Annotated in this window: 43 protein-coding genes (2 of these 43 cut by a window edge); 36 read left to right on the top strand and 7 right to left on the bottom strand. The window is 67.2% G+C overall.

From position 1 onward, the window contains the following. Positions 1 to 553 carry the final stretch of a tRNA (N6-isopentenyl adenosine(37)-C2)-methylthiotransferase MiaB gene (gene miaB, locus DPM12_RS07095; RefSeq protein ID WP_112257600.1) on the top strand. 974 nt of this gene lie to the left of the window's left edge, so only the last 553 of its 1,527 coding nucleotides appear in the window; its start codon lies off the left edge, out of view; its stop codon occupies positions 551 to 553. A gap of 76 nt (positions 554 to 629) precedes the next feature. Here the strand turns inward: miaB and DPM12_RS07090 are convergent, their stop codons facing one another. After that, positions 630 to 1,124 (bottom strand): hypothetical protein, encoded by a 495-nt coding sequence (locus DPM12_RS07090; RefSeq protein WP_112257599.1) that lies wholly within the window; start codon positions 1,122 to 1,124, stop codon positions 630 to 632. A 730-nt stretch (positions 1,125 to 1,854) separates the two neighbouring features. Between DPM12_RS07090 and DPM12_RS07085 the strand changes: the two genes are divergently transcribed. From DPM12_RS07085 to hflX, 9 genes are all read left to right on the top strand, one after another. Beyond that, a complete protein-coding gene (locus DPM12_RS07085; RefSeq protein ID WP_112257722.1) occupies positions 1,855 to 3,552 on the top strand; it encodes a glycine/sarcosine N-methyltransferase in 1,698 nt (565 codons plus the stop codon). 132 nt (positions 3,553 to 3,684) lie between these two features. Beyond that, the gene (metK, locus tag DPM12_RS07080) at positions 3,685 to 4,881 is read left to right on the top strand and encodes a methionine adenosyltransferase (RefSeq protein WP_112257598.1); all 1,197 of its coding nucleotides are present in this window, start codon (positions 3,685 to 3,687) and stop codon (positions 4,879 to 4,881) included. A gap of 50 nt (positions 4,882 to 4,931) precedes the next feature. Further along, a complete protein-coding gene (locus tag DPM12_RS07075) occupies positions 4,932 to 5,915 on the top strand; it encodes a carbohydrate kinase family protein (RefSeq protein WP_112257597.1) in 984 nt (327 codons plus the stop codon). Positions 5,916 to 6,033: 118 nt separating this feature from the next. Next, positions 6,034 to 9,579 carry a methionine synthase gene (metH, locus tag DPM12_RS07070; RefSeq protein ID WP_211658570.1) on the top strand — a complete coding sequence of 1,182 codons (3,546 nt, stop codon included), beginning with the start codon at positions 6,034 to 6,036 and terminating at the stop codon, positions 9,577 to 9,579. A gap of 146 nt (positions 9,580 to 9,725) precedes the next feature. After that, a complete protein-coding gene (gene ahcY / locus DPM12_RS07065) occupies positions 9,726 to 11,207 on the top strand; it encodes an adenosylhomocysteinase (protein ID WP_112257596.1) in 1,482 nt (493 codons plus the stop codon). A 149-nt stretch (positions 11,208 to 11,356) separates the two neighbouring features. After that, on the top strand, positions 11,357 to 12,295 hold the full coding sequence (gene miaA / locus DPM12_RS07060; RefSeq protein ID WP_112257720.1) for a tRNA (adenosine(37)-N6)-dimethylallyltransferase MiaA: 939 nt from the start codon (positions 11,357 to 11,359) through the stop codon (positions 12,293 to 12,295). A gap of 28 nt (positions 12,296 to 12,323) precedes the next feature. After that, positions 12,324 to 13,301 (top strand): diaminopimelate epimerase, encoded by a 978-nt coding sequence (gene dapF / locus DPM12_RS07055; protein WP_112257595.1) that lies wholly within the window; start codon positions 12,324 to 12,326, stop codon positions 13,299 to 13,301. A gap of 155 nt (positions 13,302 to 13,456) precedes the next feature. Beyond that, the gene (locus tag DPM12_RS23115; protein ID WP_158542801.1) at positions 13,457 to 13,624 is read left to right on the top strand and encodes a hypothetical protein; all 168 of its coding nucleotides are present in this window, start codon (positions 13,457 to 13,459) and stop codon (positions 13,622 to 13,624) included. A gap of 195 nt (positions 13,625 to 13,819) precedes the next feature. Further along, on the top strand, positions 13,820 to 15,289 hold the full coding sequence (gene hflX / locus DPM12_RS07050; protein ID WP_112257594.1) for a GTPase HflX: 1,470 nt from the start codon (positions 13,820 to 13,822) through the stop codon (positions 15,287 to 15,289). Between the two features lie 211 nt (positions 15,290 to 15,500). Here the strand turns inward: hflX and DPM12_RS07045 are convergent, their stop codons facing one another. Then, positions 15,501 to 17,345: a S9 family peptidase gene (locus tag DPM12_RS07045; RefSeq protein ID WP_112257593.1), complete on the bottom strand. Its 1,845-nt coding sequence runs from the start codon at positions 17,343 to 17,345 to the stop codon at positions 15,501 to 15,503. A gap of 66 nt (positions 17,346 to 17,411) precedes the next feature. On the opposite strand from DPM12_RS07045, the gene DPM12_RS07040 reads away from it, so the two are divergent. Further along, positions 17,412 to 19,442, top strand: coding sequence for an ATP-dependent DNA helicase (locus DPM12_RS07040; RefSeq protein WP_112257592.1), 2,031 nt, complete (start codon positions 17,412 to 17,414; stop codon positions 19,440 to 19,442). A 1-nt stretch (position 19,443) separates the two neighbouring features. Here DPM12_RS07040 and lexA read toward each other — a convergent pair whose 3' ends face one another. Then, entirely contained in the window at positions 19,444 to 20,226 is a 783-nt protein-coding gene (gene lexA, locus DPM12_RS07035) for a transcriptional repressor LexA (protein ID WP_112257591.1), read from the bottom strand. 168 nt (positions 20,227 to 20,394) lie between these two features. Here lexA and DPM12_RS07030 point away from each other — a divergent pair, with 168 nt between their 5' ends. From DPM12_RS07030 to DPM12_RS07005, 6 genes are all read left to right on the top strand, one after another. Further along, complete coding sequence (locus DPM12_RS07030; RefSeq protein ID WP_112257590.1) at positions 20,395 to 21,051, top strand: LysM peptidoglycan-binding domain-containing protein; 657 nt, start codon at positions 20,395 to 20,397, stop codon at positions 21,049 to 21,051. A gap of 272 nt (positions 21,052 to 21,323) precedes the next feature. Next, entirely contained in the window at positions 21,324 to 21,770 is a 447-nt protein-coding gene (gene nrdR / locus DPM12_RS07025) for a transcriptional regulator NrdR (protein ID WP_112257589.1), read from the top strand. 115 nt (positions 21,771 to 21,885) lie between these two features. Then, positions 21,886 to 24,780, top strand: a complete 2,895-nt coding sequence (locus DPM12_RS07020; RefSeq protein ID WP_112257588.1) for a vitamin B12-dependent ribonucleotide reductase — start codon at positions 21,886 to 21,888, stop codon at positions 24,778 to 24,780. Between the two features lie 208 nt (positions 24,781 to 24,988). Then, complete coding sequence (gene mgrA, locus DPM12_RS07015) at positions 24,989 to 26,050, top strand: L-glyceraldehyde 3-phosphate reductase (protein WP_112257587.1); 1,062 nt, start codon at positions 24,989 to 24,991, stop codon at positions 26,048 to 26,050. Positions 26,051 to 26,121: 71 nt separating this feature from the next. After that, positions 26,122 to 26,895, top strand: coding sequence for a class I SAM-dependent methyltransferase (locus tag DPM12_RS07010; RefSeq protein WP_211658568.1), 774 nt, complete (start codon positions 26,122 to 26,124; stop codon positions 26,893 to 26,895). A 144-nt stretch (positions 26,896 to 27,039) separates the two neighbouring features. Beyond that, positions 27,040 to 27,462, top strand: coding sequence for a DUF3040 domain-containing protein (locus tag DPM12_RS07005; RefSeq protein ID WP_112257585.1), 423 nt, complete (start codon positions 27,040 to 27,042; stop codon positions 27,460 to 27,462). A gap of 223 nt (positions 27,463 to 27,685) precedes the next feature. On the opposite strand, the gene DPM12_RS07000 is transcribed toward DPM12_RS07005, so the two are convergent. From DPM12_RS07000 to DPM12_RS06990, 3 genes are read right to left on the bottom strand one after another with little or no spacing between them, the layout of a single operon-like run. Further along, on the bottom strand, positions 27,686 to 30,007 hold the full coding sequence (locus DPM12_RS07000) for a transglutaminase TgpA family protein (protein ID WP_112257584.1): 2,322 nt from the start codon (positions 30,005 to 30,007) through the stop codon (positions 27,686 to 27,688). Then, positions 30,004 to 31,323, bottom strand: a complete 1,320-nt coding sequence (locus DPM12_RS06995) for a DUF58 domain-containing protein (protein ID WP_112257583.1) — start codon at positions 31,321 to 31,323, stop codon at positions 30,004 to 30,006. The genes DPM12_RS07000 and DPM12_RS06995 overlap by 4 nt, the downstream gene beginning before the upstream one ends. Further along, on the bottom strand, positions 31,320 to 32,303 hold the full coding sequence (locus tag DPM12_RS06990; RefSeq protein ID WP_112257719.1) for an AAA family ATPase: 984 nt from the start codon (positions 32,301 to 32,303) through the stop codon (positions 31,320 to 31,322). Before DPM12_RS06990 ends, DPM12_RS06995 begins: the two co-directional genes overlap by 4 nt. Before the next feature lie 1,340 nt (positions 32,304 to 33,643). On the opposite strand from DPM12_RS06990, the gene mraZ reads away from it, so the two are divergent. The 18 genes from mraZ (at position 33,644) to DPM12_RS06900 (ending at position 53,812) form a co-directional block, all read left to right on the top strand. Continuing rightward, positions 33,644 to 34,075: a division/cell wall cluster transcriptional repressor MraZ gene (mraZ, locus tag DPM12_RS06985; protein ID WP_112257718.1), complete on the top strand. Its 432-nt coding sequence runs from the start codon at positions 33,644 to 33,646 to the stop codon at positions 34,073 to 34,075. 221 nt (positions 34,076 to 34,296) lie between these two features. Then, positions 34,297 to 35,280 carry a 16S rRNA (cytosine(1402)-N(4))-methyltransferase RsmH gene (rsmH, locus tag DPM12_RS06980; RefSeq protein WP_112257582.1) on the top strand — a complete coding sequence of 328 codons (984 nt, stop codon included), beginning with the start codon at positions 34,297 to 34,299 and terminating at the stop codon, positions 35,278 to 35,280. Continuing rightward, on the top strand, positions 35,277 to 35,678 hold the full coding sequence (gene ftsL, locus DPM12_RS06975) for a cell division protein FtsL (RefSeq protein WP_112257581.1): 402 nt from the start codon (positions 35,277 to 35,279) through the stop codon (positions 35,676 to 35,678). The genes rsmH and ftsL overlap by 4 nt, the downstream gene beginning before the upstream one ends. Further along, entirely contained in the window at positions 35,675 to 37,831 is a 2,157-nt protein-coding gene (locus tag DPM12_RS06970) for a peptidoglycan D,D-transpeptidase FtsI family protein (RefSeq protein WP_112257580.1), read from the top strand. Before ftsL ends, DPM12_RS06970 begins: the two co-directional genes overlap by 4 nt. 11 nt (positions 37,832 to 37,842) lie before the next feature. After that, positions 37,843 to 39,507, top strand: coding sequence for a UDP-N-acetylmuramoyl-L-alanyl-D-glutamate--2,6-diaminopimelate ligase (locus tag DPM12_RS06965; RefSeq protein WP_211658565.1), 1,665 nt, complete (start codon positions 37,843 to 37,845; stop codon positions 39,505 to 39,507). Between the two features lie 103 nt (positions 39,508 to 39,610). Beyond that, positions 39,611 to 41,032, top strand: coding sequence for a UDP-N-acetylmuramoyl-tripeptide--D-alanyl-D-alanine ligase (locus DPM12_RS06960; RefSeq protein WP_112257579.1), 1,422 nt, complete (start codon positions 39,611 to 39,613; stop codon positions 41,030 to 41,032). Continuing rightward, positions 41,029 to 42,090 carry a phospho-N-acetylmuramoyl-pentapeptide-transferase gene (gene mraY, locus DPM12_RS06955; protein WP_112257578.1) on the top strand — a complete coding sequence of 354 codons (1,062 nt, stop codon included), beginning with the start codon at positions 41,029 to 41,031 and terminating at the stop codon, positions 42,088 to 42,090. Before DPM12_RS06960 ends, mraY begins: the two co-directional genes overlap by 4 nt. Continuing rightward, positions 42,087 to 43,550: a UDP-N-acetylmuramoyl-L-alanine--D-glutamate ligase gene (gene murD, locus DPM12_RS06950; RefSeq protein WP_112257577.1), complete on the top strand. Its 1,464-nt coding sequence runs from the start codon at positions 42,087 to 42,089 to the stop codon at positions 43,548 to 43,550. Before mraY ends, murD begins: the two co-directional genes overlap by 4 nt. Next, the gene (ftsW, locus tag DPM12_RS06945; RefSeq protein ID WP_158542799.1) at positions 43,537 to 44,766 is read left to right on the top strand and encodes a putative lipid II flippase FtsW; all 1,230 of its coding nucleotides are present in this window, start codon (positions 43,537 to 43,539) and stop codon (positions 44,764 to 44,766) included. The genes murD and ftsW overlap by 14 nt, the downstream gene beginning before the upstream one ends. Continuing rightward, the gene (gene murG / locus DPM12_RS06940) at positions 44,763 to 45,854 is read left to right on the top strand and encodes an undecaprenyldiphospho-muramoylpentapeptide beta-N-acetylglucosaminyltransferase (RefSeq protein WP_112257575.1); all 1,092 of its coding nucleotides are present in this window, start codon (positions 44,763 to 44,765) and stop codon (positions 45,852 to 45,854) included. Before ftsW ends, murG begins: the two co-directional genes overlap by 4 nt. Further along, the gene (gene murC, locus DPM12_RS06935) at positions 45,851 to 47,272 is read left to right on the top strand and encodes a UDP-N-acetylmuramate--L-alanine ligase (RefSeq protein WP_112257574.1); all 1,422 of its coding nucleotides are present in this window, start codon (positions 45,851 to 45,853) and stop codon (positions 47,270 to 47,272) included. The genes murG and murC overlap by 4 nt, the downstream gene beginning before the upstream one ends. After that, a complete protein-coding gene (locus tag DPM12_RS06930) occupies positions 47,269 to 48,006 on the top strand; it encodes a cell division protein FtsQ/DivIB (RefSeq protein ID WP_112257573.1) in 738 nt (245 codons plus the stop codon). The genes murC and DPM12_RS06930 overlap by 4 nt, the downstream gene beginning before the upstream one ends. A gap of 234 nt (positions 48,007 to 48,240) precedes the next feature. Beyond that, the gene (ftsZ, locus tag DPM12_RS06925; protein WP_211658563.1) at positions 48,241 to 49,476 is read left to right on the top strand and encodes a cell division protein FtsZ; all 1,236 of its coding nucleotides are present in this window, start codon (positions 48,241 to 48,243) and stop codon (positions 49,474 to 49,476) included. A gap of 102 nt (positions 49,477 to 49,578) precedes the next feature. Next, positions 49,579 to 50,391, top strand: a complete 813-nt coding sequence (gene pgeF / locus DPM12_RS06920; RefSeq protein ID WP_112257572.1) for a peptidoglycan editing factor PgeF — start codon at positions 49,579 to 49,581, stop codon at positions 50,389 to 50,391. 200 nt (positions 50,392 to 50,591) lie between these two features. Then, on the top strand, positions 50,592 to 51,122 hold the full coding sequence (locus tag DPM12_RS24080) for a cell division protein SepF (protein WP_112257571.1): 531 nt from the start codon (positions 50,592 to 50,594) through the stop codon (positions 51,120 to 51,122). Between the two features lie 99 nt (positions 51,123 to 51,221). After that, positions 51,222 to 51,509, top strand: a complete 288-nt coding sequence (locus DPM12_RS06910; RefSeq protein WP_112257570.1) for a YggT family protein — start codon at positions 51,222 to 51,224, stop codon at positions 51,507 to 51,509. A gap of 45 nt (positions 51,510 to 51,554) precedes the next feature. Continuing rightward, positions 51,555 to 52,559, top strand: coding sequence for a DivIVA domain-containing protein (locus DPM12_RS06905; protein ID WP_112257569.1), 1,005 nt, complete (start codon positions 51,555 to 51,557; stop codon positions 52,557 to 52,559). Then, positions 52,559 to 53,812, top strand: a complete 1,254-nt coding sequence (locus DPM12_RS06900) for a Glu/Leu/Phe/Val family dehydrogenase (RefSeq protein WP_112257568.1) — start codon at positions 52,559 to 52,561, stop codon at positions 53,810 to 53,812. Before DPM12_RS06905 ends, DPM12_RS06900 begins: the two co-directional genes overlap by 1 nt. 121 nt (positions 53,813 to 53,933) lie before the next feature. On the opposite strand, the gene ileS is transcribed toward DPM12_RS06900, so the two are convergent. After that, positions 53,934 to 57,266 (bottom strand): isoleucine--tRNA ligase, encoded by a 3,333-nt coding sequence (gene ileS / locus DPM12_RS06895; protein WP_112257567.1) that lies wholly within the window; start codon positions 57,264 to 57,266, stop codon positions 53,934 to 53,936. Positions 57,267 to 57,650: 384 nt separating this feature from the next. On the opposite strand from ileS, the gene DPM12_RS06890 reads away from it, so the two are divergent. After that, positions 57,651 to 57,671, top strand: partial view of a DUF167 domain-containing protein gene (locus tag DPM12_RS06890; protein WP_112257716.1) — the 5' end (the start) only. 261 nt of this gene lie beyond the right edge of the window; 21 of the gene's 282 nt are visible here — the first part of the coding sequence; it begins with the start codon at positions 57,651 to 57,653; its stop codon lies beyond the right edge, outside the window.

Genomic DNA, 57,671 nt, shown 5'->3' with positions numbered 1-57,671 from the left:
GAGGTTCGCCTCGGCATTCACCTTCCAGTACTCCAAGCGTCCCGGTACCCCGGCTGCGGAGATGGACGGGCACGTGCCTCCTGAGGTCGTGCGCGATCGATACCAGCGGCTGACCGAGCTCGTCGAGGAGATCGCGTGGGACGAGGCACGCAAGGCAGTCGGCCGCCCCGTTGAGGTGCTGGTGGCTGACGGCGAGGGACGCAAGGATGACGAGACCCGTCGATGGTCCGGACGGGCACGGGACAACCGCCTGGTGCACTTCTCGGTGCCCGACGATGTTCCCCGGCCCCGCCCGGGAGACATGGTGACCGTCGAGGTGACGCACGCGGCACCGCATTACCTGGTCGCGGACTCGGCATCGGCTGGTGGCCGATACGAGGTACGCCGCACTACGGCTGGTGATGCGTACGAGCGTGCCAACCGGGCGAGCACGGCTGGCACCTCGACGGCTACGGCGTCGGCGTCGCCCGGCGGTGTGATGCTGGGCATGCCGTCGGTTGGTACTCCGGAGCCGGAGCCGGCCGGGGACGCCTGCTGCAGCTCGCCTTCGTGATCAAGTGCGAGTAAGCACCACGAGTGGGGCCCGTCTCGCGCTCCGTGGGCGGCGGGCCCGGCAGCTGGTGAGCGGGTCAAGATCGGTATTCGTGCACGGCGGACGGGTGCCGCAGGCGACGGCGTAGCTCGTCTCGGTAGGTAACGCGGGCGCGGTCGGCGACGGCGAGCGTGCCGAGGGCGCCGACCGCGGCGACGAAGGGTGCGACGACGATCCGGGCTTGCTCCGGGATGTCGCCTAGCGGTCCCCAGCCACGCAGGGCCATGAGGGTGACGAGTCCCGCTATGAGGGATGTGATGAGCAATCCCTGCTGCCGGGGACGGGGTATCTCGGGTACTGGCTGCCCGGCCCACCAGATGGCAATACCCATGGCGGCAAGTATCGCGCCCAACACGCCGACGCCTCCGGGGTCCAAGATCAGCGCGATCGTTCCGATGCCGATGAACAGGCGCCCGCTCAGGCAGTCCGGGCAGTGGCTGCGAGCGGGCAACCAAGCGATGACGGACGACAGCGTGATGAGGGTGACGACACCTGCGCACATGAGTTGGAGGGCGTCGCCGAAGGAGACCATGACGTTATTCGACCATGTTGGGGCGTCACGTGACGAATGACCCTCCGGCGTGTCCGGATGCTGGGGAGCCGGGCGGTCCCGGGGACGTCTCCCGAGCGCCGTACCAGCAGCGTTCCCGGGTGCTGCGGCCGGGCGTATTTCGAGCGAAAGTGGCCGATCGGAATGTTCGAATCCGGGTTGGCGTAAAAGAAATCTGTCTCCTATCATAGTTGCGTACACCGGAACGGTTGCGTAGAAAGAAACATACGCGGAACACAAAGATGCGACATTGTTACTGGTACGCACCAGTCCGAATAGAACCGAATCCCGGGGGAAGTTGATCAGATACTGAGATGCCGCGAAAGTGAATAACGAAACCACTTTACGGCATTCAGTCATCGCTGTCCCGCCCACCCCTGACCGCTTTCGAAGACGGCCTGATCTGTTCTCGAATTGTGGCGGAAACTTGCCTGGTCAGGGCATGTTTGTATGCCCAGAGTTGATATGTCCGGTCGAATCCTCTAGCGTGTTAAACGATGCGAGATGAGGTTCGATCTTCTTCTCGCAGCGCTGGGACCGGTCCAGTGAATTGCCGACAGGAGTCGGGCGACGCAGGCGGGTGGCGCCCACGAGATTGTGGCTGCGAGCCCCGCCTGGAGATGCGTCTGACCGACGAGAGCGGCCAGATGCTGATGCAACGGTGCGTCGGCTGGGCGAGCTCCGCACGCCGCGTGAACACCGGGAGTTGTGCATGGCGAGACAGATTAGCGAAGCAAGTAATGGCAAGGCGCCAGAATCGGAGTCATCTGACTCCCTCGATGTTCATCAGGACTTCGGTGACAGTCCACTCGAGGTGCGTACCACCGATCACTACACCGAGGAGTACGTTCCCGGGTTCGTCGAGAAGTGGGATGACCTGATCGACTGGAAGAAGCGTGCTGAAAGTGAAGGCAGCTTCTTCGTCGATCAACTCAAGGAGCGCGGCGTCCGCAAGGTGCTCGACGTTGCCACGGGAACGGGTTTCCACTCGGTGCGGTTGCTCGAAGAAGGCTTCGAGACGGTCAGCGCCGATGGCAGCGCGCCCATGCTGGCCAAGGCGTTCGAGAACGGATTGAAGCACGGCGGGCATATCCTGCGCGTGGTCAATGCCGATTGGCGCTGGCTCAACCGTGACGTGCACGGAGAATATGACGCCATCGTGTGTCTGGGTAATTCTTTCACCCATCTCTTCTCCGAGCGAGACCGTCGCAAGGCGCTTGCGGAATTCTACGCAATGCTGAAACACGACGGTGTCCTGATCATCGATCAGCGTAATTACGACTCGATTCTCGATCAAGGTTTTTCGAGCAAGCACACGTATTATTACTGTGGTGAAGACGTATCGGCCGTCCCGGAATATGTCGACGACGGTTTGGCCCGTTTTCGCTACACGTTCTCGGATGGTTCCGAGTACTACTTGAACATGTATCCGCTTCGCAAGAATTATGTGCGCAGGCTCATGCGCGAAGTCGGATTCCAGCATGTCGAGACATTCGGCGACTTCCAGCAAACGTATCGCGAGGATGATCCGGACTTCTTCATCCACGTCGCGGAGAAGCGCTACCGTTCGGACGAGGAGCTGGCTGACATTTATTCCACTACTGTCAACACAGCGCGCGATTACTACAACTCCGAAGATGCCGACAACTTCTACTCGATCATCTGGGGTGGCGAGGACATCCACGTCGGGTTGTACGCCACGCCGGACGAGGACATCGGCGCCGCCAGCCGGCGCACCGTCGAGCAGATGGCCGGCGAGCTCAAGCTGGACGCGGATACCAAGGTGCTGGACCTGGGGGCGGGCTACGGTGGCTCGGCCCGCTATCTCGCGAAGACGTTCGGTTGCCGGGTGACATGCCTCAATCTCAGTGAGGTGGAGAACGAGCGGAACCGCGTCATGAACCGGGAGCAGAACCTGGACGACCTGATCGACGTGGTCGACGGCTCGTTCGAGGATCTGCCGTTCGAGGACAACTCGTACGACGTCGTGTGGTCACAGGACTCGTTCTTGCACAGTGGTGACCGCAGCCGCACGCTCGAAGAGGCTGTGCGGGTGCTCAAGCCGACCGGGACGCTCATCTTCACCGATCCGATGGCTGCGGATCACATCGACCAGAAGTCGATCGAGCCGATCCTGGCACGCTTGCAGCTGGAAACCATGGGCACGCCGGACTTCTACCGGCGAGAGCTCAATCGGCTCGGACTCACCTCGATCGAATTCCGCGACGAGAGCGAGCAGCTTCCGCGCCATTACGGACGCGTTCTCGGTGAGCTGGAGAAGCGAGCGGGCGAGCTCGAAGGCCGGGTGAGCCAGGAGTACCAGGAGCGGATGAAGGCCGGCCTAAAGAATTGGGTCAATGGCGGAAATGCCGGAAATCTGGCATGGGGCGTGATCGTCGCCCGCCGCTAGATCTCATCCGGTTCGTGACGGTCGGCCGTGGTTGATAGCCCATGGCCGACGCGTCACGAATCTCGGCCCCATTGCAACGGCCGGACCACATGGCGAATCGTAAGAGACGATGAAGGAAGCGAGATAAGAGGCATGGCATATCGACGACTGTTTACGAGCGAGTCGGTTACCGAGGGTCATCCGGACAAGATGTCGGATGCCATCAGTGATTCGATCCTGGACGCGATGCTGGAGCAGGATCCGAAGTCCCGGGTGGCGTGCGAGACGCTGATCACGACCGGCCAGGTACACGTGGCCGGTGAGGTGACCACGAAGGGCTACGTCGACATCCCCGCGGTGGTGCGCGACCGCATTCTCGAGATCGGATACGACTCCTCGGCGAAGGGATTCGACGGAGCATCGTGTGGCGTGAACGTCGCGATCGACGCGCAGTCGCCCGACATCGCCCAGGGTGTCGACTCCGCGTTCGAGACTCGCGTCGAGGGTGAGAAGGACGAGATCGCATCGCAGGGTGCGGGTGACCAGGGGCTCATGTTCGGCTTTGCCTGCACGGAGACCCCGGAGCTCATGCCGCTGCCGATCGCGCTGGCCCACCGCCTGGCTCGCCGGTTGAGCGAGGTTCGCAAGGAAGGCACGTTGCCGTACCTGCGCCCGGACGGCAAGACCCAGGTCACGGTGGAGTACGAGGACGGCAAGCCGGTCCGGCTGGACACGGTCGTCGTCTCCAGCCAGCACGCCGCCGACATCGATCTCGAAGAGATGCTCACCCCGGACGTACGCGAGCACGTCATGACACCAGTGATCGATTCGCTGGGTCTCGACGTTTCCGAGACCCGGCTGCTGGTCAACCCGACGGGCCGGTTCGTCGTCGGTGGCCCGGTCGGTGACGCCGGCCTCACGGGTCGGAAGATCATCGTCGACACCTACGGTGGCTACGCTCGCCACGGTGGCGGCGCGTTCTCGGGTAAGGACCCGTCCAAGGTGGATCGTTCCGCGGCGTACGCGACGCGGTGGGTCGCCAAGAACGCTGTTGCGGCAGGGCTGGCGGACAAGATCGAGGTGCAGACCGCCTACGCCATCGGCAAGGCGGCCCCGGTGGGTCTCTTCATCGAGACCTTCGGTACCGAGAAGGTCGATCCTGCCAAGATTCAGATGGCGATCGAAGAAGTCTTCGACCTTCGCCCGGCAGCGATCGTCCGGGATCTCGACCTGCTGCGTCCCCGCTACGCGCCGACGGCGGCCTACGGCCACTTCGGCCGGGACGACCTCGACGTGCCGTGGGAGCGCACGGATCGCGTGGAGCAGCTGAAGGCGGCGGCTCGCGTCTAGCGATCGCTGGTCAGAACCCGAACGCCGCCCCCCGACGACGAGGAGTCCCCTTGCGTATTGCAGTGACCGGATCGATCGCCACCGACCATCTGATGGTGTTCCCGGGTCGGTTCGCCGACCAGCTCGTAGCCGACCATCTCGACCAGGTGTCGCTGTCGTTCCTGGCCGACCAGCTCGACATCCGGCGCGGAGGTACCGCCGGAAACATCGCGCTGGGCTTCGCCAAGATCGGCATGTCGCCGGTCCTCGTCGCGGGGGTCGGCCGGGACTTCGCGGAGTACGACGAGTTCCTGTCCAGCCACGGTGTCGACACGAGCGGGGTGTACGTCTCCGAGGACAAGCACACCGCGCGTTTCATTTGCACCACGGACGAGGACCAGAACCAGATCGGAACCTTCTACTCGGGTGCGATGTCCGACGCGCGGCAGATCGAGCTCGCTTCCGTCGCCGAGCGCGTCGGCGGGTTCGACCTCGTGACGATCAGCCCGCACGATCCGGTGGCGATGCTGCGGCACACCGAGGAGTGCCGTCAGCATGGCTACCGATTCGTCGCCGACGTCGGCCAGCAGGTGGCCCGGATGACCGGCGATGAGATTCGTGGCCTGGTGGACGGCGCGGCGTGGCTGTTCACGAACGAGTACGAGCACAGCCTCCTCCTGGACAAGACCGGCTGGTCGAAGGAGGACGTGCTGGCTCGGGTTGGATCGTGGATGACCACGCTCGGAAGCGCCGGGGCGCGGCTGGAGACCAAGGAGGGCGAGGTCGCCACGGTTCCCGCCGTCCCTGCGAAACAGGAGGTCGATCCGACCGGTGTCGGGGACGCGTTCCGGGTCGGCTTCTTCGCGGGCGTCGCGTGGCAGCTCTCCACCGAGCGGTCCATGCAATTCGGCAGCCTGTTGGCCACGACCGTGCTGGAGACCCTGGGGCCGCAGGAGTACGAGATCGATCCGGAGACATTCGTGCGCCGGTTCGCCGATGCGTACGGCGAGGAAGCCGCGACAGAGGTGAAGCCATTCCTCGGTCGCACGCTCTGACGTGCCGTCAGGGGATTGCCGTCGCCCCCTGTGGCGGCAATCCCCTGATCGGTATCTGGATACGACGATGATGAGCGAGGGACCGAGAGTGACAATACAGAATGAGGAGGTGAGCGGTGTGGCTGAGAGCGCGTTCCTCAGCGAACTGCGCCGCCGAGTGCTCGTGGCCGATGGAGCCATGGGTACCCAGCTGCAGGCTCAAGACCTCACCCTGGACGACTTCGACGGGCTCGAAGGTTGTAACGAGATCCTCAACGTGACGCGGCCGGATGCGGTCCGCGCGGTGCACCGCGGGTTTCTCGAAGTCGGGTCCGATCTGATCGAGACCAACACGTTCGGCACGAACTTGCCGAACCTGATGGAGTACGACATCCAGGACCGCATCCGCGAGCTCGCCGAGGCCGGCGCGCGGTTGGCGCGGGAGACGGCCGACGAGTACTCCACACCGCAGAAGCCGCGCTTCGTGCTCGGGGCAGTGGGTCCCGGGACGAAGCTGCCAACGCTCGGCCACATCACGTACGCCGAGATCCGCGACGCCTACATCGAGCAGGTGCGCGGGATGCTCAACGGCGGCATCGACGTGGTTCTGGTCGAGACCAGCCAGGACCTGTTGCAGACGAAGGCCGCGGTCATCGCCGCGAAGCGGGCCATGGCCGCGGAGGGACACAAGGTACCGATCATCGCGCAGGTCACGGTCGAGCAGACCGGGACCATGCTGGTCGGAAGCGAGATCGGGGCGGCGCTTACCGCGCTGGAACCGCTCGGCATCGACATGATCGGGATGAATTGCGCGACCGGCCCCGAGGAGATGAGCGAGCACCTCCGGTACCTTTCGCAGCACGCCCGCGTGCCGATATCGGTGATGCCGAACGCGGGGCTGCCGGAGATCGGCCCGGACGGTGCCGTTTACCCGCTGGATCCGGACGGGCTGGCGAGAGCCCTGGCCGAGTTCGTGACCGAGTTCGGCACCCGGATGGTGGGCGGGTGCTGCGGTACCACACCGGAGCATCTGCGCAAGGTTGTCGAGAAGGTCGTGGATCTGGAGCCGGCCGAGCGCACACCGGAGCCCGAGCCCGGCGTGTCGTCGGTCTACCAGACGGTGCCCTTCCGGCAAGATGCCTCCGTCCTGATGATCGGCGAGCGCACGAACGCCAACGGCTCGAAGGCCTTCCGGGAGGCCATGGCAGAAGAGCGCTGGGATGACTGCGTGGAGATCGCCCGCACGCAAACGCGCGAGGGCGCCCACCTGCTCGACCTGTGCGTCGACTACGTGGGCCGCGACGGCGTGGCCGACATGGACCTGCTCGCATCGCGGCTGGCCACGGCATCGACGTTGCCCATCATGCTGGACTCCACCGAGCCGAGCGTGATCGAAGCCGGCCTGGAACGGGTCGGCGGCCGGTGCGTCATCAACTCGGTGAACTACGAGGACGGCGCTGGCCCGGACTCGCGTTACCAGAAGGCGATGGAGATCGTCTCCGAGCACGGCGCCTCCGTGGTTGCCCTGTGTATCGACGAGGACGGGCAGGCCCGCACCGCGGAATGGAAGATGCGGGTGGCGCGGCGCCTGATCGAGGACCTCACCACGAACTGGGGCATGGCTGTCGAGGACATCATCGTCGACACCCTGACGTTCCCCATCTCGACGGGTCAGGAAGAGGTCCGCCGGGACGCCATCGAGACGATCGAGGCGATCCGCCAGCTCACGACCGAATACCCGGGCGTCCAGACGACACTGGGTGTATCCAACGTGTCGTTCGGGCTGAACGCCGCTGCCCGGCAGGTGCTGAACTCGGTCTTCTTGCACGAATGCGTGCAGGCCGGCCTGTCTACGGCGATCGTGCACGCGTCGAAGATCCTGCCGATGGCCAGGATCCCGGACGAGCAGCGCGAGGTCGCCCTGGATCTGGTGTATGACCGCCGTACCGAGGACTACGACCCGCTGCAGAAGTTCATGGCGCTGTTCGAGGGCGCCAGTTCGTCCTCGAACCGGCAGAGCCGCGCCGAAGAGCTCGCGGCGCTCCCGCTGGGCGAGCGGCTGGAACGGCGGATCGTCGATGGCGAGCGCAATGGCCTCGAAGAGGACCTCGACGAGGCGATGAAGGAGCGCAAGCCGCTCGACATCGTCAACGACACGTTGCTTGCTGGCATGAAGACCGTCGGTGACCTGTTCGGCTCGGGCCAGATGCAGCTTCCGTTCGTGCTGCAGGCTGCCGAGGTCATGAAGACGGCGGTGGCGCATCTCGAGCCACACATGGACAAGGACGATTCCGGGGGCAAGGGCCGGATCGTGCTCGCCACCGTCAAGGGCGACGTGCACGATATCGGCAAGAACCTGGTGGACATCATCCTGTCCAACAACGGCTACGACGTCGTGAACATCGGGATCAAACAGCCGATCAACGCGATCCTGGATGCCGCGACCGAGCACGAGGCCGACGCGATCGGCATGTCCGGCTTGCTCGTCAAATCCACGGTGATCATGAAGGAGAACCTCCAGGAGATGAACTCCCGGGGGGTCGCCGAGACCTGGCCGGTGCTGCTGGGTGGTGCCGCCCTCAACCGGACCTACGTCGAGGATGACCTCGCCGAGATCTACGAGGGCGAGGTTTCCTACGCGAAGGACGCCTTCGAGGGCCTGAAGCTCATGGACACGGTGATGGCCCGCAAGAAGGGCGAGACGCTGGAGGTCGACGAAGAGGCCCAGCGCAAACGCGCCGAACGCAAGGCCCGCCGGGAGCGGTCCAAGCGGATCGCGGCCGCCCGTGAAGCCGCCGCGGATGAGCCCGAGGAGCAGCCGGCACGCTCCGACGTCGAGACCGACGTGCCGGTCCCCGAACCGCCGTTCTGGGGAAGCCGGCTGGTCAAGGGCGTGGCCGTGGCCGACTACTCGACGATGCTCGACGAGCGTGCCACGTTCTTCGGGCAGTGGGGCCTGCGCGGCACCAAGGGTGGCGACGGCCCCACGTACGAGGAGCTCGTCGAGACCGAAGGCCGCCCGCGCTTGCGCTCCTGGATCGACCGGCTGACGACGGAAGGCGTCCTGGCACACGCCGCCGTGGTCTACGGATATTTCCCCTGCGTGTCCGAGGGCGACTCCGTCGTCGTGCTGGAGAGCCCCGAGCCTGACGCGAAGGAGCGGCTCCGGTTCACGTTCCCGCGCCAGCGCCGCGACCGGCGGCTGTGCCTGGCGGACTTCTTCCGCACGCGGGAGCTCGCAGCCGAGCGCGGCCACGTCGACGTGTTGCCGTTGCAGCTGGTGACCATGGGCCAGCCGATCGCGGATTTCGCGAACGAGCTGTTCGCGAGCAACTCCTACCGCGACTACCTGGAAGTGCACGGTCTGGGTGTGCAGCTCACCGAGGCGCTGGCCGAGTACTGGCACCGTCGCGTGCGTGACGAGCTGCTCTTCAACGGCTCCGTGCCGGTCTCGGCGGAGGACCCGGAGGACATCGAGGAGTACTTCCGCCTGGGCTACCGCGGCGCGCGGTTCTCGCTGGGCTACGGGGCATGCCCGGAGCTGGAGGATCGCACGAAGATCGTCGAGCTGCTCGAGCCCGACCGGATCGGGGTCAAGCTCTCCGACGAGCACCAGCTGCATCCCGAACAGTCGACCGATGCTTTTGTCGTCCACCACCCGGAGGCCAAGTATTTCAACACGTAGTCAGCGCAGCCGGGCGGCGTGCCGGAGACCACCGGCTTCGCCCGTGGAGGGCTCCACCGATGCCCTCCAGCACCCGGCCGCGCCCCGGCCCGAAGATTTCGACGCCATAAGCTGGAACCGAAAACCGTATTCGAAGGAGTCATCAGATGACCGCCGCGACCTTTAGTCCGTCCGTACCGAAGCAGTCACTCAACGGCGTGGACTTTGCCGTCGCCGACCTGTCCCTGGCCGAGTTCGGCCGCAACGAGATCCGTCTGGCCGAACACGAGATGCCGGGCCTGATGGCTCTGCGGCGCGAGTACGCCGAGTCCCAGCCGTTGCGGGGCGCCCGGATCTCCGGCTCGCTGCACATGACCATCCAGACGGCCGTGTTGATCGAGACACTCGTGGCGCTGGGCGCGGAAGTCCGCTGGGCCAGCTGCAACATCTTCTCGACACAGGACCACGCCGCGGCAGCCGTCGTCGTGGGCCCGAACGGCACGCCGCAGTCCCCGGCCGGTGTTCCGGTATTCGCCTGGAAGGGCGAGTCGCTGGAGGAGTACTGGTGGTGCACCGAGCAGATGCTGACCTGGCCGGGCTCGGCGCCGAACATGATCCTCGACGACGGCGGGGACGCCACCCTGCTGGTGCACAAGGGGGTCGAGTTCGAGAAGGCCGGTGCGGTGCCCACGGCCGACGAGAACGACCCGGAGGAGTTCAAGGTCTTCCTCGACCGCCTGCGTGCCTCGCTGGCTCAGGACGCGTCGAAGTGGACCACGCTCGCGTCGGGTATCAAGGGTGTCACCGAGGAGACCACCACCGGCGTGCACCGGCTGTACCACCTGGCGGAGACTGGCGAGCTGCTCTTCCCGGCGATCAACGTCAACGACGCTGTCACCAAGTCCAAGTTCGACAACAAGTACGGCTGCCGGCATTCGCTCATCGACGGCATCAACCGGGCCACTGACGTGCTCATCGGCGGCAAGACCGCCGTGGTCTGCGGCTACGGTGACGTCGGCAAGGGCAGCGCGGAGTCGCTTCGCGGTCAGGGTGCCCGCGTGATCATCACCGAGATCGACCCGATCTGTGCCTTGCAGGCCGCGATGGACGGGTACGAGGTCGCCGTGCTGGACGACGTCCTGGACCGTGCCGACATCGTGATCACCGCCACGGGTAACAAGGACGTGATCACGGTCGACCACATGGCGAAGATGAAGCACCAGGCGATCGTCGGAAACATCGGTCACTTCGACAACGAGATCCAGATCGCCGAGCTCGAGCGCTACCCCGGCGTCAAGCGCACCCACATCAAGCCGCAGGTCGACGAGTGGATGTTCCCCGACGGCCACTCGATCATCGTGCTCTCCGAGGGCCGGCTGCTCAACCTGGGCAACGCCACTGGACACCCATCGTTCGTCATGTCGAACTCGTTCTCCGATCAGACCATCGCGCAGATCGAGCTGTTCACCAAGCAGGGCGAGTACGGCACGGACCAGGTGTACTTGCTGCCCAAGCACCTGGATGAGAAGGTCGCCCGGGTGCACCTCGAGGCGCTCGGCGGCAAGCTCACCAAGATGAGCAAGGACCAGGCCGAGTACATCGGTGTGGACGTTGAGGGCCCGTACAAGCCCGAGTACTACCGCTACTGATCCGGCTGTTGTCCCCGCGGTCTCGGCTGCTGCCAGTCGAGCCACGCGGGCTTCGCCGGTATCAGGCACGACGAGTCGCCTCACTGTCGCACGAGCGATGGTGGGGCGACTCGTCGTTTGTGACGGGTCGGCGTGTGACACTGGAGCTGATGAGCGTAGCGGATCGAGTGCCGATCGTTGCCGTCGTCGGACCCACGGCGGCCGGCAAGAGCGGCCTGGCGATCGAACTGGCCAGCCGGTTGGGTGGCGAGGTGGTCAACGCCGACTCGATGCAGATCTATCGCGGCATGGACATCGGCACCGCGAAGGTGCCGCCGGAACAGCGTGGTGGCGTTCCCCACCACCTCCTCGACATCCTCGACGTCACCGAACCGGCTACGGTGGCCGAGTTCCAGGGCATGGCCCGTGCGGCGATCGACGAGTGCCGGAAGGGTGGCGTCGTGCCCGTCGTCGTCGGAGGTAGCGCTCTCTACGTGCGTGCGATTCTCGACCGCTTCGACTTTCCCGGCACCGATGCCCGCGTCCGCTCCCGGCTGGAGGACGAGCTGGCCCGTGAGGGTGCCGCGCGGCTGCATGCCCGGCTGGCCGAGCGGGACCCGGACGCGGCGGCGGCCATCCTGCCCAGCAACGGCCGGCGAATTGTCCGGGCTCTCGAGGTCATCGAGCTGACCGGCGGGCCCTTCCGGGCGTCGCTGCCGCCCCGGGAACACGTCTACGACGATGTCACCCAGGTCGGTATCGACGTGCCGCGCGACGTGCTCGACGCTCGGATCGAGTCGCGCGTGGCGGCGATGTGGGAGGCCGGCCTGGTCGAGGAGGTCCGCCAGCTGGAGGCGCGCGGGCTGCGGCAGGGCCGTACCGCCAGCCGGGCGCTGGGCTATGCGCAGGTGCTGGCGTTTCTGGCTGGGGAATGCACCGAGGAGGACGCCCGGGCCGAGACCGTGCGGGCCACACGGCGATTCGCCCGCCGTCAGGATTCGTGGTTCCGCAAGGACGAGCGGATCTGGTGGGTCCCGTTCGAGCAGGCGGATACGGAGAAGGCGGATCGCGTGGTGAGCCGCCTCGGTGCGCTATCCGCACACACGTGATGGCATGGAGGAAGGGACGGTAGCGCCGATGGGTGCGCAAGTCGAGTTCGTCAAGGGGCATGGCACGCAGAACGACTTCGTGCTCGTGCCGGATCCCGACGGCGTGTCCGACGGCGTGGTGGACCCACCGACGGTGCGGATGATCACGGATCGCCATTCCGGCATCGGTGCGGACGGCCTGATCCGTGTCGTGCGTACCGCCGCCGTTGCCGAGATGCCGGGGCTGGCGGAGGAGTCCGGGGCCGAGTGGTTCATGGACTACCGCAACGCCGACGGCTCGGTTGCCGAGATGTGCGGCAATGGTATCCGCGTGCTCGCGCGCTACCTGCTTGATCACGGACATGCCGCCGGGCCCACGATGCGGATCGCCACCCGTGGCGGCGTCCGCGTGGTTCACGTGGAGCCGGAGGGCCAGTTCACGGTCGAAATGGGCAGGGCCGTGCCCCTGACCGGCGGCTCGGTCGAGGCGACGATCGGGCTGGACGGGCGTAGCTGGCCCGCGACGGCGGTCACGGTGCCGAACCCTCACGCCGTCGTGTTCGTCGACGAAGGTGGCGACGCCGCCGGTATCGGCGACGAGCACGTGCGGGTGGACGACGTGAGAGCGCTGGCTGAGCTGGGCATGCTGACGAGCGTGCCCACTGTGCGTCCGCGCGACGTCTTCCCGGATGGGGCGAACGTCGAGTTCGTCGCCCGCGTGGGAGAGCGGCACATCGCCCTGCGCGTATGGGAGCGGGGCGTGGGGGAGACCCGGTCATGCGGTACGGGGGTGTGCGCGGCGGCTTGGGCGGCGATGCGCCGGGACGGCACGCGGGAGGGGACGTACACCGTTCAGGTACCCGGCGGGCAGCTACGGGTGACCGAACGCCCCGATGGCGAGCTCATGCTCACCGGTCCAGCCGAGCTGGGGGTGCGCGGTACGGTGACGCTCGATGCGCGTTTCGTGAGGAAGACGTATCCGGATCCCGCGCCGGATCGGACGGCGAGATCCTCACCCGCTCTGTGACGTAAATCACCGCATCTTGTCGGGCCCCGGATACGTCTTTACACATAAGAGAACCGGGTGCCTGCGGTGTCGCTACAGCGCGGTGCCGGCAGCCGGAACGTCGTCGTAGGTGGCTTTCTGCGGGGGAAGGCCACCAGAGCCGAAGGGGTGACGACATGTTGCGAATCGAGACGGAAAAGCGAGAGGCCGTCCTGGTGGCGGCGGCACTGCGCTCGCGCCGGCGTTCCGCGGGACGCAACGGACGGCGGGCGGCGTCCGCCCGTGCGGTTTCGGCGTTGCGGCAAGCTGCGACGGAGGGCGCCCGCTCCACGTCAGCCAGCTAGGTTTCGGCGAGGGGTCACAACGGAAACGCGGTGTCGTCGCCTGGAGATTGGCGTGGATATTCAGGTGACCACCGTAGCGGATCCGTGCCATTCTGGGTGATGTGTCGGGATGCGCACGTACCGTTCGTGTGTTGAATCCTGTAAGAACAACCTCTCGCACAGCCCCGGCACGCGGAGCGGGGCGGAAGAAGGAGCATGACCAGGAGCCCACAACCGACGACCCCCCAGGTCGACGCCGATCAGTCCGGCACGGAGACGCTGGAACCGTCGCCAGCCGTTGCTGAAGCTACCGAGCTCACCGCCAGCGACATCGACCGCGAGCATCGCGAGTCGCTGCGCCGCATCGCTGGCCTGTCTACCGAGCTCGACGAGATCACCGAAGTCGAGTACCGGAAACTGCGGCTGGAGCGTGTGGTTCTCGCGGGAGTCTGGACCGATGGCAAGGCCGCCGACGCCGAGAACTCGCTTGCCGAGCTCGCCGCACTCGCGGAAACCGCTGGCTCGATGGTCCTGGAAGGTCTCGTCCAGCGTCGGCTCCGGCCCGACCCGGCCACGTTCATCGGCTCGGGGAAGGTCGATGAACTGCGCGATGTCGTGCAGGACACCGGTGCCGACACGGTGATCTGCGATGGCGAGCTCTCGGCTTCGCAGCTACGGAATCTCGAAGACCGGATCAAGGTGAAGGTCGTCGACCGTACGATGCTGATCCTCGACATCTTCGCCCAGCATGCCCGAAGTCGCGAGGGCAAGGCACAGGTGGAGCTTGCCCAGCTCGACTACCTCTCCCAACGGCTCCGGGGCTGGGGTTCCAGCCTCTCCCGGCAGGCCGGTGGCCGGGCTGGAGGCCCGGGCGGCGGCGTCGGAACGCGTGGGCCGGGTGAAACCAAGCTCGAAACTGACCGGCGGCGGATCCAGGCTCGCATGGCGAAACTCCGCCGCGAGCTTGCGGCGATGCGTACGGCCCGGGAGACCAAACGCGCCGACCGCCAGCGTCACGCGGTTCCGGCCGTTGCCATCGTCGGATACACCAACGCCGGGAAGTCGTCGCTGCTCAATCGGTTGACGGGCGCGGGCGTTCTGGTCGAGGACGAGTTGTTCGCCACGCTTGACCCGACGGTGCGGCGGGCGCAGGCATCGGACGGCCGGGTGTACACGTTCACGGACACGGTGGGTTTCGTCCGGCACCTGCCACACGAACTCGTCGAGTCGTTCCGATCCACACTGGAAGAGGTCGCCGAGGCCAACGTTTTGGTGCACGTCGTCGACGGTTCCCATCCGGACCCGGAAAGCCAGCTCGCGGCCGTGCGGGAGGTCCTGGCCGACGTGGGCGCCGCCGATGTCCCGGAGATCGTCGCGGTGAACAAGATCGATGCCGCCGAGCCCGGTGTCATCGAGCGGCTGCTGCGCACCGAGCCGCACGCGGTAGCCGTGTCGGCCCGCCGTGGCCGGGGCATCGACGAGCTGCGCGAGACGATCGAGCGAGATCTGCCACGCCCACCGGTCCAGATCGAGGCCCTGGTGCCCTACGATCGGGGCGAGCTCGTATCGAAGGTGCACTCGACTGGCGAGATCCTCTCGGTCGAGCATGACGTCGCGGGCACGCGCATCTGCGCTCGCGTTCCGGAACAGCTGGCGGCAGCTCTCGATCCGTACGCCACCACGTGAGCCATCGGGGCATCCCGTTCGCGAGCATCGCGTGACCTGTGCCGGAAACTGATCGGGTCGCGTTGGCAGAAACCGACATCATCGAGGTCATCACCTCGATGATGTCGGTTTCTTCGGCCGAACGCCGCGTCTCCCAGTCATAGCGGAGACGCGGGTTCCGGTGAGTGCTCGAACGACGAGCCAGCAGCCTCGGGGACTCATACCGACAGCCTCAGGACTGATAACGCCCACCCAGGTGCTGGGCGAGAAACGCCTCGGCGGCAGCGTAGAAGCGTTCCCGGTTCTCGGGCTTGGCCAGTCCGTGGCCCTCATCCTCGAACAACAGGTACTCGTGATCGAGGTTCTTCTCGGCCAGCGCGTTGACGATCTGCTCGGCCTCGGCTTCCTTCACGCGCGGATCGTTCTTTCCCTGCGCAACCAGGATGGGGATCCGGATGTCGTCCACCCGGGACAGGGGAGAGGCCTCCCAGAGCAGATCCTTCTCGGCGTCCGGGTTGCCAACGGCCTTGTGCATGAACGCGAGCTGGGGCTTCCAATACTCCGGTATGGACGACAGCAAGGTCAGCAAATTCGACGGCCCGACAAGATCGACGGCGCACCGGAAGACGTCGGGCGTGAACGCGGCCCCGGCGAGCGCGGCGTAGCCACCGTAGGACCCGCCGTAGATGCCCACCCGCTCCCGATCGATCCAGCCGCGTCCCGCCAGGTAGTCGACCGCGTCGATCAGGTCGGTGTGCATCGCCTTGCCCCACTGCTTGTCTCCGGCGTTGCCGAAAGCCTTGCCATAGCCCGATGAGCCCCGGAAGTTGCCCTGGACGCAGACGTATCCACGGTTGGCGAACCACTGCGCCTCGGGGTCGTATCCCCAGGTGTCGCGGGCCCACGGGCCACCGTGCACGTTCAGCACCGCCGGGAGATCCCTGCGCTCGGCACCGACGGGAACCGTCAGGTACCCGTGGATGGTCAGCCCATCCCGTGCGGTGTAGCTGAACGGCTCCATCTCGGCGAGCTGGTACTGCTCCAGCTCCGGGCGATGCGAGAACAAGAATGTGAGCTCGCGAGTGCCGCGCTCGTAGATGTAATAGCGGATGGGGCCATCGGAGAGGAGATCGTGCACCATCCAGCGGTGGCCGTCGCGTACCGGACGGGAGATACCGATCTCACCCCGCAACATGGAACGTAGGTGATCAACCTCGGCCCCGAACTCGGGATCGAGGTAGAGCCATTCCTTGCGCTCCTTGAGGAAGCTGACGCCTTGGGGTTCGAGGGTCTCCGGATGCTGCGCGACGCCCGCGACGTCATAGTTCGGGTCCTCGGCGAGAACGGTCTCCTCGCCGGTGGAGAGGTCGACCGCGAGCAGGCGCGACGAATTCGCGCCGATACTCGACAGGAGATAGACCGTCTGGCCATCCCGGCTGAAGCCGTAGACCCCGGTGGTGGCGGTGTCGTCCGGACCGACCTCCAGCCATGGCTCGTCGGCCCCGGTATCGGAATTGCGCAGGTAAATCACGGCGCCGCCGTCCTCGGTCATGGCGACACCACCACGTATCCGGAGGTCGGAATCGACCATCCAGGCCGCGTAGCCCGGGTTCGTCTCGATCTTCTCGATCTCACGGCTGGTCAGGTCGAGCCGGTAGACGTCGTGCAGCGCCGGATCGTCGGCGTTTAGCGCCACCAACATGGTGGTGGGATGCCACCGATTGTGCGCCAGCACGCCAGCCGTGACACCGGATTGCGGCGTGACGAGCTGTGCCTCGCCGGTCTCGAGGTCCAGCGCATAGAGTCGCCAGTCTTCGTCGCCGTCAGTGTCCTGGAGATAGACGAGCGTGCGGTCGTCGTGGCAGAAGTCGTAGATGCGGATGCCCCTGCCGCGGTCGAACGTGACCGGCCGGGCCGCCGCCGGGTCATCCGCCGGGCCAACCCAGACGTTGAGAACGCCATCGTCGGGCGCGACGAAGCCGAGGCGGGTGCCGTCGGGGGAGAGGCTCGGAAGCAGCCGTTCCGGGTTACCGAAGAGAACGTCGCGCGGGATCAGGGGGACACCTTCATCGCTCATGACTCGATTCCATCACGTGCCCACCGAGATCGAATGCGCGGCCGGTATCGGTGTAGCCTCACGTCGATGAGCGGGAGCGAGGAACGGGAGTCAGCCGACGCCGATGCCGACGTCGGTGTTAAAGAACTACTCGACGCGGTAGTGGACTCGCTGGGTGGGACCCACAGGCCGGGCCAGCTGCGCATGGCCGAGTCCGTCGAGTCGGCGATCATCACGGGCGAGCACCTGCTGGTGCAAGCCGGCACCGGAACCGGGAAGTCGATGGCTTACCTGGTGCCGGCACTGCGGTATGCCACCGAGCTGGACGAGCCGGTCGTCGTGGCAACGGCCACCCTCGCTCTCCAAGCCCAGCTGGTCGATCGTGACCTTCCCGTGCTCGCGGAGGCGGCCGAGCCACTGCTCGGGCGCCGCCCCCGGTGGGCGACATTGAAGGGCCGGGCCAACTACGCGTGCCTGCACCGGGTTCGCGACGGTGTACCCGACGACCAGGGCGAGCTGGTCGCGGCGGACGAGGTCTCCACGGGGTCCATGGGTGCCGACGTGGTCCGGGCCCGGGACTGGGCCGAGGAGCAAGCCCGGACAGGTGGCACGGGTGATCGCGACCGGTTGGAACCGGGAGTGAGCGATCGGGCGTGGGCGCAGGTGTCGGTCAGTGCGCGCGAATGCCTCGGCGCCTCGCGTTGCCCGTACGGGCAGGAGTGCTTTGCCGAGGTGGCACGGGCTCGCGCGGCGGAGGCCGACGTGGTGGTCACCAACCATGCCCTGCTGGCCATCAACGCGCTGGAGGGCGTTCCCGTGTTGCCGGAACACGGCGTTGTGGTCGTGGACGAGGCACACGAACTCGTTTCCCGGGTCACCAGCGTGGCATCCGCCGATCTGTGGCCGGCGATGGTGGAGCGGGCAGGCACCCGGTCCCGCGCTCACGCGGGTGAGGCGGAGTCCGGGGAGCTGCGCGCGGCGGGGGAGCGGTTGCGTGACGTCCTGGCCGACGTGCCGGCCGGGCGGCTGGACGAGCCGCCGGAGCAGCTGATGAGCGTGCTGGAACTGGTGCGTGATGCGGCACGAGATGTGGCGTCGGGTTTCTCCGGCACGGAGCGCGAAGATCGCGATCCGGATGTGGAGGCGGCCCGGAGATCGGCGCAGACGATGGTGGACGACGTGCACGCCACCGCCGAACGCTTGCTGGCACGCAGCGAGCATGACGTGGCCTGGGTGGAGGAGTTCGATCGCGGCCCCGGCAGGCCCTCCGCCGGACGCATGCTGCGTGTCGCACCCCTGTCCGTGGCGGGACTGCTACGCGAGAAACTCTTCGACGAATTCACGGTTGTGGGCACGTCGGCCACGCTGGAGATCGGTGGCTCGTTCGACTCGGCCGCCGGCTCCTTCGGGTTGCTCGACGAGAAGGCGCCGAGCTGGGAGGGCGTCGATGTTGGTTCCCCGTTCGATTACGCCCGGCAAGCCATTCTGTATGTGGCTCGCGACCTTCCGACGCCCGGGCGAGACGGGCTGCGCAGCGAGGCCGTGGACGTGCTGGCCGAGCTGATCTCGGCGGCAGGCGGGCGTACCCTGGGCCTGTTCTCCTCGCGTCGGGCCGCGATGGAGGCGGGAGAGGCGATCCGCGAACGGCTGCCGGACTTTCCGGTGTTGTGTCAGGGCGACGACGTGATGGCGACACTCGTCCGTCGATTCGCCGAGGACGATACGACAAGCCTGTTCGGAACGCTGTCGCTCTGGCAGGGCGTGGACGTTCCCGGCGCGGCATGTCACCTGGTGGTGATCGACCGCCTGCCGTTCCCGCGACCGGACGAGCCGTTGAGTTCCGCGCGCCAACGGTGGGTCGAGCGCCACGGCGGCAACGGCTTCATGACCGTGGCCGCTCACCATGCGGCGTTGTTGCTCGCGCAGGGCGCCGGCCGGCTCATCCGCAGGTCCAGCGACCGGGGCGTAGTTGCGGTGCTGGATCCCCGGCTGGTCACGGCACGGTACGGCGGGTATCTGCGCGCGTCACTGCCGCCCATGTGGTTCACCACAGATCGCTCGGTGGTGACCGGAGCGCTCGGCCGCCTCGCGGGCGGGAGGCAAGCGCCGGGTTCGTGACCTAGATCCGGCGCATGACGGCGACGACCCGTCCCAGGACAGCGGCGTCGTCGCCGGGAATGGGCTCGTATGCGTCGTTGTGTGGCAGGAGCCAGACCTCGCCGTCGCGTTGCTTGTAGGTCTTGACCGTCGCCTCGCCGTCGATCATCGCTGCCACGATCTCTCCGTTCTCGGCGACCTGCTGCTGGCGTACGACGACCCAGTCTCCATCGCAGATGGCTGCATCTACCATCGAGTCACCGGTGACCTTGAGCATGAACAGCTCGCCCTCACCGACGAGCTCCCGGGGCAGCGGGAAGACGTCTTCGACGGCTTGCTCGGCAAGTACCGGACCACCGGCGGCGATCCGCCCGACCATCGGAACGTACGAAGGCTGGGGCATCGGTGTGTCGTCGGTGACCAGCGAGACAGGCGCGGCGCGGGTCTCGCCGTGCTCGTCGTCGCGCGGTGGAGCGAGGACCTCGAGTGCGCGCGGACGGTGCGGGTCGCGCCGGATGTATCCCTTTTCTTCGAGAACGCTGAGCTGGTGCGAAACGCTGGATGGACTGGCCAGCCCGGCGGCTTCCCCGATCTCGCGCATGCTCGGCGGGTAGCCGCGCCGATCCACGGAATCCCGGATGACCTCGAGCACCCTCCACTGCCGCGGCGTCAGGATGGGCCGCCCACCGGTGGTGGGATCGGGGAACTGGTGGACAGAGGCGTGTCGCGCGGTTCCCTGACTCGCTCCGGGGTTCTTCTTGCTCTCGCTGGCCACGACAGTACCTCCGCGTTGTCCGTGCCTCATGATCTGTTTTCGTCAGGCTAGCTCGAAACTCCGACACGATCAAACATCTGTTCGAGGTTTTCTCGACATTGTCGGTGCGGAGGTGTAGAACTAGTTCGTACGAATGTTCTATCGAACGGCTGTTCGCAACCGTGAGGTGGTTGCGATGAGAAACCGGAGGTAGGCGCGATGATGATCATAACGACACGGTCGGCGCGGCCGACGGCGCCGTCCGATCCCCCTGGCGCGTGCAGCGAGCTGGGTGCCGTATCGGAGGCCGGGTTCGTCAGGCCGGCCGGGCGTGTCGCGCCGCGCTCGCCGGAGGTGGCCCCCGGGTTGCCGGAGGCTCCTCCACGGCCGGGGGTGGCTCCTCCGCTGCCGGAGGTGGCTCCTCCATCGGAACGGGAGGTGACGCCGGGCCGGCGCATCGGCGGGCGCACCGGTCCAGCTTCTGGCCAGCCCGGCCAGCGGGCCGGCCAGCCGTGCGGACGGCCATTGGGTGCGCGGAGCCGGCGTCCGCACGGCTGCGCCGCGCCGGCGCCGCCGTCGATGCACGGTTCGCGGCTGACACGGCGTGGCAGGGTGGTGGTGGCACTAGCATGGATGGTGCTGGTGGTCCTGGCCGCGCTGCCGTTCGTGGCGCGCGAGCCCGGCACGGAGGTCCCGGGCGAGACGGTGTCCGTCCGCATCGAGCCGGGTGACACGCTGTGGAGTGTCGCCAGGGAGATCGACGCCACTGCCGATCCCCGGCCGTTGGTCGATACCATCGTCGAGCTCAACGATCTTGGTGACGGAGGCGACATCGAGCCGGGTGACGTGCTCCGTGTCCCGGCGTCTGGGGGATGACCTGCGCTGTCGGTGATGGCGGCGGGTCGCGCGGAGAGCGTGAGGTCCCTCGCCGACGCGCCGTGGCGGCCGTCACGGGCAGTCCTGAGCTGCGGCGATGGCAGCCGGTCGGTCGATCGCGTCAATGTGGTTGCAAAGGGTCTCGCTTCGACGTACGGTTCCCCTATATCTAGTAGTTACATACATGTAAGTAGTCCACAAGTTGTGGTTGGCGGTGCACAGGTTGTCCCCAGCTCTTCCACAGGCGACGGTCCGGAAAGGAGGTTTGCGGCATGAACTGTCCCTTCTGCCGGCATCCGGACAGTCGTGTCGTCGACAGCCGGACCGCCGAGGACGGCACGGCCATCCGGCGGCGTCGTCAGTGCCCCGCGTGCGAGCGGCGGTTCACCACCGTCGAGCAGCTGACACTCGCCGTGGTGAAGAGGTCGGGGGCAACGGAGCCGTTCAGCCGGGACAAGGTCGTCACCGGTGTCCGTAAGGCCTGCCAGGGACGAGGTGTCGACGAGGACGCCCTGGCCCGCCTGGCCCAGCGAATCGAGGAGCGCTTTCGCGGCGCCGGGTGTGCCGAGATCCCGAGCAACGAGGTCGGGCTGGCGATCCTCGAACCGCTACGGGAGCTCGACGAGGTGGCATACCTGCGATTCGCCAGCGTGTACCGCGGGTTCGACTCGTTGGCTGACTTCGAAGCCGAGATCGCCGCGCTTCGGGAAGTCAGCTAGAGCACCTCCGGGCACCACAGCACGTGCGCACACATGAAGACAAGAGCTCGCCATCCGGTGGCCGATCCCACGAGCACGGTTGCCGGTAACGGGGGAAAGAGATGAGGAGCAGTTGATGACGGAAACGGTGAGCGGTCCAGGACGAGGTGGCTCCGGTGCCAAGGCATCCGGACGGTCGAAGATGAAGCGGGCCGCACGGGGACTCACCATAGATCGGATCTACACCACACCCGGAGTTCACCCGTACGACGAAGTCACCTGGGAACGGCGCGACGTCTCGCAGCAAAACTGGCAGACGGGAGAAACGGTCTTCGAGCAGAAGGGCGTCGAATTCCCGGAGTTCTGGTCGATGAACGCCTCGACGATCGTCACCACCAAGTACTTCCGGGGCGCGTTGGGATCGGATGCTCGCGAGTGGAGCCTGCGCCAGCTCATCGACCGGGTCGTCAAGACCTATCGGCAGTCCGGTGAGGAGCACGGATACTTCGCGAGCGCGGAGGATGCAGAGGTCTTTGAGCACGAGCTCGCCTGGATGCTGCTCCATCAGGTGTTCAGCTTCAACTCCCCGGTGTGGTTCAACGTCGGAACGGCCTCGCCGCAACAGGTCTCGGCGTGCTTCATCCTGTCCGTGGACGATTCCATGGAATCGATCCTGAACTGGTACCGCGAAGAAGGGATGATCTTCAAAGGCGGGTCCGGGGCGGGCCTGAACCTGTCCCGTATTCGGTCCAGTAAAGAACTCTTGTCCTCTGGCGGCACCGCCTCGGGCCCGGTGAGCTTCATGCGCGGGGCGGATGCGTCGGCCGGCACCATCAAGTCCGGTGGCGCCACCCGGCGTGCGGCGAAGATGGTCGTCCTCGATGTCGACCACCCCGATGTCGAAGAGTTCATCGAGACCAAGGCACGTGAAGAGCACAAGATCCGTGCCTTGCGCGACGCCGGGTTCGAGATGGACCTCGGGGGCAAGGACATCGTGTCGGTGCAGTACCAGAACGCCAACAACTCGGTGCGCGTCTCCGACGAGTTCATGCGTGCGGTGGAGAAGGGTGACGAGTTCGGGCTGCGCGCGCGCATGACGGGTGAGGTCGTCGACACGACCGACGCCCGGAGCCTGTTCCGCAAGATGGCGCAGGCGGCGTGGGAGTGCGCGGATCCGGGTATGCAGTACGACGACACCATCAACGACTGGCACACCAATCCCGAGACGGGCCGGATCACGGCGTCCAATCCATGCTCGGAGTACATGAGCCTGGACAATTCCAGCTGCAACCTCGCCAGCCTGAATCTGCTGAAGTTCCTGAACGAGGACGGGAGCTTCGACGCCGAGACCTTCGCCAAGGTCGTCGAGATGGTGATCACGGCGATGGACATCTCGATCTGCTTCGCCGACTTCCCGACGGATCAGATCACCGAGATCACACGCGCGTACCGGCAGCTCGGGATCGGCTACGCCAATCTCGGCGCGCTGCTCATGGCATCGGGGCTCGCCTACGATTCCGAAGCGGGCCGGGCGCTGGCCGGGGCGGTCACCTCCCTGATGACCGGCGCGGCCTACAAGCGTTCCGCCGAGCTCGCCGGCGTCGTGGGCCCGTACGAGGGGTACGCGCGCAACGCCGATGCCCACGCGCGGGTCATGCGCAAGCACGCCGCGGCCAACGATGCGCTGCGCACCCACTGGGCGCTGGATGCCGATGTGCAGAAGGTCGCCACTCGCTACTGGCAAGAAGGCAACAAGATCGGCGAGCGCAACGGGTGGCGTAACGCGCAGGCCAGCCTGCTCGCGCCCACCGGCACCATCGGGTTCATGATGGACTGCGACACCACCGGGATCGAGCCGGACTTCTCGCTTGTGAAGTTCAAGAAGCTGGTTGGCGGCGGGTCGATGCAGATCGTCAATCAAGCCGTCCCGGCGGCGCTGAGCCGCCTGGGCTATCCGGAAGAGACGGCCGAGGCCGTGGTCGAATACATCGCCGAACACGGCCATGTCATCGACGCTCCTGGCCTTCGTCCCGAGCACTACGACGTGTTCGACTGCGCGACGGGGCAGCGCCGCTCCATCGAGGCCATGGGACATGTCCGGATGATGGCAGCGGTGCAGCCGTTCCTGTCCGGGGCGATCAGCAAGACGGTGAACATGCCCGAGTCGGCCACCGTCGAGGACATCGAAGAGATCTATCTCGAAGGTTGGAAGCTGGGGCTGAAGGCTCTGGCCGTTTACCGGGACAACTGCAAGGTCGGTCAGCCACTGTCTGACGGTAGCTCGCGCAAGGAGGAGGCCGAGCCGGAGAAGGAGGTGGTGGTCGAGTACCGGCCCATCCGCAGGAGGCTGCCCAAGACGCGGCCGAGCCAGACCACGTCGTTCACGGTCGGCGGCGCGAAGGGCTACATCACCGCTGGCTCGTATCCGGACGACGGTCTCGGCGAAGTCTTCCTCAAGCTGGGGAAGCAGGGATCGACACTGGCCGGCATGATGGACGCGTTCTCCATCGCGATCTCCATAGCGCTGCAGTACGGCGTTCCCCTCGAAACGTATGTGCAGAAGTTCACCAACATGCGGTTCGAGCCCTCAGGCCTCACCGATGACCCTGACGTGCGCATGGCCCAGAGCGTGGTGGACTACATCTTCCGCCGTCTCGCGCTGGATCACCTTCCGTTCGAAGCTCGCTCCGCCCTCGGAATCCACACGGTGGCCGAGCGCACCAAGCAGATGGAAACGGGAGAGTTCTCGCCGGTGGAGGAGGACGACGATTTCTACGTCGAGTCCTTCCGCCAGTCCGCCCCGGTTGCCGATCGGGCCAAGAACGGGGACGAGGAAGGAGTGGAGGATGTCGAGGAAGCCAAGGCCGACCCCAGCTCCCGGCCGGAGGCACATACATCCACCGAATTGCTCGAATCCATGCAGGGCATAAACACCGATGCACCGCTGTGCCTCACCTGTGGCACCAAGATGCGCCCGGCCGGAAGTTGCTACGTCTGCGAAGGGTGTGGTTCCACCAGCGGCTGCAGCTGATGAGATTTCGCTGACCTCATATGTGACGTCCGCTGGTGAAGAGGTCGCGACCCATGAGCGGGGAACCGGTGAGCAAGCCCGGTTCCCCGCTTTTTGGGCTGTGACGGCTCTTCTCGAGCGGCGACATGCCTGCTGAACGTGTCGTTGCCCGAGAGAGCGTGTTGCGGCGTGCAGGTGGTCATGAGGAGGAGCGCGATAGGTTCGCACCATGAGCCGACGCCCAGGAAAGGATCTACACGTGAACTCGCCCTACCGTGCGGCCGAGGACCGCTACGATTCGATGCGCTATCGCCGGTGTGGACGAACTGGTCTCGATCTGCCCGCGATATCGCTCGGGCTCTGGCAGAATTTCGGCGACGACGCGCCGCTGGCCACCCAGCGCGAAATCGTCCGCACAGCGTTCGACCGTGGAATCACCCACTTCGATCTCGCGAACAACTACGGCCCGCCACCGGGATCGGCCGAGAAGAACTTCGGGCGGATCTTCGCCGAGGATCTCAAGCCCTACCGAAACGAGCTGATCATCTCGACGAAAGCCGGCTACGACATGTGGCCGGGCCCGTACGGTGATTGGGGGTCCCGGAAGTACCTGTTGGCGAGTCTCGACGAGTCGCTGAAACGGATGGGTCTGGATTACGTCGACATCTTCTATTCGCATCGCGTCGATCCGGCCACGCCGCTCGAGGAGACCCTGGGTGCGCTCGACACTGCCGTTCGCTCGGGACGGGCGCTGTATGCCGGCATATCGTCGTACTCCGCGCAACGCACGCGGGAAGCGGCGCAGATCATGGCAGAGCTCGGTACACCGGTGACCATTCATCAGCCGTCGTATTCGATGTTCAACCGGTGGATCGAGACGGGCTTGCTGGATGCGGTCGGCGAGCTGGGCATCGGAGTGATCGCCTTCTCGCCGCTGGCACAGGGCTTGCTGACGTCGAAGTATCTCGATGGCATCCCCGACGACGCCCGCGCGGCCCGTGCGGGATCGTTTGATCCGTCGCTGGTCACGGACAACGTCCGGGAACGGATCGGCGCGTTGAACCGGATTGCCGCGGAGCGTGGTCAGACGCTCGCTCAGCTGGCGTTGAGCTGGGCTCTCCGCGACGATCGCGTGACCTCGGTCCTGGTGGGTGCGCGCACGCCAGAGCAGCTGCTGGACAATCTCGGTGCTCTGGAACGGCTGGAGCTGGCCGATGACGAGATCGCTGCGATCGAGCCGTATGCCGTGGATGCCAGCCTGAACCTGTGGGCGCGTTCGAGCGAGAGCTGAACCCGTGTGAGGGCGCGTGAGCGCGGGCCAGATGGCGTTGCGAAGCTTGAGTTCATGGGTACAACCAGGTCATGACGACGAGGGAACTGTGGAGGCGGGAGATGACGGGTGCGGAACGCCACGGGACGAGCCTGACCGTGTGGGACCAGTTGCTCTCGGTGGTGAACCGGCAGCGCGAGACGTTGAATCGCTCCGCACTCGACATTGTCGACGTGGGCGGCGGGAGCGGCACGCTCGCCGTGCCGCTGGCCGCGGACGGACATGCCGTCACCGTGGTCGATCCCAGCCCGAACGCGCTGGCCACCCTGCGCCAGCGTGCCCGTGAGGCCGGGGTGACCGAGCAGATTACTCCGATACAGGGCGACGCGGCCGGGTTACGCTCAGCGGTGCCGCGAGCGAGTGTCGACGTCGTCGTATGCCACGGTGTTCTCGAAGTGGTCGATGAGCCCCAGACGGCGCTCACGGGCATGGTCGACTGCCTGCGACCGGGCGCTATCGTCAGTATCGTTGCCGCGCAGCGCAGCGCTGCCGTGATAGGCAAGGCGCTCGCCGGGCACCTGGAAGCGGCCTGCCGCCTCCTGGAGGATCCGGAGGGCCGGTGGGGCAGTACCGACCCGTTGCCTCGTCGATTCACCGAAGCGGGGCTGCGGAAACTGGTCGATGAGGCCGGCCTGACCGTCGACGCCGTCCACGGGGTACGGATGTTCAGCGAACTGGTCCCGGGGGCTTTCGTCGACGATCCAGTCGACATGCGAGCTCTGGCCACCTTGGAGGAACGGGCGGCGGAGCTGCCGGAGATGCGCTCTCTCGCGGCTGCCTTGCACATCGTGGCGTCGCTCACATGAGTGAGTCGCGGCGGAGGATGTCCCGTATTGGCGACGTCTGTCACGAGGAAGGCCATCCTGGCTTTCGCGGCGCGCAATCGCCGCATATGCTTGAAGTGGCAGGAGCAACACCCCTTGTTAGTCCGCGTTCGTTGGAGGGAAACGGTGCCTCTCTCCGATCATGAGCAGCGGCTGCTCGAGCAGATGGAGCAGGCGCTCCAGGCTGAGGATCCGAAGTTCGCCACGACCATGCGTGGCTCCGATTTACGTCGGCGTTGCATCCGCCGCGCGGTGTGGGCCGGTATCGCGTTCGTCATCGGTATCGTCATGTTGATGACGGGTGCGATCACCGAGATCATTCCCCTCGGTGTGGCTGGATTCGTCGTGATGCTCGGCTCGGCGTGGCTGGGCGTGACATCGTGGAGACGAGCTCCCGAGGTTTCGGAAGACGGTGGCGAGATCCCGGATATCGGGCCTGGTTCACCACGTCGGCAGCGGCGTTCTGGCCGCCAGCGTGACGGAGCGTCGTTCATGCAGCGCATGGAGGAACGTTGGCGTCAGCGGCGGGAGCGCGGATACGGCAACTGACCGTGCGGCGGATCTGACGTCGTTCGCTACATCACCGTTGGACAGCGTGCGGGTGCGGGTGTGAACGGATCGCGGACTGGACACGAAACGTGGGCACCGAGTCGAAGATCGTCGCTGTGCGCCTGCCTCGCCGAACGCCAAACGTCACGTCTTCGGCAGAAGGCCCTCGGGCAGGGGTTGGTGAGCGGGCAGGGTTGTCAGCCGCGCCCGTTGCGGGTGGCCGTCACCGGCGTAGCGGCGCGTCCTTCAATCGACGAGATCTGGCGGACTCCCACCGGTCGAGCATGGCGCTGATCCGCTGCGCGCCCGCCCGAACGGCGTCGCGCAACGCCGTGGGCCAGAGGAACGCCCGCAGGCGTCGCCCGCGTCCTGCAGAGTGGCGCAGCGTGGCACACAGCACGGCCGTGTCACCCCGCAAGAACGTCACCTGTTCGTGGGTGCGAGCGTAGCGGGCCCGTTCCACCACACCCACCAAGTGATCGAGAAGATCGCGGTCGGTGCCGGTGAGCCCGGCCGAAGCCGCGAGCGTCCGCCCGACGGTGCGGGGCGTCGCCGCGGTGTTCCAAGCGAATCCGGCGTCTCGGGTAGCCTCACTGAGGTCGGACCAAGCGGCGGAGGCGCAGGCCACGGGGTCGGTGCCGGCACGCCGCCAGCGCAGCCACCGGCGTAGCGCCGCAAGTCTGGACGGCACGGCAACGAGTACGATGCCGATGCCGGCGATCGCGACGATCGCCCACGGCCACCTGGTGGTCTCGCCGGGCGTGGCGCTGCCACCGCCACCGAACATTTCTTCCTCGGGCAGGGTTTCCTGATCGTCGGGTGCCGTCGTCGCGTCGGAGCCCTCCGGGGTTTCTCCGTCGGTCGACGGTGCCTCCCTCGGCTCCGTTGTCCATTCCGGAGCCGTGCCGGTGCGCGCGGCCGGCGTCGGCTCCCACGGAACCCAGCCGACACCCTCGAAGTACAGCTCGGGCCAGGCATGGGCATCGTGGGCGCGGACTAGCCAGGTGGCGTCCCCTTCGAACGTGCCCGGTGTGAAGCCGACGGCGACCCGTGCCGGAATGCCCAGGTAGCGAGCCATGATCGCCATCGTGCCGGCGAACTGCTCGCAGTAACCCCGGCGGTCTTCGAGGAAGTCGACCACCGCCGAGGTCGAGGTCCCAGCCTGCGTATCCAGGTCGTAGGTGAAGGCCGAGCCCCTGAACCACTCCTGAAGTGCCACGGCCTTGGCGAAGTCGCCCTCGGCGTCCGAGGTGACCTCCTCGGCGTGCTCGATGACGCTCTCGGGTAGCTCGTCGGGAAGCTCGGTCAATTCCTCCACGTCGGAATCCGGGGAGCCGGCGTCCTGCAGGATCTCCGCGTCGAGCGGCACGTCCAGGCTGACCGTCGTGTATTCGGTGCCCAGCACGTCGTCGTCGGTGGAAACGACGTCGAGGGTGGCGACGTCGTAGCGCCAGTCGCCCGCGATCTCGATCTGCTGTGCTGGATAGACCAGGGGCAGCCAGCGCGAGCTGTAGTTGTCGGTGATCTCGAAGTGGAGCTCGATCTCGTCGGGATCGTCGATGTCCATCCCGGGAGGTTCGGGCAACCCTTCGTCCACCCGCTGCTCCTCCGGGACCGGGCGGTCCGACGTTTGCCAGACCTCGCCGTCGAAGGAATCGAGAGTGACCGTACGAATGTAGTGGGGTGCTTCGTCGGAGGCTTCGTAGCGCAACACGTCGACGTTGTCCGGCCTCGTGAGGTTGCGCTGTAGATCGAGGATCGGGTTGTCGGTGCGGATGGTGCGCCCGTCGCCGCCACTACCACCGCTGCCATGTCCGGAGAGGAAACCGTCGCTGAGCACCGGGGCGGTGGCTGGGACGGCGACGGCAGCGGCGATGGCCACGGCGCCGACCCGCCGTCCGCTACGCGCGAGTGCGTCGGTGGCTTGGAGCGGATTGCGGGGGTGGCGGTGCTGGCTGGTGGAGCGTCCCCACGCGGCAACCCGGATCCGGTTCTCGGCCATGAGCACGGCGAGGTATGCCGCGGCCGGCAGGACGAACCACCACCAGCCCAGACCTCCACCTTCGACGTATGCGGTGACCGCGTAGCAGGAACCGAGTGGCAGCCCGGCCAGCACGCCGCGCCTGAGACTTCCGACAGTGAGATCGACGACGATGGCGACGAGTCCGGCACCGCCGACGAGATACACGAGCACGGCGTTGGGTATGGCGATGGGGGTGACGGTTGTGGCGATCAGCTCGGCGCCGTCCCCGAATACGGCGACGAATCTCGCGGGCCACTCCGTGCTGGGCAGAAAGCCCAGCCAGGCCAGGTCCGCGGCGATCATTAAGCCGATCCACCAGGTCAGCACGGCTAGCTGAATGATCACGGTGAGCAGCACCGGCAGGCGAAGCCTACGGGCGAGATGGCCGGTGGCGCTGATCAGCGCAAGTGCCAGGCTGGCCTGGATGAGCCAGGCTCCGGTGTCGGTGAGTTCGAGAAGGGGGAGCACTGACAGCGCGGTGGCGACCGCTCCGACGAGAGTCAGCCGGATCGCCGTACTCATGCGACGCCCTCCATGTTCACCGAGCCGGGAGACGACGGGCTGGACGTAGTGGCGAGGCTGAGGCGTTCCCACACCGTGGCCAGCGGCTCACTACGGCGGGCCTCGATCACGTTCCAGCCACCGCGCCGCAAGATCTGGGCCACTTCAGCCTCCCGGACCCGTTCGCTCTCCGGCGTGGGGGCGGACGTCCACGAGTTGACGTCGAGCAGGATGGCCAGCGCTGCCGTGGAACTGTGCCGGAGCTGAGCGACGATGTGTGCCTCGGCTGGCTGTAACCGGCCCAGCACGGCGATCAGCATGCCGGTGGCCGATTCGGGACCGTCGAGCAGGTCCGACCAGTGCCCCACGGACACGTGGCGGCTGGCCGACGTGACGGCGAGCGTGTCGAGGAGCTGGACCCGGGAACTGACTGGTTCGCGTGCCGAGTGCTGCCCGTCGGTTGCCGCCGGGCCGGCAGCGCCGGACTGCTCGTTGACGAGGCGCACCAGGTAGCCGCGCTCCGCCAGGTGCACGCCGACCGACGCGGCGGCGCTGATCGCCCATTCGAAGGAGGAGTCTGGTCCCTCACCGGCGTGCCCGCTGAGCCTGGTGTCCAGCAAGATGCTGGCCCTGCTCTGCCATGGTTGCTCCTCGCGGCGCACCATGAGCTCGCCGTGATGGGCCGTGGCGCGCCAGTGCACCCGGCGCATGTCGTCGCCGTCGCGGTAAGCGCGCACCGTGGCGTCCTCTTCTCCTGCGGTGGCGATCGCGCGGGGCCGGGTCGCCCCGCTGCCGGTCCATTCGCCCGTCAGCCGAACGGTGGGCAGCGGCCACACAACCGGGGTTGCGATCAAGGTCGCGACGTCGCTGAAGGCGCGACGGAACTCGATCAGGCCGAACGGATCGGTGACCCGCACGGTAAGTGGCCCGATGGAAAAGCGGCCGCGGGTGGCGGGCTGGAGCTCGTACGTGACCTCGCGGCGAAATCGAGACCATACGTTGTCCAGCACGAATCGGGGGCGGCTGCCGAGCGTATACGGCAACGTGTCCTCGACAAGCACCACACCGATGGGCGTTCGCGTCTGGTTGGCAAGTTCGAGACGGACGGTGCTGCGCGAACCCACCGGCAAGCGTTGCGGCTCGACGGTTCGGCGGGCGTTCAGGTGCACCCGGCTCCTGGCGGCGATGAGCAAGCTGGCGAGGGGAAGGATGAGAAGCAAGATGCCGGCGCGCAAGATGTCCTGCTGTCCGACGAGGATTGCGGCCACAACGACACCCGAGCCGAGCGCCAGAAACGCCCACCCGCGACGGGTCAATCCGGACAGCCAGCGAGTCATGTTCCGGGCTGACCTTCCGGCACCGGGGTCTGCTGGACGATGCTGGTGACCACGCCCGCGGTGTCGCGCCGCCCGATCTGTGCCTCCGCCGTGGGCAGCAGGCGATGTGCGAGGACCGGAACGGCGAGTGCCTGCAGATCGTCGGGCAGCACGTAATCGCGGCCGTCGAGGGCGGCCCAAGCCTTGGCGGCCCGGACGAGGTGCAGGGTTGCCCGGGGCGAAGCGCCGAGGCGCAGCTCCGACGATGTGCGGGTCGCAGCCGTGAGGGCGACGGAATAGTTCTTGACGGCCTCGGACACGTACACATCCCGGACGAGACCGACGAGCTTGCGCATGTGGGCCGCGTCGGTGACGGGTTCGAGCGTGTCGAGCCCCGTGTAGGCACCGTGCGTGTCGATCATGTCGATCTCGGATGATGTCGCCGGATACCCCATGGACAGGCGGATCATGAAGCGATCGCGTTGTGCTTCCGGGAGGGGGTAGGTGCCCTCCATCTCGATGGGGTTCTGGGTGGCGACCACCATGAAGGGAGTATCCAGGGGGTACGTCGTGCCGTCGACGGTGACCTGGCGCTCCTCCATGCACTCCAGCAACGCCGATTGGGTCTTGGGCGAGGCCCGGTTGATCTCGTCTCCGACGACGACGTTGGCGAACACGCCGCCGGGCTTGAACTCGAACTCGCGCGACTCCTGGTTGAAGACCGAGACGCCGGTGACGTCACTGGGCATCAGATCGGGCGTGAACTGGATCCGCCGCACCGAGCAATCGATCGCCCGGGCCATCGCTTTGGCCAGCAGCGTCTTGCCAACGCCGGGTACGTCCTCGATCAATAGATGTCCCTCGGCGAACAGCGTGGCCAGTGCGAGTTCGATGACCTCAGATTTTCCTTCGACCACGCCGCCGATAGCAGTCTGCAGCCGGTCCGCGACCTCGGTGAGGTCCGCCAGGTTGAGCTCGCCGCTCGTCGCAGCGCCCGGCAGCGTGCCGTCGCTGGGCACGTCGTCGGAAGGACTATTGTTCAGGGGCTCGGGCACAGCCGTCTCCTTTGTGGCCGATCTCAGGCGCGGACGCTCGTGTCACGAGTCTGGCAAATTGCGAGCCGAGAAACGAGCCCGGGAGGATGTCTCCCGACAAACGTCTTGTGCCCATATTCTCTCCTTTCCGCCGGCCCTTTCCGCCGGCCCTTTCCGCCGGCCCTTTCCGCCGGCCCTTTCCGCCGGCCCTTTCCGCCGGCCCTTTCCGCCGGCCCTTTCCGCCGGCCCTTTCCGCCGGCCCTTTCCGCCGGCCCTTTCCGCCGGCCCTTTCCGCCGGCCCTTTCCGCCGGCCCTTTCCGCCGGCCCTTTCCGCCGGCCCTTTCCGCCGGCCCTTTCCGCCGGCCCTTTCCGCCGGCCCTTTCCGCCGGCCCTTTCCGCCGGCCCTTTCCGCCGGCCCTTTCCGCCGGCCCTTTCCGCCGGCCCTTTCCGCCGGCCCTTTCCGCCGGCCCTTTCCGCCGGCCCTTTCCGCCGGCCCTTTCCGCCGGCCCTTTCCGCCGGCCCTTTCCGCCGGCCCTTTCCGCCGGCCCTTTCCGCCGGCCCTTTCCGCCGGCCCTGTTCGGCGGCCTTGACCGTCTACATGGTCGCGATCATCCCGCCATCCGTTCTCGGCCGGGCGAGAACGGACGTTCGACGGCTGCTGCACGGCGCCGGACGTCGGGCCGAGATACCGGAAGAACTCCTCTGACCTGCCACGAAACTCCGACCGATGCCCGTGCCCGCACGCTGTGCGGAAACGCTGACGTTGCGGCGGCTTGCCGTCGGGACGCGGGTTTCCCTCATCTGCCCGGTCCTCCGCAGACGGCCGGGCCGATGACGACCAGCTGACGAAAGGTGTGTCCCGCAGCGCCGTGCACGGTGAGTGCACCCGGGAAGGCGCTTTCACAGCTCGATCGACGTGGGCTCAGCGTGCACGGCGGGGAGTCGACGTGGGCTCAGCGTGCACGGCGGGGAGTCGACGTGGGCTCAGCGTGCACGGCGGGGAGTCGACGTGGGTTCAGCGTGCACGGCGGACCGCGTCGGGTGCCGACCGGGGGTGAGGCGGGCAACGACACGACCCGACACGGCTCACGGGTCCACCACCTCTCCACCACGCTCCCTCCACGCCTCGCCATTCGCCGCAAAAGGTCTCTGACCTGCTGATTTAGTTAAGCCGTCACCTGGTGCGGACGAACGCGTGGGGCGACGCGACATGTTAATGGTGTGATTGTGGTTGCAAGTGGGGAAAGGTGGAGTACAGTGGAGGCCGATGGAGCAAGAGTGGCCTGACCAACGGGGAGGTGGGGCTCATGTTTCTGGGCACCCATACGCCCCGGTTGGACGACAAGGGCCGGCTCTTTCTCCCCGCGAAGTTCCGGGACGAATTAGCGGAGGGCGTAGTGATTACACGGGGGCAGGAACGTTGTCTCTACGTCTGGCCTCGAGCGGAGTTCGTTCAGTTCACCGAGCAGCTCAAGGCAGCACCCTTCACGCACAAGGGCACCCGGGACTTCGCCCGCATGCTGGCCGCGGGAGCCAGCGACGAGGTTCCCGACAAGCAGGGCCGGATCACCATTCCACCGGGGCTGCGTGCCTATGCCGGGCTGGAGCGCGAATGCACCGTCGTCGGCGCGATGACCCGGGTAGAGATCTGGTCGTCCGAGGCCTGGGATCAGTACCAGGCCGAGAAGGAGCCCATGTTCGCCGACATATCGGAGGAGGTGCTGCCGGGAATCTTCTAGGAGCCACACGAACGGCGCGACCAGGAGCTCAACGCGGGACGTTCCGGTTCGTGCGGCGAGGTCTCCGGCCCGCTCACCACTCCCTGACGCAACTTCCCCGGCGTCAGGCAGTACCGAGCACCCAGACGAGATCGAGCGGGCGGGGACCTGGTGGCACGAACCGAATACGGCGATTTCCACCACGCGTAGCGCATTCGGATAGATCGACGGGGGTGACAGCGATGGCATCGGAGCAGTGGACTCCGGGTGGGGCCCACGTGCCGGTGCTGCTCGATCGCGTCACGAGTCTGCTCGCGCCAGCTTTGGAGTCTCCCGGAAGCGTGGTTGTCGACGCGACTCTCGGCTTGGGAGGCCACGCCGAGGCCGTGTTGCAGCGTTGCCCGGCAGCACAGCTGATCGGGCTGGATCGCGACCCGAAGGCACTCGACGAGGCGCAGCGCCGCCTCGGCGCGTTCGGCGATCGAGTGACGACGGTGAACGCGGTCTACGACGAGATCGGCGACGTTCTGGCCGAGCGTGGAATCGAGCGGATCCACGGTGTCCTGTTCGATCTCGGAGTCTCGTCGCTCCAGCTCGACGAGACCGAGCGTGGATTCTCGTACGCACACGACGCGCCGCTGGACATGCGCATGAACCAGGAGGGTGGTGGGCGCACCGCGGCGGATGTTCTCAACACGTACGACGCGCGTACGCTCGCCCGGGTTCTGCGGATCTACGGCGAAGAGCGCTATGCCTCACGGATCGCTACGGCTATCGCGCGACAGCGCAAGAACCAGCCGTTCGAGACTACCGGGCAGTTGGTCGAGGTGGTGCGTGCCGCTATTCCGGCTCCGGCCCGGCGCACGGGAGGCCACCCGGCCAAGCGCACCTTTCAGGCCTTGCGCATCGAGGTGAACGGTGAGCTGTCGACTCTGGAGCGCGCGCTGCCCGGGGCGGTCGACGCGCTCGCTGTCGGCGGCCGCGCGGTCGTCCTTTCGTATCACTCGCTGGAGGACCGTATCGTCAAGCGGCTGTTCGCAGCCCGTGCGGCGAGTACGGCGCCTCCCGGCCTGCCCGTCGAGCTGCCCGAGCACCGACCGGTGGCACGGCTGCTGGCCAAGGGCGAGGTTCCAGACGAAGCCGAAATCGAGACCAACCCGCGAGCGGCATCAGCCAGGCTGCGGGCTCTCGAGCGGGTTCGCACACACGGGGAGGAGCGACCATGAGCGCAGAACGAGCACTCAATCCGGAGGTGCTTCGCGCCCGGCAGCGGCGTGCACAGGCGCCGCTGCGGGTGCTGCCGGGAGTCACCCGATCCCGGCGCACACCGTTCGTCGTCACGGTATTGCTTGTGTTGGGCGTCGGCCTGGTCGGGCTGTTGCTGCTCAACACGGCTTTACAGCAGGGCTCGTTCGCGTTGAGCAAGCTCGAGGCCGAGACCACGGCGCTGCGTGATCGTGCCGAGATGCTGTCGAGTGAACTGGCCAATCTCGAGTCTCCGGCCGCCCTGGCAGAGCAGGCCCGCGATCTCGGTATGGTTCCCGCCGAGGACGTGGAGTTCATCCGGATCGATTCCGTCGCATCAGGCGGTGAAGCCGCGGCGAACGGCGGGAGAGACGGGTGACGACACGTGGCGGTGGCCGCAAGGACGGGGGCCGCGCGCGCGATAAACCAGACCGGGGACGCCCCCGGCGGGAACCTCCTGCTTCCGGGCGGCGAGACGGCCGGAAGCAGGCGAACCAGGGGCGTTCCGGAACGTCGGCCAATCGAAACCAGGGGCGCGCACCTGCGCAGGGAAAGGGGCGCGACGCGAAGCGTCAGCCACGTCAACCACCGGTGCGGAAGACGAGACCGGCGGCGCGGCAGCCGAGCGTCTCTGCTCGGCGCCCGGGCACGCCGAAGAAGCGCAGAGTACCGCCGTTCCGGTTCGCCGACCCCAGAAAGCGGATCAAGGTCCTCCTGGTCGGGCTCTGCGTGGTGCTTTCGTTGCTGGCTGGCCGGCTCGTGCAGTTGCAAGGGCTGGACGCGTCGACCTATGCGGTGGCGGCCAACCAGATCGGCCGGACGGACACCACTCTGCCGGCACCCCGGGGCGACATCGTCGATCGCAATGGCGCGCCACTGGCCCGGGCCGTCGAGGCGTACAACGTCTTCGTCGACCAGACCCAGGTCTCCAATCCCGCGGCTTACGCCCTGCAGCTGGACACCGTCCTGGACGAGGATGTCCCCGAGCTTCAAGAGCGGTTGAGCGGCGACCGGCCCTTCGCTTATATCGCGAAGGACGTGAGCGGCTCGACGTGGCGAGACATCGAGGAACTCGATTTGCGGGGTATCGATGCCGAGGACGCCGACGGGCGTACCTATCCCGCCGGCCCGGTCGGGGGCAGCGTCGTCGGCTTCACCGGCTCTGACGGCGAGCCCCTTGCGGGGTTGGAGCTGTCCCAAGACGACGTGCTGGCCGGGCAGGACGGGCATGTCGTCCGGCGGCGCAGTCCGACGGGTGAACGTATCCCGACCGAGGCGATGGTCCACGAGGAACCGGTGGCCGGGGACGGGCTGCGGCTGACGCTCGACCGGGACATCCAGTGGTACGCGGAGGAAGCACTGTCCGAGGCGGTCGAGAACGCCGACGCTGACGGCGGAGCGGCGGTCGTGCTCGAGATGGCGCCGGAGTCCCACGAGATCGTCGCGCTGGCCAGTGACCCGTCGGTCGACCCGAACGAACCGAGCGACACCCCCGCCGGTGATCGAGGTAGTAGGGCGGTCGAAGAGGCGTACGAGCCCGGCTCGATCTTCAAGCCGCTGACCATGGCCGCGATCCTCGAAGAGGGTGCCGCCGAGGTCGACTCCGTGTATTCCGTACCCGGGCAGATCCGCCGGAGTGGGCACACCATCCACGATCACTACAGCCACCCGGAGCAGGAGATGACGCTGGCGGGCATCCTCGCGAAGTCCAGCAACGTGGGGACTCTGCTGGCGGCCGAGGGAATTGATGCCGAGACCTTCCGGGGCTACCTGTCGGACTTCGGGCTCGGCAGCGTGACCGGCATCGGGCTGCCCGCCGAGACGGCCGGCCGGCTGCCGGAACTGGAGGAGTGGTCGTCGCTCACCCACGACAACATCTCGTTCGGGCAGGGTGTGTCGGTGAATGCGGTACAGCTCGCGTCGGCGTATGCCACGATCGCAACCGGTGGTGTCCGGTTTGACCCCATGCTGATCTCCGCCACCATCGACCCGGATGGAAACGAGGTTCCGGTCGACCCCGCGGAACCGGAAAGGGTGATCAGCGAGGAGACGGCGGCGCAGGTGACGTCGATGATGGAGTCCGTCATGGGAGAGGACGGTACGGGGGCCGACGTGGCACTCGACGGTTACCGGGTGGCCGGGAAAACGGGGACGGCGCAGCGTGTCGATCCGGAGTGTGGCTGCTACAGCCAGTACAACGCGTCGTTCATGGGATTCGCCCCGGCGGAGGATCCCCGCTATGTCGTCGTGGTCTCGCTCATGAACCCGCGCAACGGCAATTCCGGCGGGGCCCTGGCCGGTCCGGCGTTCCACGACATCATGCGCTTTGCGCTGGAAAACGGCGGTGTCCCGCCGTCGGTCGATGAGGCCCCGGAACTGCCCTTGTTCGCCGACGAGATCGTCCGCGACGAGGAGGAAAGCGCTGCGAGTTCGGCCGGCTCCGGCGACGGTGCCGGCGGTGGTACTGACGACGGTTCCGAGGATGGCGGGTCGGCAGTACCACCGGCTGACGGTGCCGCCGAGGACGAGTAGATTGTGCTCCCGTGCCTGAGTGGTCTGGTCCGCGTCCCCTGCATGTCGAGCCGTTTCCGCTGACCACGCTGCGGTCGATGCTGCCGCTCGGTGCCGTACCCGAACCGTGCTCCACAGTGGTCACCGGCATCGCCCATGACTCGCGCCAGGTGCAGCCGGGAGATCTGTATGCTGCGATCCCCGGAGCGACGACGCACGGCGCCCGCTTCGTTGGCGAAGCGGTCGGCAGGGGCGCGGCGGCCGTGCTGACCGATCCGGACGGCGCCGAGCTGGTCGGCGGGCTCCTCGCGGGGGACGCAGGTGGGGGATCCGGCCGGGAGGTCCCGGTCGTGGTGGTGGACCACCCGCGAGCGTGGATGGGCGACGTAGCGGCGGCGGTTTACGGCTACCCGGCGCGGGACCTGTGCATGCTGGGGGTCACCGGGACGAACGGCAAGACCACCACCACCTACATGCTGGAAGCGGGCATGCGGCATGCCGGCTGGTCCACGGGCCTGATCGGCACGGTGGAGACCAGGATCGACGACGAGACGCTGCCCAGCGTGCGCACCACGCCGGAAGCGACTGACATCCACGCGATTCTCGCGGTGATGCGCGAGCGCGGCATCGGTGCCTGCGTGATGGAGGTGTCCAGTCACGCACTGGCGTTCGGCCGAGTGGACGGAATCGTCTTCGACGTCGCCGGATTCACCAACCTCTCGCAGGACCATCTCGATTTCCATAGCGACCTGGACGAGTATTTCGCGACCAAGGCCCGGCTGTTCAGGTCGCACCGGGCGGAGCGCGCGGTCGTGTGCATCGACGACGAGTACGGCCGCATGCTGGCCTCGTGGATTGACATTCCGGGTTCGGTGATCTTGACCACTCCGGCGCCCACCGGGAACGAGCCGGATGCGTCGCCATCTGGGGGGCGCGAGCTCGCCGGGGAGATCGCCCTGCCCCGATGGTCGGTACACGGCCGTGGCGCCGGACTGTGCCTGGTCACGCCCGGGGGCCGGTCGCTGCCGTTACACGTGCCGCTACCGGGCGACTTCAACGTGGCCAACGCCGCGCTGGCGGTGGCGATGCTGGTGGAGGCGGGCATCGATCCCCAGCTGGCGGTCTCCGGTGTAGCGTCGTGTGCCGGTGTGCCGGGACGCATGGAGCAGGTGGGTGCGGACATTCCGGGCGCGCCGCTGGCGGTCGTCGATTACGCACACACGCCTGATGCCATCCAGAATGTCTTGCGGGCACTGCGCGATCGCCGGGCCGCAAGCGGGGGAGAACGGGACGATCGTCCCGAGCATCACGGGGACGGGGGACGGCTCATCGCCGTCGTCGGCGCCGGTGGCGACCGCGACCGGGACAAGCGGCGAGCCATGGGGGCTGCTGCGGCGGCCGAGGCCGATGTGGTAATCGTGACCGACGACAATCCGCGCTCGGAGGAACCGGCAGTGATCCGGGCGGCGGTGCTTGCGGGGGCTGAGGAAATGTCCCGGGAGAAGCGTGCGGACCTGGTCGAGGTCGCCGGACGGCGGGCGGCGATCGAGGCCGCGCTCGCTCGTGCCCGGGGAGCGGAGGACACGGTTGTCTTGCTCGGCAAGGGACACGAGCAAGGGCAGGAGATCGCTGGCACCGTGCATCCGTTCGACGACCGTGAGGTCCTGAGAGAGGAATTGAACAGGTGGCGGAGATGACTGGCCGGCGTCACGTACGGGTGCGGGCTGGCACCGGAGCGAGGACGACGCCGAGCGCGAGCCGAGGCAGCGAGCAGCCGAGCATGACCGGAGGTATGGTGCGGTGATCCGGCTAACACTGACCGAGATCGCGGATGTGACCGGCGGCCGGCTGAACGATGTTGCGGAGGACGAGCAGGATGCGGCCGTGGCCGCGACGGAGGTCACCGGAGACGTTGTCGTCGATTCCCGCGAGGCCGGTCCCGGTGGATTGTTCGTGGCCCGGCGGGGCGAGCATCGAGATGGGCACGATTACGTGGCTGCGGCGTCCGAAGCTGGCGTGGCGGCCGCGCTCGTCGAGCGAATCGTCGCCGATGTCGGCGTGCCGCAGATCGTGGTCGACGATGCTGAACGCGCGCTCGGACGGCTGGCGCGCGGCGTGGTGGATCGCCTGCCCGAGCTCGTCGTCGTCGGAGTGACGGGATCGTCGGGCAAGACGACGACGAAGGATCTCCTGGCCCAGGCGCTCGCGCCCCTCGGCCCCGTCGTGGCGCCACCCGGTTCCTACAACACCGAGGTCGGCGTGCCGCTGACGGTACTGAAGGCGGACCACACCACCCGTACCCTGATCGTGGAGATGGGCGCACGGGGGATCGGCCACATCCGGTACCTGTGTGGCGTCGCGCCGCCGCGGATCGGCGTGGTCCTTAACGTGGGCTCCGCGCACCTCGGCGAGTTCGGCGACCGCGAGTCCATCGCGCAGGCCAAGGGCGAGCTGATCGAAGCATTGCCACGAGAGGGCACGGCGGTACTCAACGGCGACGATCAGATTGTCCGCCGGATGGCAGAGCGTGCCCCGACGTCCGTGGTGATGGTGGGTGAGTCGGTCTATGCGGATATTCGGGCCGACGACGTCGAGCTGGACGGGACCGGACGGGCCTCGTTCACCCTCGTCACTCCGGGCGGCACCGCACCGGTCACGTTGCGCCTGATCGGGGAACATCAGGTCGCCAATGCACTCGCCGTCGCCGGCGTGGCGCACGCGCTCGGCATGCCCACATCCGATATCGCCGACCAGCTCTCGGCTGCCCACTCGCTGTCCCGGTGGCGGATGGAGGTGACCGAGCGGCCCGACGGTGTCACCGTCGTCAACGACGCCTACAACGCCAACCCGGAGTCCACCCGGGCCGCCCTGAAGGCGCTGGCCTCCATGGCGCAAGGGCGCCGGACCTGGGCCGTCCTGGGCGAGATGCTCGAACTGGGCAAGGATTCGGCCGCCGAACACGACTCCATCGGGCGACTGGCCGTACGGCTCAACATCGATCGGCTGGTTGCTGTCGGGGAGGGCGCGCGCGCGATGCAGCAAGGCGCCAGCCTCGAAGGCTCCTGGGCGGGCGAATCCACGTGGGTTCCGGACCGCGAGGCGGCAGCGAAGCTCCTGGCAAGCGAGCTCAGCAGTGGTGACGTCGTGCTCGTCAAGTCGTCCCGGGACGCTGGCCTGCGCCATCTGGGCGAGGATCTCGCGGGACAGGAGGCGACCACGTGATCTCGATCATCACGGCCGGCACCATCGCCGTGATCGTGGCCATTCTCGGGACACCCGCGACCATCCGTCTCCTCGTCAAACGTGGATACGGCCAGCTCATCCGCGACGACGGCCCGACGAGCCACCACACGAAGCGAGGCACGCCCACGATGGGCGGAGCCGTGATCATCGTCGCAGCGGTGGCGGGATACGCCGGTGCGCACCTCGCTCGGCCGTCGGCACCGAGCGCATCCGGGCTGCTGGTGTTGTTCTTGCTGGTCGGCCTCGGACTGGTCGGTTTTCTCGACGACTACATCAAGATCTCCAAGCAGCGCAGCCTGGGCTTGCGCAGCGGGGCGAAGATGTCTGGCCAGGTCGCGGTGGCCGTGGCGTTTGGCATCATGGCCCTGAATTTTCCCGACGAGCAGGGATACACGCCCGGTTCCGAGGCCATCTCGTTCTTGCGCGACACCCCCGTCGCGCTGCCAGCAGCGGCGTTCGTGATCTGGGCGTTGCTGATGGTCGCGGGTGCGTCGAACGCGGTTAACCTGACCGACGGTCTCGACGGGCTGGCCACCGGGGCGTCGGTCATGGTGTTCGGCGCGTACACGCTCATCAGCGTCTGGCAGTTCAACCAGAGTTGCGCGGTGGAGCCAGGACCGGGGTGCTACGAGGTCCGCGACCCGCTCGATCTCGCTGTACTGTCCGCCGCCTTGATGGGTGCCTGTTTCGGCTTCCTGTGGTGGAACGCGGCACCGGCGAAGATCTTCATGGGCGACACCGGGTCGCTGGCTCTCGGAGGTGCGCTGGCGGGATTGGCGATCACCAGCCGCACCGAGCTGCTGCTGATAGTGCTCGGTGGCCTCTTCGCCGTCATCACCCTCTCGGTGATCCTGCAGGTGGGATGGTTCAAGGTGTCGCGTGGTAAGCGGTTGTTCCGGATGGCACCGTTGCAGCACCACTTCGAGCTCAAGGGCTGGGGCGAGGTCACCATCGTCATCCGGTTCTGGATCATCGCCGGCCTGTTCGTCATGGGAGGCGCCGGCCTGTTCTACGCGGAGTGGGTTGCCACGTTATGAGCCGTCCGAGCGATCTGAACGGTCCGGAGTGGGTGCAGGCCGCGGAGCGGAACGGTCCGTGGCCGGAACTGTCCGTGGTCGTCGCCGGGATCGGTGTGTCCGGATTCGCCGCGGCCGATGCTCTGGTGCGCCTGGGCGCCCGGGTGACCGTCGTCGACGAACACGATGGCACCGCGGAGCGCGAGCGCGCGACCGTCTTGCACATGCTCGGGGCGGCGGCGTACCTGGGACCGGGCAGTACGGCGTCCCTGCCGGAGGGGACCGACCTCGTAGTGACCTCGCCGGGATGGCGTTCCGATGCGCCTCTCCTGGCGGCCGCGGCGGCCAGCAACGTGCCCGTCTGGGGTGAGGTCGAGCTGGCATGGCGGCTGCGTGACCGCTCGACACCCTGGCTGGCCCTGACCGGGACGAACGGCAAGACCACGACGTTGCGAATGCTGACGCAGATGCTGCGTGCCTCGGGTCTCCGGGTCGGTTCGGCAGGCAATGTCGGCGATCCGATCGTCAGCGCCGTACTCGACCCGGCCGGTCACGACGTCCTGGCGGTCGAGCTGTCCAGCTTCCAGCTGCATTGGACCCATTCCCTGGCGGTGCGCTCGGCCGCCGTGCTCAACGTCGCACCGGATCACCTCGACTGGCACGGCACGATGGATGCCTACGCCGCCGACAAGGGCCGCATCTACCAGGGCGTGGAGTCCTCGTGCGTGTACAACGTCGCGGACCCGGTGACCGAACGGCTGGTGCGCGAGGCCGACGTCGTCGAGGGGGCGCGTGCCATCGGCTTCACACTCGATGTGCCCCGTGTCGGCATGGTCGGAGTGGTGGACGGCGTGCTCGTGGATCGCGCGTTCGTCGACGAGCGCCAGACGTCTGCGGCCGAGCTCGCATCGGTCGACGATGTGCGACCGTCGGCTCCGCACAACGTCGCCAACGCGCTCGCGGCGGCGGCGTTGGCCCGCTCGCTGGGCGTGCCCCCTGTGGCGGTCCGTGATGGGCTGCGCGGGTACGAACCCGATCCCCATCGCGCGGCCACCGTCGCGACCATCGACGACGTGACGTTCGTCGACGATTCGAAGGCGACCAACACGCACGCCGCGACCGCGGCGCTGGGCGCCTACGAATCCATCGTGTGGATCGCCGGGGGGCTGGCCAAGGGAGCCACGTTCGACGAGCTCGTGCTCGGCGCCCGGGACCGGCTGCGAGGCGTGGTGCTCATGGGCACCGATCGGAGCCTGATCCGGGCGTCATTGGCGCGACACGCCCCCGAGGTGCCGGTGGTCGAGGTCACCACGACCGACAATATGGCCATGGAGCATGCAGTGCGAGCGGCAGCGGACATGGCCCGGCGGGGCGATACCGTGTTGCTGGCCCCTGCCTGCGCCTCGATGGACATGTTCGTCGACTACGCCAGCCGTGGCGATGCCTTTGCTGCGGCGGTACGCCGGCATGGCGACCGCTGAGGGCGGCACGCCGAACAACGGCACCGGCGTGGACCTTCGGGCGTCGCTGGGCCGGTTCCTGCGCCGGCCGCTGGCGTCGTATTACCTGATCCTGGGATCGGCCGGGCTGTTGCTGCTGCTCGGGTTGATCATGGTCTTCTCGTCCACGACCTACATGTCGACCCAGCAGTTCGGCCACCCGGCCTATTACTTCACCCGGCAGCTTCTCTGGGTACTCGTGGCGTTACCCGTCGCGTGGGTGATCTCGAGGATGCCGTTGCGGTTCCTGCGCGCGTTGTCGCTGTTGATGGTGATCGGTGCCATCGTCCTGCTGGCGCTGACATACGTGCCGGGTTTGGGAGTGGTCCGCGGAGGCAGCCGGAACTGGCTCGACTTCGGTGGTCCCTTCTTGCTCCAACCGTCCGAAGCCGCCAAGCTTGCCCTTGTCATCTGGGCGGCGCACGTGTTCGCGAACAAGGGCAAGCTGCTCCGGCACTGGCGGCATCTGGTCGTGCCGGTCGGGCCCATCGCGGCGGTTGTCGTCGGCTTGACCATCGGGCAGGGTGACCTGGGCACGTCAGTGATCATGATGCTGATCCTGCTCGGCATGCTCTGGGTGATCGGCGTGCCGACATGGCTGTTCGGGCTCACTCTCGGCGGCGTGGGAGTCCTGGGCGTCTACCTCATCGCCACGGCGGAACACCGGCTCGCGCGGATCCTGACGTTCCTGGATCCGTTCAGCGACTACTCGGTGACCGGGTACCAGCCCGCGAACTCGATCTTCGCCCTCGCGAACGGCGGATGGTGGGGAACGGGCCTTGGAGCCAGCACCCAGAAGTGGGGCCCGTTGCCGGAGCAGCACACCGATTTCATCTTCGCCATCCTGGGCGAGGAGCTCGGGCTTCCCGGCTCCCTGATGGTCATCGTGCTCTTCCTCGCCTTCGGCTATGCTGGCCTGCGCATCGCAACGCGGACGAAAGACACGTTCGTCCGGTTGGCAGCAGCCGGTATCACCGGCTGGTTCATGGTGCAGACCGTGATCAATCTCGGCATGGTGTTGGCGGTGTTTCCGGTGGTGGGTGTACCGCTTCCGCTTGTCTCGTATGGAGGGGCGTCGATGGTGGTGACCATTGCGGCCGTTGGGGTGATGCTCGCCCTGGCCAAGCAGGAACCCGGAGCGAAGGAGGCGCTGGCCGCACGGCGACGGCGTCGGCAGCGGCAGGAGGCGCGCACGTGAGGGTCGTGTTGGCCGGAGGCGGCACCGCAGGACATATCGAACCGGCGCTGGCCACCGCGGATGCGCTGCGGAGGGTCGAGCCCGAGGCCGAGATCACGTTGCTCGGCACCGAACGCGGCCTCGAAAACCGCCTCGTCCCCGAACGTGGCTACGACCTCGCGCTCATCCCCCCGGTGCCGTTGCCGCGCCGGGTCACCCCGGAGCTGCTCAGGTTACCCGCGCGAGTGCGCGGAGCGGTGCGCCGGACCGCCGACGTCTTGCGCGAGCGGCGTGCTGACGTTCTCGTCGGCTTCGGTGGTTACGTGGCGTTGCCGGCCTATCTGGCCGCACGGCGGCTCGGGCTGGCTACCGTGGTGCACGAGGCCAACGCCCGCCCCGGTCTGGCGAACCGGCTCGGTGCCCGGTTCACGTCGTATGTGGCGGCGACGTCGAGCACCGTGGGCTTGCGCAACAGCCAGGAGATCGGCATCCCGCTGCGGCGGGCCATCACCTCCCTCGACCGGGCGAGCACGCGTGCGGAGGGGCGGACGTTCTTCGGCCTGCCCCAGGACGCTCCGACCTTGCTGGTTTTCGGGGGCAGCCAGGGCGCTCGCCGGTTGAACCTGGCAGTCGACGAGGCGGGCGAAGCCCTGACGGCGGCCGGTGTGCAGATCCTGCATGCCGTCGGTTCGGCGAACATCGACGCCGTGACGCCCCGCCCGGGCTATACGCCCGTCGCCTACATCGATCGCATGGATCTCGCGTACGCCGCCGCCGACCTCGTGCTGTGCCGCGCCGGCGCGCTGACCTGCGCCGAGCTCGCGGCCGTGGGGCTGCCCGCGGTCTACGTTCCGCTGCCGCACGGCAACGGCGAGCAGCGGCTGAACGCCGAGCCGACGGTGGAGGCCGGCGGCGGGCTGATGATCCGCGACACGGAGTTGAACGGCTCCTGGCTGGTCCAGCACGCCCTGCCGTTGCTGACCGATCCGGACCGGCTCGCCGAGATGAGCACGGCAGCGGCACGGCTCGGCCACCGCGATGCCGACGAGCGGCTCGTCGAGATGGTGCGCCAGGCGGCGTCCGAAGGTGGCGGAGGTCACGGGGAATGATCGTTACTCCACCGGACGGCGTCGTGCCCGCCGAGGATCTGGGAAGCATCCACTTCGTGGGCATCGGTGGGGCCGGAATGAGCGGCATCGCGCGGATCCTGCTGGCGAGGGGCCTCGAAGTGTCCGGCAGCGATGTCAAGGAATCCGGGATCCTGACTGGATTGCGCGCACTCGGTGCCCGCGTTCATGTCGGACACGACGCGAAGAACGTCGGCCGAGCTGACACCGTCGTCGTGTCGACGGCGATCCGCGAGACCAATCCGGAGGTGGTGGCGGCCCGCGACCAGGGGCTGCGGATCCTGCCGCGCGCCTCGGCGCTGGCCTCGGTGATGGCAGGACGGCGGGCGATCGCCGTCGCCGGCACGCATGGCAAGACCACCACCACGTCGATGCTGACCGTGGTGCTGCAGCACTGCGGGGCGGATCCCTCGTTCGCCATCGGGGGCAACCTGAACGAATCCGGTGCCAACGCGCACAACGGCACGGGTGAGCTGTTCGTGGCCGAAGCGGACGAGAGCGACGCCTCGTTTCTCGCCTACGATCCCGAGGTAGCGATCGTGACCAACGTCGAGGCCGATCACCTCGACAACTATGGCACGGACGACGCGTACGTGGCGGCCTTCGAGTCGTTCATCGACCGCGTGCGCAGCTTCGTCGTCGTGTGTGTGGACGACCCCGGCGCCCGGGAACTGGGGGAGCGGGCCGCCGAGCGTGGCGTGGAGGTGCACACCTACGGCGAGTCGCCCGAAGCGATGGTACGCGTCGGGGAGCTCGAGCTGTCTGGTCCGGGAGCCTCGTTCGAGCTGGTGGCGCGTGGCCGGAAACAGGGCCGGGTGCAGCTGCGGGTGCCCGGGCGGCACAACGCGCTGAATGCCGCTGGTGCTTTCACGGCCGCGCTGGGACTCGGATTCCCCGCCAGTGATGTGCGCGACGGGCTGGCCGGGTTCAGCGGCACGCGGCGGCGGTTCGAGCTGAAGGGTACCGCCGCGGGCGTGCGGGTGTATGACGACTATGCGCATCACCCCACCGAGGTCGCGGCAGTTCTGGCGGCGGCGCGCCCGGTCGCCGGTGGCGGCCGGTTGATAGCGGTGTTCCAGCCGCACCTGTTCAGCCGGACGCGCCTGTTCGCGGAACAGTTCGGTGCCGCGTTGGGCGCGGCCGACGAAGTGATCGTCATGGACGTGTACGCCGCGCGTGAAGATCCCCAGCCGGGCGTCACGGGTGCGCTCGTGGCCGAGGCCGTCCCGTTGCCGTCGGTCCAGGTGACGTTCGAGCAGTCCTGGTCGAAGGTGCCCGAGCTGGCCGCGTCGGGAAGCCGCCCGGGAGACGTGGTGCTGACCATCGGCGCCGGAGACGTCACGCTGGTGGGGCCGGAGATTCTGGAGATCTTGCGGGAAGACGGTGAGGACGGGGGATGACCACCGCGCGGTCGACGAGTGCCGAACGGTTCGCCGCCCGTGCCCGTCGCCGGCGTATCCGCAGGTTCCTGACGGTCGTGGCGCTGGTCGTGGTGCTCGCCGCGGCGGCGGGCGCCACATGGCTGGTGGGCTGGTCGTCGGTGCTCTCGGTGCGGGACGTACGGGTCACGGGCGTCGAGGGGGACGTGGTAGACGAGGTGCGTGATACGGCCGAGGTCCCGGAGGGAGTTCCGCTGGCCCGGGTGGACACCGGTGACGTCGGAGAACGGGTCGCTGAGCTGCCCGAGGTCGGCGACGTCGACGTGCACCGGTCGTGGCCGCACAGCATCACCATCGAGGTGGAGCCGAGGGTCCCCGCGGCGGCGATCCGCGATGGCAGCTCGTGGTGGAGCGTGGACGAGGAGGGCGTGCTCTTCGGCGAGTCCGATTCGGCACCGGAGAACGTCCCGGTACTGGTGGCGCCCACCGAAGAGACCGCCCAGCTGGCCCGGGCCACCGGCGTGGCGGTACTCACGGGCCTGCCGGACTCCATCGACGAGCTGGTGGAGCAGGTGGAGGTGGAATCGGTTGCCGACGTCCGGCTGCTCTTGGAGAGTGGCGCCACGGTGCGGTGGGGGACCGACGAGCGAACCGCCGACAAGGCCCGCGTGCTGCTGGCGCTGATGGACGAACACGAGGAAACGCCGTCGGCCTATGACGTGTCCGCACCGGACAGCCCCTCGGTCGTGCCGTGACACCCCGCCCGTCACCATGATCGTGTACGCATCCGCCGTTGTAAGAGAGCGGATGCGTACACGATCATGGTGACGGGCGGGGTGGCGAATGTCGATCACGGCCGCTTCGGCGTGTCGGCGTGGCATGAAGCTTTAGCGCACCTAGCGTCTAAAACATCACTCAGGTTGACATAACTATAAACCTCAACTTGAGGGTGAGAGTTGGAGGCGAACTCGATTGAGAGGCGACTGGACGTGACTGCTCCGCAGAACTATCTCGCGGTGATCAAGGTCGTCGGCATCGGTGGTGGCGGCGTCAACGCGGTCAACCGCATGATCGAAGTCGGCCTCAAGGGTGTCGAGTTCATCGCGATCAACACTGATGCGCAGGCACTGTTGATGAGCGACGCCGACGTCAAGCTCGACGTCGGCCGCGAGCTGACCCGAGGGTTGGGCGCGGGGGCCAATCCCGACGTCGGTCGTGATGCCTCCGAAGACCACGGCGAAGAGATCGAAGAGGTGCTCAAGGGCGCCGACATGGTGTTCGTCACGGCGGGCGAGGGCGGTGGCACCGGGACCGGGGGAGCTCCCGTGGTCGCACGGATCGCACGCTCGCTCGGCGCGCTCACTATTGGTGTGGTCACCCGCCCGTTCATGTTCGAAGGACGGCGGCGGGCCCTGCAAGCCGAAGCGGGAATCGAGGCTCTGCGCGAAGAAGTGGACACGCTGATCGTGATCCCCAACGATCGCTTGCTGTCCATCAGCGATCGCCAGGTCAGCGTGCTGGATGCCTTCAAGAGCGCCGATCAGGTGCTGCTGTCCGGTGTCCAGGGCATCACTGATCTGATCACAACTCCAGGTCTCATCAATCTCGACTTCGCCGATGTGAAGTCCGTCATGAGCAATGCCGGGTCCGCCTTGATGGGAATCGGCTCGGCACGCGGGGAAGACCGGGCCGTGGCCGCGGCGGAGATGGCGATATCGTCGCCGCTTCTCGAAGCGTCCATCGACGGCGCGCACGGAGTGCTGCTGTCCGTATCCGGTGGTTCCGACCTCGGACTCTTCGAGATCAACGAGGCGGCGAACCTGGTCGCTCAGGCGGCGCACGACGAAGCAAACATCATCTTTGGTGCGGTGATCGACGATGCCCTCGGTGACGAGGTGCGCGTCACGGTCATCGCCGCCGGATTCGACGGCGGTCTTCCACCGCGTCGCGAGGTCGGCACGGTGCGCCGTGGCGATGACCACAGCGGTGACGCGGGCGAGCAGGGGACCTCCGGCGAGGGCGTGACCCCGATCGAGGCTGCTCGCGAGGCCGGTGGCCGTTCCGACGAGCCACAAGAGGTCGGCGAAGCCGACAGGGAGACCTCCTCGCAGCCCCGTCGTGAGGAGCCGGAGCGTGCGGAGCCGGCGGCGCCGCCTCCGCCTCGCGACCAGCGTCGGATCGTGCCATCGGATGATGAGCTCGACGTGCCGGACTTTCTCAAATAGCGGGTCTGCGGCGCCGCACGAGCATGCCGGGACCCGCGGTTCGATGACACCGGCCCGCGGGGTGCCGGGCCAGGCTCTCGTGCCGCCGGGCAGGATGGCACCGTGATAGCTCACAGTCGCACGTACGGCCAGGTCACGTTCGCCTTCACCGATCGCGAGGGCGGCGTGAGCGAGGCGTCATTCGCCGAGCTGAATCTGGCCCGGCACGTCGGAGACGAGCCGTCCGCGGTCGAGGAGAACCGCCGACGGCTGGCCACGGAGATCGGCCTGCCTGCCGAGCGCGTCGTGTACATGAACCAGGTGCACGGTGCCGATGTCGCCGTCGTGAAGGGGACGCCGGCCGGAAAGCCCGGGGGCGTCCGGCCAACCGGGCGCCCCGATTCGCGGGGCGGGGCGGCTTCGTCCGGGACGAGCGCCAGCGGTCCGCCAGCGGTGGATGCGATGGTCACCAGCACGCCCGGCCTGGCACTCGCCGTGCTGGTGGCGGACTGCGTGCCCGTGGTGCTCGCCGACCCGCGTGCCGGTGTGCTGGGCGTCGCACACGCCGGTCGGCCCGGCCTGGCTGCCGGCGTGGTCCCGGCCGTGATCGAAACGATGCGCCACGAAGGCGCGCGCGACATCGTGGCTCAAGTCGGCCCTGCGATCTGTGGGTCGTGCTACGAGGTTCCCGCTTCGATGCGGGAGGACGTGGCCAACGTCATACCGGCAGCATGGGCGCGCACGCGAGAGGGCACACCCGCGCTGGACGTCGCCGGCGGCGTGCGGGCCCAGCTCGGCGAGCTGGGGGCGCGCGTCGACGATCTTGCTGATCACGGCTATTCTCCCTGCACACGTGAGGACTCGCGGTACTTTTCGTACCGGCGGGAGCACGCCACCGGGCGGTTTGCCGGCCTGGCCTGGATGGCGTCCGGATAGCGTTCCCGGTCCGTCGCCTGGGTCCGCGGCCCCGGGGCCGCAGGTGATCATCGCAGGTGAGATGGCGACGACTAGGGAAGATCACGAGCGACACACCGCGCGTGTCGTGTCTCGAATCCCAGTGCGAGGCGTGTGGCCAAGCTAGTGTCAGTGGTAACAAAGGTAGTGACCGTCCACCACCAGTGCGGAGGACTTGGAGCATGGCCAGCGCGATGCGCAAGGTTGCGGTCTACCTCGGCCTCGTGGAGGACCGGGACCGCTACGAAGGTGAGTACGACGACATCTATGACGACGAGTTCGACGGAGACTACGACGACGATGTCGTCGACGACGGCGAGCCCGCCGACACCGAGCGGACACCGGCCCGCTACGAGCGGGAGCACACGGCCACCGTGTCGTCGCTGGCCGAGAGGCGGTCGAACACCTCGCAACGCCGTGGGAACGCGCAGCGTGAGGCACGTATCACGACGCTGCATCCGAGGACGTACAACGAGGCTCGGGTTCTCGGTGAGCACTTCCGCGATGGCATCCCCGTCATCATGAACCTGTCGGACATGGATGACGTGGACGCCAAACGGCTCGTCGATTTCGCCGCCGGGCTGATCTTCGGGCTGCGCGGTAGCATCGATCGCATCACGGCGAAGGTGTTCCTGCTCACGCCCGCTGACGTGCGGGTGACGGCGGAGGACAAGGCACGTATTGCCGATGGCGCGTTCTTCAATCAGAGTTGACTTCGTACCTATGCGACTATTTCGATATGACTCCAGAACATCCCCGAGACCGGTACCGGTGGCGGCACGCTCGCACCCCGTCAGGTAGGTTCGTATCCCGTGCAGGTCATCACTCAGCCGCTGTCGATCGCGCTATGGCTGTTCTTCTTCGCCCTGCTGGCCCGTCTGGTGGTCGACTGGATCCAGGTCTTCGCGCGCGAATGGCAGCCCAAAGGGCCGCTACTCGTAGTCTTGGAGGCCGTGTACACAGTGACCGATCCGCCTCTCCGGGCACTGCGGCGGATCATTCCGCCGCTTCGGATCGGATCGGTTGCCATTGATTTGGCGTTCATCGTGCTGATCATCCTGGTACGAATTGCCATCTCGGTTGTGGATTCGCTGGGATGACGCGGTACGGTGACTCTCGACGCTGCTCACATTCGAGGTGACGTTATGCCACTGACGCCTGAGGCTGTCCAGAACAAGGAGTTCACAACGGTCCGCCTGCGTGAAGGTTACGACATGCAGGAGGTCGACGAGTTCCTGGACGAAGTCGAGGCCGAGCTCGCGCGATTGCAGCGCGAGAACGACGAGCTTCGTGACAAGCTCGCCGCCGTGACCCGTGGTTCGGGTGCGGTTGGGTCGGCCGAGCCGGTCCAGGCTGCTCCGCGCCAGGCCGAAGCCCCGCAATCTCCACCGTCGGCGGCACCGCCGGCGGCGGCCGCCCAGCAAGCCCAATCGCAAGGGCAGGGCTCCGGTAGCGGCCAGCCCAGCGATGCGGCGGCCAAGGTTCTCGCTCTCGCCCAGAAGACGGCGGATGAGCTGGTGGCGGATGCCAAGACCGAGGCGGATCGGTTGATCAACGAGGCTCGCAGTCGTGCCGAGAAGCTTGACGCCGAAACTAAGGCGAAGGCGGCCAAGCTCGAGCAAGACGCGCGCCAGCGTGCGGAATCGATCGACCAGGAGGTCCAGAAGCGTAGGGCACAGGCCTTCGGCAAGCTCGAGACCGAGCGGGCCGATCTGGAGCGCCAGCTCGAAGGACTCCGTGCGTTCGAGCGTGAATACCGCAGCCGGCTGAAGTCCTACCTGGAGAACGAGCTACGCAAGCTCGAGATGGGCGGGGCTGAAGAGACGGAGCGCGACGAATCCGAGCTCGCTCCGGCGCAGCAGCAGCATCCTCCGCAGCTGCAGCCGCACGAAGACGAGGTGCAGCAGCTACATCAGAACCAGCACCAGAACCAGCAGCAGCCTGAGCAGTACCCGGAGCAATATCCGGAGCAGTACCCGGAGCAATATCCGGAACAGTACCCGGAGCAGTATCCGGAGCAGGACGAGCCGCAGTCGGACGGCAGTGGCTCGGGCCAGCAGGGACAGGCTGGCGGTGAAGGTGCGTCGGTAACCCAGACGGGGGGATCGCTGCGATCGGTTGCCAGCTTGCTCGACGATGACCAACGTTGATGGCATCGGAGAGCACGAAGCTCACGCCGTTCGAGGCCGTGACGGCGTGCTTCCACCGCGCGGCTGATCAGCTCGGTCTGAAGGACACGACGCGGGAACTGCTGGCTGGTACCTACCGGGAGATCCGGGTGCAGGTACCGCTGCGGTCGCGCGACGGGGGCATGCGCACGGTGTACGGCTATCGGGTCCAACACAACGGTGCCCGCGGTCCGTACAAAGGTGGTGTGCGCTTTCACCAGCACGCCGATCTCGACGAGGTGCGGGCGCTGGCGTCGTTGATGACGTGGAAGACGGCGCTCGTCGACGTTCCATTCGGCGGGGCCAAGGGCGGTGTGCAGGTGGACCCGAACACGCTGTCCGAGGGCGAGGCCGAGCGGATGTCTCGGCGCTACATGTCGCAGGTGAGCTATGTCATCGGCGAACGCCGCGACATCATGGCGCCGGACGTCAACACCGACGCCCAGACCATGGCGTGGATGATGGACGAGTACGGGCGCAAGAACGGTCACACACCGGCCATTGTCACGGGCAAGCCGGTGGAGCTCGGCGGCTCGAAGGGCCGGGACGCGGCCACCGGACGTGGCACGATCATGGTGCTCATCAAGGCGGCAGCCGATCATGGCTGGCGGCCCGAGGATGTGAGCGTCGCCATCCAGGGCTACGGCAATGTCGGGTCCTGGGCAGCTCGCCTCGCCGCTGATGAGGGCTTCCGCGTGGTGGCGGTCAGTGACGCTTACGGCGGTATCTATTCCGGTGGTGGTCTGGACATCGACGCCGTTGATACGCAGATGCGCGAGACCGGCAGCGTCGTCGACACTCCCGGCACGGATGCGATCACCAACGAGGAGCTCGTCACGCTGGATGCGACGGTGCTGATCCCCGCCGCCCTGGGCGAAGTGATCACCGCGTCCAATGCCGATCAGGTTTCGGCCCGCATGATCCTCGAAGCTGCCAATCACCCCGTCACGCCGGATGCTGACGACATCCTGGCTGATCGCGGCATCGACGTCCTGCCGGACATTCTCGTCAACGCTGGCGGTGTCACGGTGTCGTACTTCGAGTGGACCCAGAACCTGCAAGAGTTCAAGTGGTCGGAGAAGCAGGTCAACGACGAGCTCTACCGGCACATGGCGGCGGCCTATACAGCGGTTCAGGAGCGCGCGGCGAAGGAGAACATGACGCAGCGGCAGTCGGCCTTTCAGATCGCGGTCGAGCGCGTCGCCACTGCCGCGAAGCTGCGCGGCTACCTGTGAGGCACGCTCCCTCTCCATCTACGAGCAGCACGCCAGAGGCGACTTCTTGGGCCTGTGGAACCTCCAGAGGCCCACATCTGGTCCTGGACGTTCCGCAGGCCCAAGAAGTGGCCATAGCGGCCTAGCGGGTGGCCCGGCGTAGCCGGAAGGTGAAGCCCAAGCCCTCATCGGTGTGGTCTGCTTCACCGTCCAAGGCGTGAAGCTCGTCGTGCACGGATACGGCGAGCACCTCGTCCGCGAGCAGTTGCTGGTGCTCGCGTACGGCCTGGTCGAGCTGGCCGGCGTCGGGCGACGCGGACCAGGCCAGCTCGATCCGGTCGGCGACATCGAAGCCGCTGGCCTTGCGTGCTTCCTGGATCAGGCGGATCACTTCGCGCACGAGACCTGCTCGCACCAGCTCGTCGGTCAGCGTCAAGTCGAGCGCGACCGTCTCGCCCTCGCGCACGACCGCCCAGCCTTCCCGTGGCGTCTCGGTGATCACCACGTCTTCCGGGCTGAGCACCACGTCGCCGACATCCTCGACGGTGAGCGTGGCCGATCCGGAGGCGCGCAGCGACGCCGCCAGCTCGGCCGCGTCCGTCTCCGCGATCGCCGCGGCGACCTTGGGGGTGTCCTTCGCGTAGCGCTTGCCCAGGGAGCGGAAGTTCGCCTTGGCCGAGACGTCGAGCAGGGCACTGCCCGCGTCGTCTGGATCGCCTGTTTGGGCGGTATCGCCTGCCTGGGCGGTGCCGGGCGACCCTCCGGCGGCAGCCGGATGGCCCGCCTCACCGGCATCGCCAGCATCACCGGACGCTCCTGACGAGGCGGCCTCGGAGAACGACATGACCTCGGTGACGTTCAGCTCGTCGGCGATCTCGGCGCGAAGCTCGCCGCGCAGCCGGTCCCACCCCCAGGCACCCACGAGCGCGCGGGCCAGCGGCTGGCGGGTACGGATCTTCGATTCCGCGCGGGCTGCCCGCCCGAGCTCGACGAGTCGCCGGGTCAAGGCGACTTCCTCGGCCAGCTGGTCGTCGACCAGGGCGGTGTCCGGCTCCGGCCACGACGCCATGTGCACGGACGCGGCAGCGGACGGATCGACCGCGACGACGAGGTCCTGCCACACCCGCTCGGTGATGAACGGCGTGATCGGAGCGAGGAGCCGGGTCAGCGTCTCCACGCACTCGTGCAGCGTCGCCAGCGCGGCCGGGTCGCCGTCCCAGAAGCGGCGACGGGAGCGTCGCACGTACCAGTTCGACAGGTCGTCGATGAATGTGGCCAGCCGGCTGCCGGCGCGTTGGGTGTCGTAGGCATCGAGCGCGGCGTCGACATCGGCCACGAGCCGGTTCAGCTCGCTCAGCGCCCAGCGGTCGAGCACCGGCCGCTGATCCACGGCCGGTGCGCCGTCGCCCGGGCTCCAGCCCGATGTGCGCCCGTACAGCGACAGGAAGGAGACGGTGTTCCAGTACGTCAGCAATACCTTGCGCACGATCTCGCCGAGCACCGTCGGGCCGAGAGGGCGTGCCTGCCACGGCGACCCGTGTGCGGCCATGAACCAGCGCACGGCGTCGGCACCGTGGTCGTCCATGAGCGGGAAGGGCTCGATCACGTTGCCCAGATGTTTGGACATCTTGCGGCCGTCCTCGGCGAGGAGCAGGCCCAGGCACAGGACGTTCTCGTATGACGAGCGGCCGAACACCGCGGTACCCACGGCCATGAGCGTGTAGAACCAGCCACGTGTCTGGTCGATCCCCTCGCAGATGAACTGTGCCGGGTAGGCGTTCTCGAACGCTTCCGTGCTGCCGGGGGCGTGCGGGTAGCCCCACTGCGCGAACGGCATCGAACCGGAGTCGTACCACGCGTCGATGACGTACGGCTCGCGGCGGAACGTCCCTGGCACTCCGTCCAGCGTGAAGGTGATGTCGTCGACGAACGGGCGGTGCGGGTCGAGATTCGACAGATCCGTCCCGGCCAGCTCGGACAGTTCCGCCAAGGAGCCCACACACACGAGGTGGGAGGGATCCTCGTCGTTTCGCCAGATCGGCAGTGGCGTGCCCCAGTAGCGATTCCGGGAGAGCGACCAGTCGACGTTGCCGCGCAGCCATTCGCCGTAGCGGCCCCACTTGATGGTGTCCGGGTACCAGTTCGTCTTCTCGTTCTCGCGCAGCAGCGCGTCTTTGAACTGGGTGGTGCGGATGTACCAGGACGGCTGCGCGTAGTACAGCAGCGGCGTATGGCAGCGCCAGCAGTGCGGGTACTCGTGCTCGTACTGGGTGTGGTGAAACATCAGCCCGCGCTCTTCGAGGTCGCGGGTGAGCGCGGTGTCGGCGTGCTTGAAGAACTGGCCGCCGACGAGTGGCACGTCCGCGCCGAACGTCCCGTCCGCCCGTACCGGGTTGACCACGGGCAATCCGTACCGCCGGCACACCCGCAGGTCGTCCGCGCCGAACGCGGGGGCTTGGTGGACGAGGCCGGTGCCGTCGTCGGTGGTGACGTAGTCGTCGACGACTACGTAGTTGACGTCGCCAGCCGGGTGCTCGCCGTCGGTCAATTCCACCAGCTCGAACGGCCGCTGATAGCCCCACCGTTCCATCTCGGCGCCGGTGAACCGGTCGGTGACGGTCCAGCCCTCGCCCAGAACGGAATCGAACAGCTTCTCGGCGACGATCAGTGTCTCGCTGGAATCGGTGGCGGCGACGTACGTGACGTCGGGGTGGACGGCCACGGAGGTGTTCGACACCAGCGTCCACGGCGTCGTCGTCCACACCAGCAGCGACGCCCGTCCCTGCCAGGGGCCCGAGGTGATGGGCAGCCGCACGTACACCGAGGGGTCGGCCACTGTCTCGTAGCCGAGCGCGAGTTCGTGCGAGGACAGGCTGGTCTCGCACCGGGGGCAGTACGGCGCGACGCGATGGTCTTCGACGAGTAGCCCGGCGTCGAAGATCTGCTTCAGTGACCACCACACGCTCTGGATGTACGAGGAGTCCATGGTGCGGTAGGGCCGGGACATGTCGATCCAGTACCCCATCCGCTCGGTCATTTCCTCGAACGCGTCGACGTGCCGCTGGACGGACTCGCGGCAGCGTTCGTTGAATGCGGCGATGCCGTAGGACTCGATGTCGTTCTTCGAGGACAGGCCGAGTTCCTGCTCGACTGCGATCTCGACCGGAAGCCCGTGGCAGTCCCAGCCGGCCTTGCGGACGACGTGGTAGCCCTTCATGCTCCGGTGGCGCGGGAAGATGTCCTTGAAGACGCGGGCTTCGATGTGGTGCGTGCCGGGCGCGCCGTTCGCGGTGGGCGGGCCTTCATAGAACGTCCATGGCGGCTTGCCCTCGGTCGCTTCGAGCACGCGGGCGAACACGTCATTGTCCCGCCAGAAGGAGATGATCTCGTGTTCCATCGCCGGAAGGTCCACCTGCGCGGGGACCGGCCGGTAGGTATGCGCTCCCGGGGTATCCGGGGTACTGGCCTCACTCATCGTCTCACCGAATCCTCCGTCGTCCTGGGCTCGACAGAGGGACGAGGCATGACCCCGCGGTACCACCCTCCTTGGCCGCGCGCGACAGCACGGCCCGCTTCGTTCAGGTGCGGCCGGTTCTACTGGGCGCCCGGACGATGTCCGGGTGCCGTTCTTCCGGCGGCTCCGGGGTGATGTTCACGCACGCTCGTACCACCGGGCTCACACCATCCCCGGCTCGCTCCTGGCCGTCCGCGTGGGCTACTCGTCCCCATCCACGCCTGCTCGCACGGGCTAGTGTACGCATCGCCGTCTGGCTGGAGCACACGGATATCCGGGCGCGTCGCCTCCCGCTAGCTCCACCACGTGACGGTCGACAGCGATGTCGACAAGGATACTGGAGTCATGCGAGTCACGGTGCGGGTG

This window comes from Phytoactinopolyspora halophila (genome assembly GCF_003287285.1).
Taxonomy (GTDB): Bacteria; Actinomycetota; Actinomycetes; order Jiangellales; family Jiangellaceae; genus Phytoactinopolyspora_A; species Phytoactinopolyspora_A halophila.
Note: the sequence above shows the minus strand (reverse complement) of the source record. Positions and strands in the feature narration are given on the sequence as shown.

What these genes read in the sequence shown, in the direction of transcription:
- DPM12_RS23115 (WP_158542801.1), top strand. Translation starts at nt 13,457, where the DNA reads ATGTTGCGAATCGAGACGGAAAAGCGAGAGGCCGTCCTGGTGGCGGCG.
- DPM12_RS07000 (WP_112257584.1), bottom strand. Translation starts at nt 30,007, where the DNA reads ATGAGTACGGCGATCCGGCTGACTCTCGTCGGAGCGGTCGCCACCGCG.
- DPM12_RS07010 (WP_211658568.1), top strand. Translation starts at nt 26,122, where the DNA reads ATGACGACGAGGGAACTGTGGAGGCGGGAGATGACGGGTGCGGAACGC.
- hflX (WP_112257594.1), top strand. Translation starts at nt 13,820, where the DNA reads ATGACCAGGAGCCCACAACCGACGACCCCCCAGGTCGACGCCGATCAG.
- DPM12_RS06900 (WP_112257568.1), top strand. Translation starts at nt 52,559, where the DNA reads ATGGCATCGGAGAGCACGAAGCTCACGCCGTTCGAGGCCGTGACGGCG.
- DPM12_RS07085 (WP_112257722.1), top strand. Translation starts at nt 1,855, where the DNA reads ATGGCGAGACAGATTAGCGAAGCAAGTAATGGCAAGGCGCCAGAATCG.
- DPM12_RS07040 (WP_112257592.1), top strand. Translation starts at nt 17,412, where the DNA reads ATGAGCGGGAGCGAGGAACGGGAGTCAGCCGACGCCGATGCCGACGTC.
- DPM12_RS07090 (WP_112257599.1), bottom strand. Translation starts at nt 1,124, where the DNA reads ATGGTCTCCTTCGGCGACGCCCTCCAACTCATGTGCGCAGGTGTCGTC.
- ftsL (WP_112257581.1), top strand. Translation starts at nt 35,277, where the DNA reads ATGAGCGCAGAACGAGCACTCAATCCGGAGGTGCTTCGCGCCCGGCAG.
- mraZ (WP_112257718.1), top strand. Translation starts at nt 33,644, where the DNA reads ATGTTTCTGGGCACCCATACGCCCCGGTTGGACGACAAGGGCCGGCTC.
- mgrA (WP_112257587.1), top strand. Translation starts at nt 24,989, where the DNA reads ATGAGCCGACGCCCAGGAAAGGATCTACACGTGAACTCGCCCTACCGT.
- DPM12_RS06905 (WP_112257569.1), top strand. Translation starts at nt 51,555, where the DNA reads ATGCCACTGACGCCTGAGGCTGTCCAGAACAAGGAGTTCACAACGGTC.
- ahcY (WP_112257596.1), top strand. Translation starts at nt 9,726, where the DNA reads ATGACCGCCGCGACCTTTAGTCCGTCCGTACCGAAGCAGTCACTCAAC.
- DPM12_RS07045 (WP_112257593.1), bottom strand. Translation starts at nt 17,345, where the DNA reads ATGAGCGATGAAGGTGTCCCCCTGATCCCGCGCGACGTTCTCTTCGGT.
- dapF (WP_112257595.1), top strand. Translation starts at nt 12,324, where the DNA reads ATGGGTGCGCAAGTCGAGTTCGTCAAGGGGCATGGCACGCAGAACGAC.
- murC (WP_112257574.1), top strand. Translation starts at nt 45,851, where the DNA reads ATGATCGTTACTCCACCGGACGGCGTCGTGCCCGCCGAGGATCTGGGA.
- ftsW (WP_158542799.1), top strand. Translation starts at nt 43,537, where the DNA reads ATGGCGACCGCTGAGGGCGGCACGCCGAACAACGGCACCGGCGTGGAC.
- miaA (WP_112257720.1), top strand. Translation starts at nt 11,357, where the DNA reads ATGAGCGTAGCGGATCGAGTGCCGATCGTTGCCGTCGTCGGACCCACG.
- DPM12_RS07020 (WP_112257588.1), top strand. Translation starts at nt 21,886, where the DNA reads ATGACGGAAACGGTGAGCGGTCCAGGACGAGGTGGCTCCGGTGCCAAG.
- ileS (WP_112257567.1), bottom strand. Translation starts at nt 57,266, where the DNA reads ATGAGTGAGGCCAGTACCCCGGATACCCCGGGAGCGCATACCTACCGG.
- nrdR (WP_112257589.1), top strand. Translation starts at nt 21,324, where the DNA reads ATGAACTGTCCCTTCTGCCGGCATCCGGACAGTCGTGTCGTCGACAGC.
- murD (WP_112257577.1), top strand. Translation starts at nt 42,087, where the DNA reads ATGAGCCGTCCGAGCGATCTGAACGGTCCGGAGTGGGTGCAGGCCGCG.
- DPM12_RS07030 (WP_112257590.1), top strand. Translation starts at nt 20,395, where the DNA reads ATGATGATCATAACGACACGGTCGGCGCGGCCGACGGCGCCGTCCGAT.
- DPM12_RS06995 (WP_112257583.1), bottom strand. Translation starts at nt 31,323, where the DNA reads ATGACTCGCTGGCTGTCCGGATTGACCCGTCGCGGGTGGGCGTTTCTG.
- DPM12_RS24080 (WP_112257571.1), top strand. Translation starts at nt 50,592, where the DNA reads ATGGCCAGCGCGATGCGCAAGGTTGCGGTCTACCTCGGCCTCGTGGAG.
- metK (WP_112257598.1), top strand. Translation starts at nt 3,685, where the DNA reads ATGGCATATCGACGACTGTTTACGAGCGAGTCGGTTACCGAGGGTCAT.
- lexA (WP_112257591.1), bottom strand. Translation starts at nt 20,226, where the DNA reads ATGAGGCACGGACAACGCGGAGGTACTGTCGTGGCCAGCGAGAGCAAG.
- DPM12_RS06930 (WP_112257573.1), top strand. Translation starts at nt 47,269, where the DNA reads ATGACCACCGCGCGGTCGACGAGTGCCGAACGGTTCGCCGCCCGTGCC.
- rsmH (WP_112257582.1), top strand. Translation starts at nt 34,297, where the DNA reads ATGGCATCGGAGCAGTGGACTCCGGGTGGGGCCCACGTGCCGGTGCTG.